At 31.6% G+C, this 50,039-nt stretch carries 35 protein-coding genes; 12 read left to right on the top strand and 23 right to left on the bottom strand.

Annotated features, from left to right (window positions below; genetic code table 11):
* A partial coding sequence (locus CHB67_RS16875) for a SprB repeat-containing protein (RefSeq protein ID WP_089382985.1) occupies nt 1-3,953 on the bottom strand: 3,953 nt, incomplete at its 3' end.
* Nucleotides 3,954-4,440: 487 nt separating this feature from the next.
* Here CHB67_RS16875 and lpdA point away from each other — a divergent pair.
* The 6 genes from lpdA (at nt 4,441) to CHB67_RS16845 (ending at nt 12,184) form a co-directional block, all read left to right on the top strand.
* Nucleotides 4,441-5,841 (top strand): dihydrolipoyl dehydrogenase, encoded by a 1,401-nt coding sequence (gene lpdA / locus CHB67_RS16870; protein WP_089382984.1) that lies wholly within the window; start codon nt 4,441-4,443, stop codon nt 5,839-5,841.
* Between the two features lie 69 nt (nt 5,842-5,910).
* Entirely contained in the window at nt 5,911-7,209 is a 1,299-nt protein-coding gene (gene pabB / locus CHB67_RS16865) for an aminodeoxychorismate synthase component I (RefSeq protein ID WP_089382983.1), read from the top strand.
* 13 nt (nt 7,210-7,222) lie between these two features.
* Nucleotides 7,223-8,569, top strand: coding sequence for a tRNA lysidine(34) synthetase TilS (tilS, locus tag CHB67_RS16860; protein ID WP_089382982.1), 1,347 nt, complete (start codon nt 7,223-7,225; stop codon nt 8,567-8,569).
* 33 nt (nt 8,570-8,602) lie between these two features.
* Nucleotides 8,603-8,977, top strand: a complete 375-nt coding sequence (locus CHB67_RS16855) for a hypothetical protein (RefSeq protein ID WP_089382981.1) — start codon at nt 8,603-8,605, stop codon at nt 8,975-8,977.
* 96 nt (nt 8,978-9,073) lie between these two features.
* Entirely contained in the window at nt 9,074-11,662 is a 2,589-nt protein-coding gene (locus CHB67_RS16850) for a phosphoenolpyruvate carboxylase (RefSeq protein WP_089382980.1), read from the top strand.
* A 6-nt stretch (nt 11,663-11,668) separates the two neighbouring features.
* Nucleotides 11,669-12,184, top strand: a complete 516-nt coding sequence (locus tag CHB67_RS16845) for a DinB family protein (protein ID WP_089382979.1) — start codon at nt 11,669-11,671, stop codon at nt 12,182-12,184.
* A 77-nt stretch (nt 12,185-12,261) separates the two neighbouring features.
* Here CHB67_RS16845 and CHB67_RS16840 read toward each other — a convergent pair whose 3' ends face one another.
* Together CHB67_RS16840 and CHB67_RS16835 are read right to left on the bottom strand one after the other, a co-directional pair.
* Nucleotides 12,262-12,462, bottom strand: coding sequence for a helix-turn-helix transcriptional regulator (locus CHB67_RS16840; RefSeq protein ID WP_089382978.1), 201 nt, complete (start codon nt 12,460-12,462; stop codon nt 12,262-12,264).
* Nucleotides 12,452-12,928, bottom strand: coding sequence for a hypothetical protein (locus CHB67_RS16835; protein ID WP_089382977.1), 477 nt, complete (start codon nt 12,926-12,928; stop codon nt 12,452-12,454). Before CHB67_RS16835 ends, CHB67_RS16840 begins: the two co-directional genes overlap by 11 nt.
* Before the next feature lie 122 nt (nt 12,929-13,050).
* Here CHB67_RS16835 and CHB67_RS16830 point away from each other — a divergent pair, with 122 nt between their 5' ends.
* From CHB67_RS16830 to CHB67_RS16815, 4 genes are all read left to right on the top strand, one after another.
* Nucleotides 13,051-15,438: a penicillin acylase family protein gene (locus CHB67_RS16830; RefSeq protein WP_089382976.1), complete on the top strand. Its 2,388-nt coding sequence runs from the start codon at nt 13,051-13,053 to the stop codon at nt 15,436-15,438.
* The gene (locus tag CHB67_RS16825; RefSeq protein WP_089382975.1) at nt 15,435-16,469 is read left to right on the top strand and encodes a LacI family DNA-binding transcriptional regulator; all 1,035 of its coding nucleotides are present in this window, start codon (nt 15,435-15,437) and stop codon (nt 16,467-16,469) included. Before CHB67_RS16830 ends, CHB67_RS16825 begins: the two co-directional genes overlap by 4 nt.
* A gap of 54 nt (nt 16,470-16,523) precedes the next feature.
* On the top strand, nt 16,524-18,059 hold the full coding sequence (locus tag CHB67_RS16820) for a YifB family Mg chelatase-like AAA ATPase (protein WP_089382974.1): 1,536 nt from the start codon (nt 16,524-16,526) through the stop codon (nt 18,057-18,059).
* Between the two features lie 379 nt (nt 18,060-18,438).
* Nucleotides 18,439-19,368 carry an SHOCT domain-containing protein gene (locus CHB67_RS16815; protein ID WP_089382973.1) on the top strand — a complete coding sequence of 310 codons (930 nt, stop codon included), beginning with the start codon at nt 18,439-18,441 and terminating at the stop codon, nt 19,366-19,368.
* Nucleotides 19,369-19,586: 218 nt separating this feature from the next.
* Here the strand turns inward: CHB67_RS16815 and CHB67_RS16810 are convergent, their stop codons facing one another.
* The 6 genes from CHB67_RS16810 to CHB67_RS16785 form a co-directional block, all read right to left on the bottom strand.
* Entirely contained in the window at nt 19,587-20,381 is a 795-nt protein-coding gene (locus tag CHB67_RS16810; protein ID WP_089382972.1) for a gluconate 5-dehydrogenase, read from the bottom strand.
* 6 nt (nt 20,382-20,387) lie between these two features.
* Entirely contained in the window at nt 20,388-21,227 is an 840-nt protein-coding gene (gene kduI, locus CHB67_RS16805) for a 5-dehydro-4-deoxy-D-glucuronate isomerase (protein ID WP_089382971.1), read from the bottom strand.
* Nucleotides 21,228-21,331: 104 nt separating this feature from the next.
* Nucleotides 21,332-22,636 (bottom strand): MFS transporter, encoded by a 1,305-nt coding sequence (locus CHB67_RS16800; RefSeq protein WP_089382970.1) that lies wholly within the window; start codon nt 22,634-22,636, stop codon nt 21,332-21,334.
* 10 nt (nt 22,637-22,646) lie between these two features.
* The gene (gene uxaC / locus CHB67_RS16795) at nt 22,647-24,062 is read right to left on the bottom strand and encodes a glucuronate isomerase (protein ID WP_089382969.1); all 1,416 of its coding nucleotides are present in this window, start codon (nt 24,060-24,062) and stop codon (nt 22,647-22,649) included.
* A gap of 5 nt (nt 24,063-24,067) precedes the next feature.
* Complete coding sequence (gene uxuA / locus CHB67_RS16790) at nt 24,068-25,243, bottom strand: mannonate dehydratase (protein WP_089382968.1); 1,176 nt, start codon at nt 25,241-25,243, stop codon at nt 24,068-24,070.
* 19 nt (nt 25,244-25,262) lie between these two features.
* Nucleotides 25,263-26,090 (bottom strand): SDR family oxidoreductase, encoded by an 828-nt coding sequence (locus CHB67_RS16785; protein ID WP_089382967.1) that lies wholly within the window; start codon nt 26,088-26,090, stop codon nt 25,263-25,265.
* Between the two features lie 305 nt (nt 26,091-26,395).
* Between CHB67_RS16785 and CHB67_RS16780 the strand changes: the two genes are divergently transcribed.
* Complete coding sequence (locus tag CHB67_RS16780) at nt 26,396-27,475, top strand: substrate-binding domain-containing protein (RefSeq protein WP_089382966.1); 1,080 nt, start codon at nt 26,396-26,398, stop codon at nt 27,473-27,475.
* A 31-nt stretch (nt 27,476-27,506) separates the two neighbouring features.
* On the opposite strand, the gene CHB67_RS16775 is transcribed toward CHB67_RS16780, so the two are convergent.
* From CHB67_RS16775 to CHB67_RS16735, 9 genes are all read right to left on the bottom strand, one after another.
* Nucleotides 27,507-28,661, bottom strand: a complete 1,155-nt coding sequence (locus CHB67_RS16775) for a DUF4861 family protein (RefSeq protein ID WP_089382965.1) — start codon at nt 28,659-28,661, stop codon at nt 27,507-27,509.
* Between the two features lie 159 nt (nt 28,662-28,820).
* On the bottom strand, nt 28,821-31,250 hold the full coding sequence (locus CHB67_RS16770) for a glycoside hydrolase family 2 protein (protein WP_089382964.1): 2,430 nt from the start codon (nt 31,248-31,250) through the stop codon (nt 28,821-28,823).
* Nucleotides 31,251-31,277: 27 nt separating this feature from the next.
* Nucleotides 31,278-32,462 (bottom strand): glycoside hydrolase family 88 protein, encoded by a 1,185-nt coding sequence (locus CHB67_RS16765; RefSeq protein WP_089382963.1) that lies wholly within the window; start codon nt 32,460-32,462, stop codon nt 31,278-31,280.
* 15 nt (nt 32,463-32,477) lie between these two features.
* The gene (locus CHB67_RS16760) at nt 32,478-33,998 is read right to left on the bottom strand and encodes a RagB/SusD family nutrient uptake outer membrane protein (RefSeq protein ID WP_089382962.1); all 1,521 of its coding nucleotides are present in this window, start codon (nt 33,996-33,998) and stop codon (nt 32,478-32,480) included.
* Nucleotides 33,999-34,004: 6 nt separating this feature from the next.
* Nucleotides 34,005-37,013 (bottom strand): SusC/RagA family TonB-linked outer membrane protein, encoded by a 3,009-nt coding sequence (locus tag CHB67_RS16755; protein WP_089382961.1) that lies wholly within the window; start codon nt 37,011-37,013, stop codon nt 34,005-34,007.
* A gap of 211 nt (nt 37,014-37,224) precedes the next feature.
* Nucleotides 37,225-41,346, bottom strand: coding sequence for a two-component regulator propeller domain-containing protein (locus CHB67_RS16750; protein WP_089382960.1), 4,122 nt, complete (start codon nt 41,344-41,346; stop codon nt 37,225-37,227).
* A gap of 49 nt (nt 41,347-41,395) precedes the next feature.
* Nucleotides 41,396-43,051, bottom strand: a complete 1,656-nt coding sequence (locus CHB67_RS16745) for a hypothetical protein (RefSeq protein WP_089382959.1) — start codon at nt 43,049-43,051, stop codon at nt 41,396-41,398.
* Nucleotides 43,052-43,159: 108 nt separating this feature from the next.
* Nucleotides 43,160-43,375, bottom strand: coding sequence for a hypothetical protein (locus tag CHB67_RS17505; RefSeq protein WP_089382958.1), 216 nt, complete (start codon nt 43,373-43,375; stop codon nt 43,160-43,162).
* 453 nt (nt 43,376-43,828) lie between these two features.
* On the bottom strand, nt 43,829-44,701 hold the full coding sequence (locus CHB67_RS16735; RefSeq protein ID WP_176461315.1) for a tyrosine-protein phosphatase: 873 nt from the start codon (nt 44,699-44,701) through the stop codon (nt 43,829-43,831).
* A gap of 404 nt (nt 44,702-45,105) precedes the next feature.
* On the opposite strand from CHB67_RS16735, the gene CHB67_RS16730 reads away from it, so the two are divergent.
* Nucleotides 45,106-45,624, top strand: a complete 519-nt coding sequence (locus CHB67_RS16730) for a VOC family protein (protein WP_089382986.1) — start codon at nt 45,106-45,108, stop codon at nt 45,622-45,624.
* A 453-nt stretch (nt 45,625-46,077) separates the two neighbouring features.
* Here the strand turns inward: CHB67_RS16730 and CHB67_RS16725 are convergent, their stop codons facing one another.
* The 5 genes from CHB67_RS16725 to CHB67_RS16705 all read right to left on the bottom strand — a co-directional run bounded on the left by CHB67_RS16725 (nt 46,078) and on the right by CHB67_RS16705 (nt 49,541).
* Nucleotides 46,078-47,103, bottom strand: a complete 1,026-nt coding sequence (locus tag CHB67_RS16725; RefSeq protein ID WP_089382956.1) for a serine hydrolase domain-containing protein — start codon at nt 47,101-47,103, stop codon at nt 46,078-46,080.
* A 372-nt stretch (nt 47,104-47,475) separates the two neighbouring features.
* Entirely contained in the window at nt 47,476-47,655 is a 180-nt protein-coding gene (locus tag CHB67_RS16720; RefSeq protein ID WP_089382955.1) for a hypothetical protein, read from the bottom strand.
* A 406-nt stretch (nt 47,656-48,061) separates the two neighbouring features.
* Entirely contained in the window at nt 48,062-48,994 is a 933-nt protein-coding gene (locus tag CHB67_RS16715; RefSeq protein WP_089382954.1) for a HipA domain-containing protein, read from the bottom strand.
* Nucleotides 48,984-49,319, bottom strand: a complete 336-nt coding sequence (locus tag CHB67_RS16710; RefSeq protein WP_089382953.1) for a HipA N-terminal domain-containing protein — start codon at nt 49,317-49,319, stop codon at nt 48,984-48,986. Before CHB67_RS16710 ends, CHB67_RS16715 begins: the two co-directional genes overlap by 11 nt.
* 3 nt (nt 49,320-49,322) lie before the next feature.
* Nucleotides 49,323-49,541, bottom strand: a complete 219-nt coding sequence (locus CHB67_RS16705; protein WP_089382952.1) for a type II toxin-antitoxin system Y4mF family antitoxin — start codon at nt 49,539-49,541, stop codon at nt 49,323-49,325.
* Between the last annotated feature and the right edge of the window lie 498 nt (nt 49,542-50,039).

The raw sequence follows: 50,039 nt of genomic DNA, 5'->3' as shown, positions 1-50,039 counted from the left end.
GCTTCATTCAAACAGTCGTCTGTTGCTTTCCAAGTACGTGTGATTGTTTTTGAGTTTCCACAATCTGCTACTTCAACATCACTATAAGTAATAGTTACACTTCCACAAGTATCTAATCCAGTTGCCATTCCTGTAGCTGCAGGTAACGTACTGTCTGTACATTCTACTGTTACATTTACTGGAGCTGTGATGGTTGGTGGCGTGGTATCTTCAACTGTGATCGTTTGAACTGCCGTAGCTTCATTTAAACAGTCGTCTGTTGCTTTCCAAGTACGTGTGATTGTTTTTGAGTTTCCACAGTCGGCTACTTCAACATCACTATAAGTAATAGTCACACTTCCACAGGTATCTAATCCAGTTGCCATTCCTGTATCTGTAGGTAACGTACTGTCTGTACATTCTACTGTTACATTTGCTGGCGCTGTGATGGTTGGTGGCGTGGTATCTTCAACTGTGATCGTTTGAACTGCCGTAGCTTCATTCAAACAGTCGTCTGTTGCTTTCCAAGTACGTGTGATTGTTTTTGAGTTTCCACAGTCGGCTACTTCAACATCACTATAAGTAATAGTCACACTTCCACAGGTATCTAATCCAGTTGCCATTCCTGTATCTGTAGGTAACGTACTGTCCGTACATTCTACTGTTACATTTGCTGGCGCTGTGATGGTTGGTGGTGTGGTATCTTCAACTGTGATCGTTTGAACTGCCGTAGCTTCATTCAAACAGTCGTCTGTTGCTTTCCAAGTACGTGTGATTGTTTTTGAGTTTCCACAGTCGGCTACTTCAACATCACTATAAGTAATGGTTACACTTCCACAAGTATCTAATCCGGTTGCCATTCCTGTATCTGCAGGTAAAGTACTGTCCGTACATTCTACTGTTACATTTGCTGGTGCTGTGATTGTTGGTGGTGTCTGATCTTGTCCTGTATGGGTAATTGTCTCTCCTTCTAATTTGTTTCCACAGCTATCTACAACTTCATAAGTGTAAACCAAAGTCCATCCACAAACATCTCCCGTTTGTGTTGTATCTGTTAAATTAACGGTTACTACTCCTGAACAATTGTCTGAATAACTTCCGGCTACTGCCACTGCATCAAACGGATAAAATGTTTGTGCATCTGCTGAACAAACATCAACATCCACAACGCCTGTTGGTGCTGTTCCTGTTGGTGCTGTTTTGTCTTCAACTGTGATTACCTGAACTGCCGTAGCTTCATTATCACAGTCATCTTTTGCTTTCCATGTACGAGTAATTATATAACTATAATCAGTACAACTACCATCATTAGTTTGCGTAGTTACATCTTCATAACTAAAACCATAACCACTACAACTATCTCCACCAGTTGGAGTACCGGTTGAAGACTCACTAACATCATCAGTACAATTAATCGTAATATCGTTAGGCGCCACAATTGTCGGTGCTGTCTGATCTTTTCCTGTATGGGTAATTATCTCTCCTTCCAATTTGTTTCCACAGCTGTCTACTACTTCATAAGTGTAAACCAAAGTCCATCCGCAATTGCCTGGTGTTAATGACGTATCTGTTAAATTAACGGTTACTACTCCTGAACAATTGTCTGAATAACTTCCGGCTACTGCCACTGCATCAAACGGATAAAATGTTTGTGCATCTGCTGAACAAACATCAACATCCACAACGCCTGTTGGTGCTGTTCCTGTTGGTGGTGTTTTGTCTTCAACTGTGATTACCTGAACTGCCGTAGCTTCATTATCACAGTCATCTTTTGCTTTCCATGTACGAGTAATTATATAACTATAATCAGTACAACTACCATCATTAGTTTGCGTAGTTACATCTTCATAACTAAAACCATAACCACTACAACTATCTCCACCAGTTGGAGTACCGGTTGAAGACTCACTAACATCATCAGTACAATTAATCGTAATATCGTTAGGCGCCACAATTGTCGGTGCTGTCTGATCTTTTCCTGTATGGGTAATTATCTCTCCTTCTAATTTGTTTCCACAGCTGTCTACTACTTCATAAGTGTAAACCAAAGTCCATCCGCAATTGCCTGGTGTTAATGAAGTATCTGTTAAATTAACTGTTACTGCTCCTGAACAATTATCTGAATAACTTCCGGCTACTGCCACTGCATCAAACGGATAAGCTGTTTGTGCATCTGCAGAACAAACATCTACATCCACAACGCCTGTTGGCGCTGTTCCTGTTGGTGGTGTGGTATCATTTATGTTAAACTCCCTAGAAACAATGGCCGAGTTATTACAAATATCTTTAACCGTATAAGTTCGAGTTACTACAATAGGGCAAGTTCCTGTAGAAGTATCTATATACGTTATACCATCAATAGGTAGTGTATTTCCCTCTACAATAGGCTCTCCTAGTATATTTTCAATATCCTGACGCGTTATAACAGTTTCAGTCTCTTTATATGGCAAATAACTGATTGCTAAGGCTCCTGTATCACAACCTTCTATATCTGTTGATGGAAGACTAGAATTCGCAACAACAGGATCTGTAGTGTCTTCAATGTTAATAGTTTGCGTTGCTGTAGCAATATTTCCACAATTATCTTCAATTGACCAAGTTCTATTTATAGTAATAGGACAAGTTCCAGAAAATAAATCTATATATGAAATTTCTTTTAAATTAACTTCTGTAAAATCCCCTCCTCTTACATTTTTGAAATCATCTGGATCAACAATGTATTTACTTGAACTATAAGGTAATCTAGCTGGAAAGTCTGTCAAATTTAAATCAGTAGCTGAAACACCTTCAATGGAAAATACAGCTGGAGCTATAATAGTTGGAGCTGTTGAATCTCCATCAGAAATAGTTACAGTAGCCGTAGAAGTACACCCTTTCGAATCCTCTATAGTAAAAGTATGAACACCCGCACTTAACCCCGTTACTGATGGTGTAATTGTATAAGGAGCAGTACCTCCTGAAGCAGTTACTATTGCAACCCCATCTGAACCTCCAGAACAACTTACCGGACTATCCTGATATGCATTCACTGTTATAGCGGTAACAGTAATTGTCGCTACAGAAGAAGAAAAACTACTAGTACAAACACCATTATTAGTTATTGAAGCTCTATAATAATGTGTTCCTAACGCTAAAGGATCTATTGGTTCAATAGAGACTAAACCAGCTGTACCAGAAATTTCAATAAAATTAGTTCCATTCGAACTATATTCCCAATAATCAACAGTAGAGGTATTACTATTCAAATCTATTGTAAGTGTACCGCTATCTTGTCCTTCACAAACATCTTGATCAGTTGGAGTTATTACCCCTGAAAGCTCCACTCCAAAATCTAATGTTGCTCCTAAACAATAACTTGATGTGGTAGAACCACCCGAAACCGAAGCATACTGTGCTATATTAATTTGCCCTGGGTTGTCTGGATCACATATATCATAATGTATACTATCGAAAGGAACATAAAGCTCTATAAATTCACCATCATCTTTATTCGCGCACCCTGTTGAATTTCCAGTCGCTCCAATTATACCATTTAAATCTACACTAGAATAGGTAAGATCAACAAGATTCACTTTATACAAAGTAGTAGCTCCTTTAAGAGCCCCTATCTCAAGTATATATTCAGCACCAGAAATAGCATTCGTTTGCCCTCCAAATGTATCAGACAACAAACCTGTAGTTTCATCAAAATCTGTATCTAGATAAATTCTAAAAAGTGCATTACCTCCATTACCTATTTTAAATGCCAATTTAAAAGCCCCTGCATCGGTATCAATATCAGCCCAAATTTGTTCAATTGCACAAGTACCACTTCCTACAGAACTTGGTATAACTGTCAAACTATCTCCATACTCATCACCAGATAGACCCGGACCAGGGCAATAATCGCCATCAACGCTTTGTGAATAACTTATCGTCGTAACAAACAACAACACCATCAATGTTACAATTCTAAAAAAAGTAGTTTTTTTCATATTATTTTATTTTATTAACTAATGCTCTTCAGCAATTTAATTGCATCTAAACACCAATTCCGTTAAGCTAATTTTATAAACCTATAATAGGTCGCAATCTCAATTTTTTGAGTCAATCCTACAATAAAACACGAAAGTGCTTCATTATAATGTGGGGCTAAAATAAAAATGGATCTGTGGGGATCATCTTCTCAATATTATAACAAATATAAGTAGTAACCGCCATAACTACTTGATAATTAAAGTTTTTTTTAACACTTTTTAACAAATGGGCAATATTTACATATAAATGGCAATTAAAACATCATATTGTGAACAGTATTTATATGTAATAATTGTTACAAACCATTAATACCTTTATTTTCAACACATTAATACATTCTAAATCTAAATTACTTGAAATTTTATATAAAAAAGTATCTAATTAATAATTGCAACCAATTCATAAAATATGCTATTTTTGCAATTAAACTTTAGCTAAAACTATATGAATACTTACGATGTAGCTGTCATAGGCTCAGGACCCGGAGGATATGTTGCCGCAATTCGTTGCGCACAATTAGGTTTAAAAACTGCCATTATCGAAAAATACAGCACCCTTGGTGGTACGTGTTTAAATGTTGGTTGTATTCCTTCAAAAGCACTACTAGACTCGTCGCACCATTATTATGATGCTACAAAACATTTTGCAACTCACGGTATTAACGTGGAAGGTTTGGCTGTTAATTTTGATCAAATGATTGCACGTAAAAACGAAGTTGTAGCACAAACTTCTGGTGGAATCAATTACTTAATGGATAAAAATAATATTGATTTACTACAAGGTGTTGGTAGCTTTAAAGATGACACTCATATTATTATTACTAAGGAAGATGGTTCTTCAGAAGAAATTGAAGCTACTAAAACAATTATTGCAACTGGTTCAAAACCTTCAACCCTACCTTTTATTGAAGTAGACAAAAAACGAGTAATTACTTCAACTGAAGCATTAAGCTTAACTGAAATTCCGAAACACTTAATTGTTATTGGTGGTGGTGTTATTGGTTTAGAGTTAGGTTCGGTTTATAGCCGTTTAGGCTCACAAGTTTCAGTAATTGAATATATGCCTACCATTACACCTGGAATGGACGCTATGCTTTCAAAAGAATTGCAAAAATCATTAAAAAAACAAGGTATTAAATTCTTTACAGGTCATAAAGTAACTTCAGTTGTAAATAATGGAGATGAAGTTATAGTTACTGCTGATAATAAAAAAGGAGTTCCAACTGAATTTAAAGGAGATTACACCTTAATTTCTGTAGGAAGAAGTCCTTATACAGTTGGATTAGGATTAGAAAACGTTGGCATTAAAGTTACTGATCGCGGTCAAATTGAAACGAATGAACATTTACAAACCAATGTTTCAAACATTTATGCAATTGGTGATGTTGTTAAAGGAGCTATGTTAGCTCACAAAGCTGAAGAAGAAGGAACTATGGTTGCCGAATTAATTGCAGGACAAAAACCTCATATTGATTATAATTTAATTCCTGGAGTTGTTTACACTTGGCCAGAAGTTGCTTGTGTTGGTAAAACCGAAGAGCAATTAAAAGAAGCGGGAGCCAATTACAAATCTGGTATTTTTGCTATGCGCGCTTTAGGAAGAGCAAGAGCAAGTATGGATATTGACGGACAAATAAAAGTACTAGCCGACGCTGAAACCGATGAAATTTTAGGTGTTCATATGATTGGTGCAAGAGCTGCCGATATGATTGCTGAAGCTGTAATTGCTATGGAGTTTCGAGCTTCTTCTGAAGATATTGCTCGTTCATCACACGCACACCCAACATATACTGAAGCTTTTAAAGAAGCTTGTTTGGCTGTCAACGATAGAGCCATTCATAGTTAAAAAAACAAAATATAGCATTAAACATAAAAAGTCCTTTCAAATTGAAGGGACTTTTTTATTTTTGCCTAAATGCAACGGACAAGTCAATTAATTCAGATTACCGATGTTTCTGAATTTAAATCGAAACTATTAGTTTGGGCGCAACAGTTTAAAACTGCGGTATGGCTTGATAGCAATAACTACCAACAAAAGTATTCTAGCTTTGAAGCTGTTTTGGCTGTTGATGCTGCTTCTGAAATTGAATGCAGTTACACCAATGCATTTCAACAATTAAGATCATATCAAACAAAAATTAACGATTATATTTTTGGTTATTTAAGTTACGATCTAAAAAATGCTATTGAAGATGTAACTTCCAATAATTTTGATGGTTTACACTTTCCTGATTTGTACTTTTTTCAACCAAAAAAAATATTTTTTATTAAAGGAAATACTGTTGAAATAAAATACATTTCTAATTTTAAACAAGAGATTGATTTCGATTTAAAAGAAATAAATTCGGCGAAAAGCGAAAAGCAAAAAGCAAAAAGCGATATAAAAATAAAACTTCGCATTCATAAGGATGAATATTTTGAAAAATTAAATTCAGTATTAAATCACATTCACCGAGGCGATATTTATGAGGCCAATTTTTGCCAGGAATTTTATAGCGAAAACTCGAATATAAATCCCGTTGAAGTTTATCAAAATTTAAACGAAATTTCAAAACCTCCTTTTGCCACTTTCTTAAAATTAGACGACAAGTTTTTATTATCTGCTTCACCTGAGCGTTATTTAAAAAAAGAAGGTTCTAAAGTAATTTCTCAACCTATAAAAGGAACTGAAAAAAGAGCTTCAACAAAAAAAGAAGACATAAAACTAATTTCAGCTTTAGAAAAAAATCCGAAAGAACGTGCCGAAAATATTATGATTGTGGATTTGGTTCGGAATGATTTATCGCGATCAGCAATTAAAGGAAGTGTAAAAGTTGAGGAGCTTTGTAAAGTTTATACTTTTGAACAAGTACATCAGTTAATTTCAACCATTTCTTGCGAAGTAAATCCGAATATTCACCCAGTTGATATTATAAAAGACACGTTTCCTATGGGAAGCATGACAGGAGCTCCAAAAATTTCAGCAATGAAAATTATGGAAGAACTTGAAGAAACCAAACGCGGTTTGTACTCAGGTGCAGTGGGTTATATTACACCAAATGGAGATTTTGATTTTAATGTAATTATAAGAAGTATTTTGTACAATGCTTCAAAAAAATACATTTCATACTCTGTTGGAGGTGCTATAACGGCACAATCTATCCCCGAAAAAGAATACGAAGAATGCTTATTAAAAGCAAAAGCTATGAAACAAGTTTTATTAAACACTAATTAAGTATATTTACCTTATGCAAACTGCCTTTGAAGAACATCTCAATAAAAATTTACCTTTTTTAAAAGGTAAAAAATTGTTAGTTGCCATTTCTGGCGGAATTGATAGTGTTGTTTTAACGCACCTATTACATAAATTAAATTTCAATATTTCTTTAGCGCATTGCAACTTTATGCTGCGTGGAAAAGAAAGCAATAAGGACGAACAATTTGTAAAAGAGTTAGGCGAAAAACTAGCAGCACCAACTTATACTATTCAGTTCAATACCAAAACTTATGCTGAAGAAAATGGTCTTTCAACCCAAATGGCTGCTAGAGAGTTACGCTATAATTGGTTTCAGGAATTAAGCAAACAACATAATCTCGACTATATTATTACAGCGCACCAAAAGGATGATGTAATTGAAACTTTCTTAATAAACTTAACACGAGGAACGGGCTTAAATGGTTTAACAGGAATTCCTGAAGTTAACAAAAATGTGGTTCGTCCATTATTACCATTTAACAGAAACCAGATTTTAGTTCACGCAACAAAAAGAAAATTACAATGGCGAGAAGATAGCACCAACTCTTCTATTAAATATGTTCGCAATAAAATTAGACATAAGGTTGTACCATTTTTAAAAGAACTAAACCCTAGTTTATTAGAAACTTTTAGCAATACGCTAGAAAATTTAAAAGGAAGTCAACAAATTATAAATGATCGCATTAACGAGATAAAAGAAAAAGCGGTTTCTGTTACTGATGAAGCTATTCATTTTGAAATTTCAGAATTAAAAAAACTAAGTAATCCTAAAGTTTATTTGTACGAATTATTACAAGATTACGGTTTTACTGAGTGGGATGATATTACAAATTTACTAGACTCACAAACTGGAAAACAAGTATTTAGCAGTACACACAGATTGCTAAAAAATCGTGAAACACTTATTTTGTCTGAAATTAATGATACCGAACAAATTGTACTTTTTGAAGTGCCAGAAAACACTTCAAAAATAAAAAAACCAATCAAACTAAAATTTAAAAAGGTTGACATTCCGTTTGATACAAAAAACCATGAAACTAAAGTATTTGGAGAACTTATTTTAGATAAACCTGGAACCGTTTCAATAGATTATGATCAACTTGAGTTTCCGCTTACCATTAGAAAATGGCAAAAAGGAGATGCTTTTTATCCAATAGGGTTAAATGGCAAAAAGAAGTTAAGCAAATTTTTTAAGGACGAAAAACTATCACTTCTTGAAAAAGAAAATACGTGGTTATTATGTTCAAAAGGTCAAATTGTTTGGGTAATTGGAAAGCGTTTAGACAACCGTTTCAAAGTTTCAAAAACTACTTCTGCAATTTTAAAAATTAAATTGTAAATTTATGCTTTAACAATTAACTTCTAGTAATTTATGAATGTATTTAAACAATTAGCTACTTTCTTATTTTTACTTTCAATTAGCTTCGGTTTTTCTCAAGAAGAGAAAAATGACACTTTAAAAAAAGAAATTCCAGCAAGTATTTACACTGCAACACAAATTTCTACCGACTTAAATAGTTTACTAAATGTAAATAAACGATTAAATTTAAAATCTTATAAATTTTTAGTTTTAGTTGAAAAAAATATTGAAACGGGATATTTTTCAACCCCTTTATTCAACAAAAAAATAAACACAAGTAACTATATTTATGATAGTTACAACAAAATATATCAGAAATCTGTTTTAGAAGCTGCTTTCTTTAAAATTTCTGATTTATACCAACCAAGAACAAAAAAAGCATTATAAATCATTCACAAAAAAATCGATTTCGTTAATTTTATTAGCTAAAAGCCTCATTTTTAAAGAAGCTTTTGTAATTTTCGACTCTATAACTAAAAAAATATGCATAAACAACCGAAGCTTACTCGATTTAACGAGAACGTGTTATCAAAATACCAAATTTACAACAGTATTTTTATGACACTTCCGTTTGACTCTATTACTAAAACAGGTGTTTTACTACCTTTATTTCATGATGTATGTAAAGAAGGGTTTTCATCAAAGAAAAACCCAACAGAAATAGTTGACACATTTTTCAGCACTTATCAGGTAAATCCTACTGAAAAAGAAAGACTAGATTTATTATTTCACTTTATTCAATACATTGAACGCCAAGTAGTTTTATTTGACGCTATTGAAGATGCCTCATTCGCAACCGTAAATAATATGGACGGTGTTGGCACCATGAGAAGTACTAAAGAAACAGCTGTTAAAGAAAATAAAAAGGAAGCCTTAAAAAAGCATTTAGAAGACTTTAAAGTACGTATTGTTTTAACGGCCCACCCAACCCAGTTTTACCCTGGAACTGTTTTAGGAATTATTACAGATTTAGCTGAAGCCATTGAAAAAGATGACCTGCTTCTTATCAATAAATTATTAGCTCAATTAGGTAAAACGCCATTTTTCAAACAAGAAAAACCAACACCTTATGATGAGGCTGTTAGTTTAATCTGGTATTTAGAAAATGTATTTTACCACTCTGTATCAGACACTTACAACTACATTCAAAATAATATTTTTGATGGAAAAGAAATTCCTAACGAAATTATAAACCTAGGTTTTTGGCCTGGTGGAGACCGAGATGGAAATCCGTTTGTAACTACTGAAATTACTTTAAATGTTGCAAAACGTTTAAAGAAAATGATCTTAAAAAATTATTACCAAGATGTTAGAATCTTAAAAAAACGCCTTACTTTTAGTGGTATTGAACATATTATTACTGAATTAGAAGTTATGCTGTTTGACAATAGTGTGAACCCTGATTTAAACACCATGATTTCTTTAGAGGAATTTAAAGGAAAACTTTATGAAATTAAAAACCTGTTAATAACCAAACACCAGTCTATTTATTTAGAGGAAATGAATGACTTTATTAATAAAGTTCATATTTTTGGGTATCACTTTGCAACCTTAGACATTAGACAAGATAGTAGAGTACATCACAATGTATTTTCGCAAATTGTAACCACTTTACAAGAAAACGGTAGCACCTTATTCCCTGCTAATTATTTATCACTTTCTGATACTGAACAAATAGAAATTCTTTCAACCGTAGAAGACAATGTAGACATTTCAATTTTTAAAGATGAAATGGTAAACAAAACGTTAGGTTCTGTAAAAGCAGTAAAAACCATTCAAGAAAACAATGGTGAAAAAGGTTCAAACAGGTATATTATTAGTAACAATCAAACAGCTGTAAATGTTATGGAAACATTTGCTATGTTTAACTTATGTGGTTTTGAACACAACATAACTACCGATATTATTCCATTATTTGAAACGGTTGATGATTTAATTAATGCCGAAAGTGTTATGCGAATATTATACACAAATAACGCATACAAAAAACATTTAGAAAGCCGCAACAATAAGCAAACCATTATGTTAGGTTTTTCTGACGGAACAAAAGACGGTGGTTATTTAATGGCAAACTGGTCTATTTATCAAGCAAAAGAAAACCTGACAAGAATCTCGAGAGAGTTTGGAATTAAAGTTATTTTCTTTGATGGACGTGGTGGACCTCCAGCGCGTGGTGGTGGAAAAACACATCAATTTTATGCTTCTTTAGGTCCAAATATTGAAGATGAAGAAATACAATTAACCATACAAGGACAAACAATTAGCTCTAATTTTGGAACCTTAGATTCTGCTCAATACAACATTGAACAACTGCTTAGTGCGGGTATTTCAAATGAATTATTTAACAATTCAAATGATATCATCTCAGAAAGTGAAGTTCAAATAATGAATGACCTAGCCGAAACTAGTTATAAAGCGTATTCTGATTTTAAAGGTCATCCAAAATTTATGCCTTATTTAGAGCGCATGAGTACGTTAAAATATTACGGAAAAACAAATATTGGAAGCAGACCTTCTAAAAGATCTAGTTCTTCTAAATTAGAATTTTCAGATTTACGTGCCATTCCTTTTGTGGGTTCTTGGAGTCAGTTAAAACAAAATGTACCCGGATTTTACGGTGTTGGAACAGCATTAAAAAAATATGAAGACAACGGCGAATTTGATAAAGTAAAAGCTTTTTACCAAAATTCAGATTTCTTTAAAGCGCTGATTGGAAATAGTATGATGGCATTGTCGAAATCATTTTTTGAATTGACAGAATATATGGCTGATGATGAAGAGTTTGGAGAGTTTTGGAAAATTATTTACGAAGAATATTTAATTTCAAAACGATTGTTATTAAAATTGTGTGATTATGATATTTTAATGCAAAGCAATCCTGTAGGAAAAGCTTCAATTGATATTCGTGAAAATATTGTATTGCCATTGTTAACTATTCAACAGTTTGCTTTACGTAAAATTCAAGAATTACAAAAAGAAGATCCTGTAAATGAAAAGGAATTAGAAATTTATGAAAAAATGGTGACTCGTTCTTTATTTGGAAACATCAACGCAAGTAGAAATTCAGCATAAGAGAATATGAATTCAGTACAATTAGACAATAGTGAATACGCACCTTTTTACAGTAATTATATAACTGTTATAGGTGAGGTTGATTTACGTAGTGTTTTAAAAACTTCACTAGAAGATCTTATAACTACTATTAAAGTTTTACCTGAAGAAAAATTAACGTTCAAATATGCTGAAGGAAAATGGAGTATTAAAGAATTGGTGCAACATATTATTGATGCTGAACGTGTTTTAAGCTATAGAGCTTTGCGTTTTTCAAGAAATGACGCTACCGATTTACCTGGCTTTGATGAAGATTGGTATGTTGATAATTCTAACGGAGATGAACGCCCAATTAAAGACTTATTAGAAGAATTTAAACTAGTTAGAAAAGCTACATTGGCTCTTTTTAAAAGTTTTTCACCTGAAATGCTTGGTAAAACTGGCTCAGCAAACGGTAGTGACATGACGGTTAGAGCTCTAGGTTTTATTATTGCTGGGCATCAAATACATCATTTAAACATAATAAAAGAGCGGTATTTGTAATGCTTCTTTCTGAAAAAACAAAAAGGCTCAACTTAAATTTAAGTTGAGCCTTTTTTATTACAGCATAGGTGCTCCCTCTAATCTTTAGCATCTAAAAAGAAAATTTCATTTACAGGCTTTTTAAATACTTTTGAAATTTTTAAAGCCAAAACAGTTGATGGAACATATTTATTTAACTCCATTGCATTAATAGTTTGCCTGCTTACCCCTATAATTTCTGCTAATTTTGCTTGGGTAAAGTTATGTATCGCGCGCTCAACTTTTATATTATTTTTCATGCTGAATACTTATTTTTGATTTAAACAACATATAATGAAAACGAAAAATGAAAAATACCAATATGGTAAACATATTACAAACCATTACATTAAAAAAAGTAAAATCAAATAATAATAGAATTGAAATAAGCAATACAATATAATTTACATAAGTCGCCCAAATCAATGATTCCATTCTTATTTTTGAAATATATTCATCTTCATCTTTTGTTTTAGAAAATGACACTAAAATTCCTCCTACAATAATAAACACAGCTGCCAATTCATCAGCAATATTACTTTTGTTCCATTGCATAGGTGGCTTTGAAAAAATATCGACCTCTCCAACTAAAGGAAAAACGTTCATTTCCCAATTAGGGTATTCGAAATCATTAATCATTAAAATAGTACCCAAAACAATTCCAATAATTAGTAAAACCCAGCCCAAAGGCTTGTACTTATGCGAAAATAAAAATCGTGCTTTCATAATAGTTAACTTAAATCAATTCAAATGTAAAGTTTATTTGTCATTTAGACAAGTTATTCTTACTATTCCCTTTTCGTAAAATTACGTACATTTGTATTTCTAAAAAAACAGGGTTTTAATTCATGAGAATTATTAAAAAAATTCTTCTAATACTATCAATACTTCTCTTACTAATTTTAGTTGTAGGGTGGATGTATTATACCAGTTTAAAGCCTAATTACTCAGGTAATATTAATCTATCAGATATACAGAATGAAACCGACATATATTTTGATGATTTTGGAATTCCACATATTTATGCCGAAAGCCAACAAGATGCTATGACCGCTTTAGGTTATGTTCATGCACAGGATAGATTATGGCAAATGGAATTAATGCGAAGAATTGCACCAGGAAGATTGTCTGAAATTTTTGGAAAAGACATGCTTCAAAACGATCAATTTTTTAAAAGTTTGGGGATTGAAGAAACCACTTCAAAATCAATTAAAAATTTGAAGCCAGCATCTGAAACTTACAAATTAGCAACTGCTTATTTAAATGGCGTAAATCAATATATAGAAAATGGTGCTACTCCCATAGAATTTACTTTAATTGGAATTGAAAAAGAGAAATACCAACTTAGCGATATTTATAACATTTTAGGTTATATGTCTTTTAGTTTTGCAATGGCGCATAAAACCGATCCACTTTTAACAGTGCTTCATAAAAAACTTGGTACAGCATATTTAAAAGAATTATCCATTGATATTAACCCGAACACTACGCTTATAAAAACATCCAATCAAGATATTGAGAATTTTGAAAATTTAGTTTCTAGCGTTCAAAACGTAATGGGTAATTTGCCAACACCTGCTTTTATTGGCAGTAATAGTTGGGTGGTTTCATCTAAAAAAACGGCTACCGGAAATGTACTTTTTGCTAACGATCCGCATATTGGATATTCACAACCAAGCGTGTGGTTTGAAGCGCATATTACAACACCTAATTACGAAATGTATGGCTATCATATTGCTGGTGTACCATTTCCACTTTTAGGTCATAATCGCAATTACGCATACGGATTAACGATGTTTGAAAATGATGATTTAGATTTTTACAAAGAGATAAATCACCCATCCAAAGAAAACAGCTATAAAACTCCAACGGGTTATGCCAATTATGAAATTACTTCAAAAACCATTAAAGTTAAAGACAGTAGTGATGTAACTATTGAAGTTAGAAACTCACGTCACGGACCAATTATGAACGATGTAATTGATCAAATTTCACAAACGGAACCCATAGCAATGTCATGGGTTTTCACTCAAAATGAAAGCGAAATTTTAAAAGCGATGTACACCATTTCTCATGCTTCAGAAATGAATGATGTTAAAAAAGGAGCTTCTATGATTCATGCGCCTGGATTGAATATTATGTATGGCGATGCTAAAGGAAATATTGCTTGGTGGGCAGCAGCGAAATTATACAAGCACAAGCCACATGTAAATCGAAAATTTATTTTAGATGGCGCTTCAAGTGAAGATGATATTGTTGAATATTTAGATTTCAGCGAAAATCCAATGGCTGAAAACCCTTCCTGGGAATATGTGTATTCAGCCAACAATCAGCCAGATACTATTTCAAATATGCTGTATCCTGGTTATTATTTATCAGAAGATAGAGCGAAAAGAATTGTAGATCTTATTGAACCTAAAAACGATTGGAATAAGGATGCATTTGGGCAAATGATTAATGATGTTACTTCAGCAATAGCTCCTAAAAATATTCAACAACTTGTTTCAACAATAAATACAACTGCATTATCAGAAACCGAACTAAAAAGTTTTGAAATTCTGAAAAAATGGGATGGTTCAAACCAAGTTAACGATGTTGCTCCAACCATTTACAATAAATGGATTTACACCTATTTAAAAAATACTTTTGAAGATGAACTTGGCGAAAAATTATTTGGCCAGTTTTTAAAAACACATATATTAAAACGAATGATTGCTGAACAGCTTCAAAAAGACACTTCTATTTGGTGGGATAATATACATACTGAAAATAAAATTGAAACTAAAAAAGACATTTTATCAAGTTCTTTTACTGAAGCAATTTCTTCATTAGAAAAACAACTAGGAAGTGACATTTCAACATGGAATTGGGGAAAAGTTCATACATTAGAGCACGGTCATCCATTAGGTACTATTGATGCTTTAAAAGGGTATTTTAACGTTGGTCCGTTTCCTGTAAAAGGCGCTAGAGAAGTTATTGACAATAGAGGCTACACTTACAACAAATCGGGTATTTACAATGTAACTGCTGGCCCTTCAACAAGAAGAATTATCGATTTTTCTGATATTGAAAACAGCATTAGTATTTTACCAACGGGACAATCTGGAAATCCTTTTAGTGAACATTACAACGATCAATCTGAAATGTATAACAATGGAGAATTCAGAAAGATGAAATTAAATAAAGAAGAAATTATTAAAAACGGGACAAAACTAACTATAAAACCAAAAAAATGAGCAAAAGAATCACAATAAAACAAATTGCAGCGGCATTGCACGTTTCAATTTCTACCGTTTCAAAAGCATTGAACGACAGCTATGAAATTAGCGAGGAAACTAAGAGAAAAATTCAAGAATATGCAAAAGAGCATAAGTACAAACCAAACACCTTAGCCCTAAGCTTACAAAATAAAAAAACAAAAACCATTGGTATTTTACTACCAAACATTTTAACATACTACTATGCGCGTGTACTGCGTGGAATTGAAAAAGTAGCTACAGAAAAAGGATACAACCTAATTACATGCATCACAAACGATTCTTATAAAAAGGAAGTATATACCATGGAAATGTTATCAAATGGTACTATTGACGGTTTTATTGCGTGTATTGCCAACGAAACTTTAGAATTAAAAGAATTTGACCATTTTAAAGATATTTTAGAAGAAGGAACTCCGATTGTTTTGTACAATAGAGTTCATAAAGATATAAATTGTGATAAAGTAGTTACCGACAATATTAAAAGTGCTTACAAAGCTACTCGTTTTTTAATGCGCTCTGAATGTAAAAATATTGCGTTGGTTTCTAGTACAAAAGGACTAGATATTAGTAAATTTAGACTTAAAGGCTATTTAAAAGCCTTAACAAAATACGACATAACTCCAAATGAAGAATTGATTATAAACTTAAAGAGTGAAAAAAAGTTAAAGACTCGCATTAATGAAATGTTAGACAATAATCAAGTTGATGGTATTTTTACCATTGATGAAGTTTCGGCTGCACTTACAACGCAGGTATTAAATAAAAGAGGTATAAAAATTCCTGAAGACGTTTCAATTATTGGATTTACCAATGGTATTTTATCTCGTTACAGTACCCCTCCATTAACTAGTGTAAACAGATTTGCGCATACAACGGGAGAAGTAGCTGCCGCAAGATTAATTGATAAAATTGAAGAAAAAATTCCGTTTAACGACATTACAACTGAAATAATTAAGACCGAATTAGTAGAACGTGAATCAACAAAAAAACTTTTTATTAAGTTTTAACTTTAAAAATAGTTAATACACTTCTTATTTTTTTCTATTTTTATAAAAAAAAGTATGCTAGTGAAAATTTTTGGCAGCGCCGTATTTGGTGTTGAAGCCACAACTATTACAGTTGAAGTAAATATTGATAAAGGTATAGGATATCATTTAGTTGGCTTACCCGACAATGCAATTAAAGAAAGTAGCTATAGAATTTCAGCTGCTTTAAATAATAATGGTTTTAAACTTCCTGGTAAAAAAATAACCATTAACATGGCTCCTGCCGATATGCGTAAGGAAGGTTCAGCTTATGATCTTACCCTTGCCATTGGTATTTTAGCTGCTTCCAATCAAATTAAATCTAATAAGGTCGCCAATTACATTATCATGGGTGAACTTTCTTTAGACGGAAGTTTACAACCCATTAAAGGCGCTTTACCAATTGCCATTAAAGCTTTAGAAGAAGGTTTTACTGGTTTTATTTTACCAAAACAAAATGCTAAAGAAGCTGCCATTGTAAATGGATTGGAAGTTTATGGCATTGAAAATATTACTGAAGTCATTCATTTTTTCGATAAAAATGAGCCTTTAGAGCAAACAATTATTGATACACGGGCTGAGTTTTATAAAAATTTAGACAATCCAGAATTTGATTTTGCAGACGTAAAAGGGCAAGAATCCGTAAAACGATCTATGGAAATTGCAGCAGCTGGCGGACATAATATAATTTTGGTTGGACCTCCAGGAAGTGGAAAAACAATGTTGAGTAAACGACTTTCATCTATTTTACCACCTATGACTTTACAAGAAGCTTTAGAAACTACCAAAATACACTCGGTAGTAGGCAAGGTAAAAGATTCCGGATTAATGTGCCAACGACCATTTCGATCTCCTCATCATACGATATCGGATGTAGCCCTAGTTGGAGGCGGTCAATACCCACAACCAGGAGAAATTTCATTATCACATAATGGCGTATTATTTTTAGATGAATTACCTGAATTTAAAAGAACTGTTTTAGAAGTCATGCGGCAACCTTTAGAAGATAGAGAAGTCACCATTTCAAGAGCACGATTTACGGTAACATATCCAAGTAGTTTTATGCTTGTAGCAAGTATGAATCCTAGTCCGAGCGGATATTTTAATGACCCTGACGCACCTGTTACCTCCTCTCCTTCGGAAATGCAACGTTATTTAAGTAAAATTTCAGGTCCGCTTTTAGATCGTATTGATATTCATATTGAAGTAAACCCTGTTCCGTTTGAAAAACTTACAGAAGAACAACAAAGTGAACCAAGTAAAACAATTAGAGAGCGAGTTACAAAAGCAAGAGAGTTTCAAAGTAAACGCTTTTCAGAACATCAAAACATTCATTACAATGCACAAATGGGCGTTAAACAAATTCGAAAATTCTGCCAATTAAACGATGAAAGTATGAACTTACTTAAAACTGCTATGGAACGTTTAAACTTATCAGCTAGAGCTTTTGACCGAATTTTAAAAGTATCTAGAACTATTGCCGATTTAGAAGGGTTAGAAGATATAACTTCCACACATATTTCAGAAGCCATACAATATAGAAGCTTAGACCGAGAAGGTTGGTTGGGTTAAAATAAACTAATTTTAAATAAGGGGAAATATCCCCTACTAAATTCAGGTTTTACCCCCTCTATAGAAATCAATTCTTACGCTACTTTTACAGTAAGAAAAAGAAAATTATTAGGGAAAATGCTATGAAGAGTCTGTTCAATTTTTGAGCAGGCTCTTTTTACTTTTATAGACCTGACATTAAGTGTCGTATAGCTATTGAGAACTTGGTAGTATTTTTACACTGTAATAATAACTAGTATTACAAGTTTTTCAATTAAATGTTTTTACAGCCTTGTTTTAAAAAAGCAAGGCTGTTTCGTTGTAAAAAATCATCCCCTGCTTAATATCAGTAAATTTCTGAAACTAAACTATTAACTTTGTTAAGTATCAACTTCATATTATGAAAAAACAACTAACAATACTTCTTTTATTTCTAACATTTGGAACCATTCTAAGTCAAGATATTTCAACGTTAAAACTAACCAACACAGGTGTAAACCCTATAAAAATAACATTTGATAGTTTATCAGAACACCAAATTTACAACAAAGCACTTATGTGGATTCAAGAAACCTATATACATCCAAAAGACGCTTTAAAAGAAAAATCTGAAAATAAAAAAATTAAACTAGAGGGATTTGAACAAAAAGCATGGTGGTATAAATCAATGGGCATAAAAAATTATAACCATATGCAATATAGTGTTGAAATTTATTTCAATAATACATCTGTTGACTTTAAATATCTAATTGGTGAATTTTATATTTATGAAGGTCCAAAAGCACAATACGATTACCGTATGTTTTTTAATAAAGACGGAAGTGTTAGAAAAAAATACGAAGATGCGGTTACTAGCCTTGAATTAACCATGAATAACTTACTGGTTTCTTTCTATAATTATGTTTCTGGAAAAGAAATTCAGGTAGAAAATAAAGACCTCAACAAATATTTAAACACTTTACAAAATTCATTATCTAAAAACTCAAAAGACCGTAACATTCATTTTGATTTAGCTTGTTTTTATTCCTTAATTGAAGATAAAGAAAATGCTTATAAACATTTAAACAGTGCTGTTGAAAATGGTTATAGAAATTTAAAAAACATTAAAACAACTGCTGATTTAAGGTGGTTAAGAAGTCAAGATGATTTTAAACAGTTTGAGGCAAATGGTTATCAACTAAAAGTAGCTTCAACAGTTGAAACTGATGCAGATTTTGATTACATTCAAGAGTTAAAAGAACTTGCAAAATTAAAAGAGGAAGGTATTATTACCGAAAAAGAATTTCAAGAACTGAAAATAAAAATAATATCCAAAGCAAAACTACAATAAACCGACATAACGTGTCGTGCTAATAACTACATAACCAACTTATATTTGTAGTATAATTATTCATCAGAATAGTTTTTCATAAAAAAGTTTGGTTTGATTGTTTAAACTGTTCAATTTGTTAGAGTTGGGCAGTTTTTTTTATGTTGAAATAAAACGCTTGTATATAAAAAAATCGAGGCGTTCAACCTCGATTTTTTTTATCTATTTTAATAGGAAACTTAATCTTCGTTTGAAGGTTTTCCTATAGTAGCTAATATACCACCATCAACATATACAACATGTCCGTTCACAAAATCACTTGCTTTTGAACTTAAAAATATTGCTGCTCCAGCCAAATCATTAGGATCTCCCCATTTGGCCGCTGGCGTTCTATTAATAATAAAATCGTTGAAAGGATGCCCCTCAACTCTAATAGGTTCAGTCTGTGAGGTAGCAAAATATCCTGGACCAATACCGTTAACTTGAATATTGTACTTAGCCCATTCTGTTGCCATATTTTGTGTAAGCATTTTTAATCCACCTTTTGCTGCGGCATAGGCACCGACACTGTTTCTTCCTAACTCACTCATCATTGAGCAGATATTGATAACTTTTCCTTGCTTTCTCTCTACCATTCCTTTAACTACGTGTTTAGAAACAATAAATGGGCTAACTAAATCAATATCTATTACTTCTTTAAAATCGGCAACTTCCATTTCTAACAATGGAGTACGTTTTATGATCCCCGCATTGTTAATTAGGATATCTATATTTCCAACTTCGCTTTCAATTTTTTTAACGGCTGTAATTACCTCATGCTCATCAGACACATTAAATTTATACCCAACAGCTTTTATTCCTTCTTTTTTATATTCTGAAACCGCAATATCAATTTTTTCTTGTGAAGAATTACCATTCACAACAATTGTTGCTCCAGCTAAACCTAAACCTCTAGCCATTGCCATACCTAACCCATGTGTACTACCTGTTACAAGGGCTATTTTTCCTTCTACATTAAATAATGAACTACTCATATTTTTTTATCTTAAATCGGTTATTTTTGCTACATCCATATCTCCATAATCAAGATTTTCACCCGCCATACCCCAAATAAATGTATAGTTTGAAGTTCCTGACCCAGAATGAATAGACCAAGGTGGTGAAATTACTGCCTGATCATTATTCATCCAAATATGGCGTGTTTCTTGAGGCTGCCCCATAAAATGACAAACTGCTTGATTCTCTGGAATATCTAAATAGAAATAAATTTCCATTCTTCTATCATGTACATGTGCTGGCATGGTATTCCAAACACTTCCTGTTTTTAATTCAGTCATACCCATTTGCAACTGACAAGTAGTTACAATACCACCAATTATCATTTGGTTTACAGTACGGTGATTTGCAGTTTCTAATGAACCTAATTCAATTTTATTAGCTTCAGCTTTACTTACTTTTTTTGTTGGGTAACTTGTATGAGCTGGTGCTGAGTTTAGGTAAAATTTTGCAGGGTTTGCTGCATCATCACTTTTAAAAACAACTTCTTTATTTCCGCTTCCAATGTATAAAGCATCTTTAAAACCTAAAGAATAACTAACACCTTCTACAGTAACTGTTCCGTTCCCCCCTACATTTATTATTCCAATTTCTCTTCTTTCTAAAAAGTACTCAGCTTTTAAAGGATCAATAGTTTCTAATTTTAATTCGTTTGTAGGAACAATAGAACCTACTATATAACGGTCGTAATGAGAATATGTTAACGTAATTTCTCCTTCTTTCATTAAATTATCAACTAAAAATTCTTTTCTTAATTGAGTTGTGTCGTATTGTTTTACTGCTTCTGGACTTGAAGCATATCTTGATTCGTATGTTGTTGCCATTTTGTTTTTTTTTAATTATTATAATTTTATTTAAATAATTGAAGATTACACTAAACAGATGTACTCAAAATAGCACAATCTTCAATTATTAAACCTAGTCTAATTTATGTACGCTCTTTAATTGGCACTAAATTTTCATCTAAAGGAACCATTTTAGGCATTAATAAATGTACTAAACCTAGTATGATTAAGTAACAAGAACCTGCAATTAGGAAAGCCCAAAAATAACCTGAGTTACCTGCCTGATCTAATACTGATCCCAATGCAATATCGGCAAGAATACCTGCTACTGCTCCAACCATTCCTCCGATTCCTACAACTGATGCTGTTGCTTTTTTAGGAAATACATCTGAAACCAATGTAAAGATATTTGCTGACCATGCTTGGTGACCTGCTGCTGCTAAACCTATTAATAAAATAGCAATCCATTTATTTTCTGTAACTGCTACAAAACTTACTGGTAGTATAATTAATGCACATATTAATAAGGTTATTTTTCTAGCCTTATTTACAGTCCAACCTTTTCTCATTAATGCTCCTGAAAGGTATCCTCCAAAAATACTTCCTCCATCAGCTAAAATATAGATCACGAAAAATGGCAATGCTATGTTCTTTATATTTACATCAAACGTTGTTGCTAGGAATTTGGCTCCCCAGAATAAGTAAAACCACCAAACGGCATCGGTTACTTTAGCTAAAGCAAAAGCCCAAGTTTGACGTTTATCTAATACACTTTTCCAAGGTAACTTTTCTTCATTTTCTACTTCTGAATCTCCTTGTATGTAAGCTAATTCTTCTTTTGAAACTTTTGGATGTACTTCTGGTTTTTTGTACATTCTAAACCATAGAAACACCCATATTGCACTTAATGCTCCGGTTATTAAAAATGGTATTTGCCAGTTTTTACCATCTTCATGAACTATCCACCCAACTACAAATGGTGCTGCTATAGCTCCAATACTTGTAGCTGCATTAAAAAGACCTGTTGCAAATGCTCTGTCTTTTTTTGGAAACCACTCTGCTGTGGTTTTAATGGCTGCAGGAAAATTACCTGCTTCTCCAAATCCTAATCCAAAACGTGCAGCTGCAAAACCTATTACACTAAATCCTGGACGAACTAATGCGTGTAACATTCCAAAAATACTCCATATTGCAATTGATAAGGTGTACCCTTTTTTGGTACCTAAACGGTCTATTAAACCTCCCATATAAAGCAATCCTAAAGCATACGCTATTTTAAAGGATACCATAATGTTGGCATAATCACTATTGGTCCAACCAAACATTTTTTCTAGAGTTGGTGCCATTACACCAATAATACTTCTATCAAAATAGTTGATTGTCGTAGCAAACATTAGAAGCCCTAATATTCTGTATCGATAGTTTCCTATCTTTTTTGTTTCGCTCATAATTAATTATTTATTTTTTAAAATTAAAATATTGTACTGCATTGTTATAACAAATATCTTGAACCATTTTTCCTAAAAACTTCAAATCATTTGGAACCAAACCTTTATTAATATCTTCTGCAATTAAATCACACAAAATTCGTCTAAAATACTCGTGTCTTGGAAAAGATAAAAAGCTTCTACTATCAGTAAGCATACCTACAAATCGGCTTAGTAAGCCCATATTAGAAAGTGCATTTAATTGCTTCTCCATACCGTCCTTTTGATCTAGGAACCACCAACCTGAACCCCATTGCATTTTACCTGGAGTACCTCCTGTTTGAAAATTCCCCATCATTGTTGCAAACACTTCGTTTTGTGAAGGATTTAAATTATAGGTAATTGTTTTTGCTAACTGGTCGGTTGAATTAAGTGTATTAAATAACTTCGACATAAATTCAGCCATAGGAAAATCTCCAATAGAATCGCAACCAGCATCTAAACCAACTTGCGCTACCAATCGTGTATTATTATTTCTAATAGGACCTAAATGGTATTGTTGCACCCAATTAAACTTGTGATATTGTTTAGCTAAATGAATAAAAATACTAGATCTGTATTTATTAATCTCTAAAGTTGAAAGTGCTTGTCCTTTTAATTTTTTATCAAAAATTACAGCAATCTCTTCTTCAGTATAATCTTCAATTACCAATGCTTCTCCAACTCCAAAATCAGAGATACAACATCCGTTTTCGTTAAAATAAAGAATTCTTGCATCAATAGCTTTTATAAAATCTGCGTAAGAAGTAATTTCAAAGTTTACTGCCCTACTTAATTTTTGCAAATACGGTAAAAACTTTTCAGCTCCAATAAAAAACAATTCATCAGATCTAAAAGTTGGATATACTTTTGTATAAAAATCTTTTTTTGCTATTTCTTTATGGTATTGTAAATCATCAGTTGGGTCATCAGTAGTACAAACTACCTCAACCTTCATATGCTCTAATAATTGAGCAGGAGTTTTTGTAGCTAAAATGGCATTTGCTTTATTATAAATTTCAGAAGCATTACTTGGTTGTAACACTTCATCAATATTAAAATAACGTTTTAACTCTAAGTGTGTCCAATGAAACAATGGATTTCTCAATGTTTGAGGAACGGTTTCAGCCCACTTTTCAAAACGATCTTCTAAAGATGCAGCACCTGTAATATAAGATTCATCAACACCATTAGCTCTCATTCCGCGCCATTTGTAATGATCGCCATCAAGCCAAGCTTTTGTAATATTTTCTACAGGCTTATCTTCAGCTATTTGCTTTGGTGATAAGTGGTTATGATAATCTATTATTGGTAAGTCTTTTGCATATTCATGATACAAAATTTCAGCCTCTTTTGAGTTCAATAAAAAATTATCTGTGATAAATGTTTTTGAAGAAATTTGACTCATAACATTTAAATACTTTTTGAAATTCCAAATTCTAAACCTCTTAACTCAGCTAAACCACGTAATCTTCCAATTCCTGAATATCCTGGATTTGTTTTTTTACTTAAATCGTCTAACATTTGATGCCCGTGATCTGGTCGCATAGGAATTGCAAAATCAGATCGTCCTGCACCTTGTCTTCTTCTTTCTTCTAAAACCACCTCTTTTACAATGCTGTACATATCAACATTTCCTTCTAAATGATTGGCTTCAAAAAAGTTCCCTTCATTATCTCTTTGAGTGCTTCTTAAATGTAAAAAGTGAACTCTATCTGCAAAGCGTTTAAAAATTTGAACCAAATCATTATCAGCTCTTACACCTAATGAACCAGTACAAAAAGTAATTCCGTTAGCTCTATGCGGAACTTGTTCAAATAAATAAGCATAATCTGCTTCAGTACTTACAACTCTTGGCAATCCTAAAATTGGCATTGGAGGATCATCAGGATGAATACACATAAGAACTTCATTTTGAGCTGCAACAGGTATAATTTCTTTTAAAAAATTAACTAAGTTTTCTCTTAACGTTTGTGCGTCAATAGCTGCATAAGTATCTAATATTTGTTGAAATTGCTCTAAAGTATAACCTTCTTCAGCACCAGGTAAACCAGCAATAATATTATTTACTAGTCCTGTTTTTTCATCTTCTGAAAGACCTTCAACATAAACTTTAGCCGCTTTTTGTTGTGCTTCAGAATAACTACTTTCAGCACCTGGTCTTTTTAATAAATACATTTCAAATGCTGCAAAAGCAATCATATCAAAACGTAAAGCTTTAGAACCATCTTCAACTTGATATCCTAAATCTGTTCTTGTCCAATCTAATACTGGCATAAAATTGTAACACACAATGTTAATACCACAAGTTGCTAAGTTTTTAATACTTTCTTTATATCGTTCAATATAAAGTTTATAATCACCTGACCATGTTTTAATATTTTCATGTACCGGAATACTTTCAACAACACTCCAATCTAATCCTGCTGCTTCAATAATTGCTTTACGCTCATTAATTGCTTCAACAGTCCAAACCTCTCCGTTTGGAATTTGATGTAATGCAGAAACAATTCCTGTTGCTCCTGCTTGTTTTATATCTGATAATTGTACTGGGTCATTTGGCCCGTACCAACGCCATGTTTGTTCCATAATTTAATTTACTTTTTTATTATACACCACTAAATGCACTAAACCCACCATCAATTGGCACTACTATTCCTGTTACAAAAGACGAAGCATCATCACATAACCATAAAGTAGTGCTAATTAAATCTTCAGGCTCACCAAATTTACCCATTGGTGTTTGCTCAATAATTGTATTTCCTCTTGGCGTTAAACTTCCATCAGCATTCGTTAATAAAGTACGATTTTGATCGGTAAGAAAAAATCCAGGTGCTAAAGCATTTACTCTAATACCTACTTTTGAAAAATGAACTGCCAACCATTGTGTGAAATTTGACACAGCAGCTTTTGCACCACTGTATGCTGGAATTTTAGTTAAAGGTGTAAAAGCATTCATAGACGAAATATTTAGGACACTACATCCTTTTTTACCCACCATGTCTTGAGCAAAAACTTGTGTTGGTAATAACGTACCAATAAAGTTTAAGTTAAATGTGAATTCAATTCCTTTAGGATCTAAGTCGAAAAAAGTTTTAAAACCTTCGGTCGTATTTTCTAAATCGGCAATTTCTAAAAAAGGATTAGATGTTGTTCCTAAAGGATGATTTCCTCCTGCTCCGTTTACCAAAATATCACAAGCACCCAATTGCTCGTTCACTTCTTTTTTAGCAGCTTCTAATGAAGCTTTCTCCAAAACATTGGCAGCAACTCCTATAGCCACACCACCATCTGCATTAATTTCTTCAGCAACCTTGTTTGCTGCTTCAATTCTTAAATCTAAAACGGCAATTTTGTTACCTTGCTTAGCCAATGCTTTTGCTAAAGTGCTACATAAAACACCTCCTGCTCCTGTTAATACAATTACTTTACTCATTTATTAATTTGTTTTTTATAAAAAATTATCCTTTTATTAAATATTATTTTATGTTTAATACTATTGAACGAACTTCAATACAACACCCTGTTCTATCCTGTCTATTTCAATCATTGCTTATTATTTAATTAACAAGCTTGTTTAAATTTTTACATTTTAAACATCATTAGTAATATGTTTTCGTGTGCGCACACAAAATTAGTAAATATTTTTCGTGTGCGCACACATTTTTTTTAATTATTTTTGCTAATTCGCTTTTTATTCAATTTAAATTTTTAATATTTGTCTTGATTTTAAGAAAAAATATGATTACAATAAAGGAAATTGCAGTGATTGCTAAAGTTTCGGTTGGAACTGTTGATAGAGTTATACACGGTAGAGATGGAGTTTCTAAAAAAACAAGAGAGCGAGTTCAACAAATCTTAACCCAACAAAATTTTAAAATAAATAACATTGCCAGATCACTGGCAATGAAAAAAAAGTATAATATATCGGTATTAATTCCTGATTTTGATGCTGACAACTTATTTTGGGAATCACCCTTGTTAGGTATTTCAAAAGGAGCTGAGGAGGTTCTAAGCTTCGGAATTGAGGTAAATAAATTCACCTTTAATGAATTAGACAAAGAATCATATTTAAAAAGTTTTCAGAAATTAATTGATGGAAATCCTGAAGCTGTTATACTTACACCCCTATTTTTAAATGAAACTAAAATAATAATTGCTCAGTTAGATAAAAAAAAGATTCCATACATTTTCTTAAATATTGAAATGCCTGGGTTTAACAATATTTCTTTTATCGGTCAGGATTCTTACAAAGGTGGTTATTTATCTGGAAAATTAATGCATTTATGTACTGGACAAAAAACCAACTACTTAATTACATATATTGAATCTAAACTATACAATAACAATGCAATAGAAGGAAGAATACAGGGGTTTTACTCTTACTTCAACAAAAATAAAATTCCGTTTGAATCGGTTTCACTAAATTTTGAAGATTTAAACAATTTGGAGCGTGTAAAACAGCAATTAAAAGAAGTGCTTGATACGCATAAAAATATTTCGGGAGTTTTAGTGCCTTCAAGTAGAATTTCAACAATATCAAATTGTATTGATTCTGAAAAATTAAAAGAATTAAGCCTGATAGGTTTTGATACAACAGCACAAAATGTCGCTAATTTAAAGAATGATAAAATCACCTTTTTAATCTCTCAAAAATCATTTAACCAGGGGTTAAAATCAGTCAAAATAATGACTGATTATTTAATCCAAAATAACATTCCTCAACAAAAAATATATTCACCTCTTGAAATAGTTACTAAAGAAAATTTAGAATTTAGCCAACAAGAGAAGTGGCAATATATTGATGTAAAAAAATCTTAATTTAATAGTTACCCCTGCTTAAAAAAATAATTTATTCAGATTTAAAACTAATTTCAATTCCTGAATTTAATAATTCTTGTTTTTTAGTATCTAAATATTCAAACCATTGCGTTTGATTGGTAATAACTCCTGCCTTATCCCAAGCCGCACCTGTATAATATACAAAAGGCTCATTATTTGAAACTTCAACCTCAGCAATATATTGGTCGTTTCTCAATTTCATATTACTTACTTTTGAAGGAATAATTATTCCAACACCAGTAGTACCATCATCACCATGAGTTGGTTCCCAATAGGCTAAAATACCATCTTCAACTTTAAATAATTCTTGACCACCTTCTTCAGGACGTTTTATAATTCCAATAACTGCTGGCAATGGCTCTACATTTTCAAAAGAATAGGTAATCTCCATTTTACTTAATTGAGTTCCCGCATCTAAGCTCACTATTTTTGTAGCTGTTACTTCTTGTCCATCAACCATCCAAGGCTCGAAATCAAGTTGAAAAGTAGTACGCAACGGACCGTTGTCTAATACTTTATATTGGTAATAATTTTTAGAGTACCAAATGCTATCGCTTTTATATGGCGCAATATTACCTGCACCTAAGCTATGCCCCACATGGTAATAATCCATTCCATCACCATTATCAACATGGTATTTACCTCTTTTGTAACGCTCATTTATAACTAGTTTGTCTGTACTTTTTACCCAAACATCAATTCCGTAAGCATTTCCTTTCCCTCTTAATTCTAATGCTTTTCCATACATTCTAAATGCTATTTTATCGTTTTCCCAAGCAAAATCATCAAAACGTTCTGGAACAAATCTTCCGTAAGTTTTAGAATTAACTTCACTAGGTTTTCCATTTTCAATTGCTAATTCAATAGCCGATCCTACATTTAATGATACCTGAACCAATATATTTTTTACAGCTGTATTTCCTGCATATTCTAATTGAAAAGAAAGTTCTTTTTTAGAAACAGCTTCAACAATTTTAAAATTAGCTAAATCTAATTCTGGATATTGTGCTGCTACTTTATCCCAAGGAAGTTCAACAACCTTAGACTCGTAATTTATATCACTTTTGTTTTCAATTATAATTTTTTTACTAGGATTGTTTTCACAAGCACTAAAAATCATTATTAGTAATAATGAAAAAATTAATGTGTTTACTTTAAGTTTCATATTTTCTATTTTTTATTTAAATCTTTTTTTAGAATTTTTCAACAAATATACTTCGAATAGATTAATGGTTATTTTATTTTATATAAAAAACGCTAATTTTAAAACATTCTAAATTAAACAGAATCATTTTAAAATTAGCGCCATCAAAACTTAAACAAATTATCTTTCTATGGTTAAATAAGTTCCTTTAAAACTCTGATTTAAAACCATTACTTCTATTTTTTTATTAGCTCCTGAAGGAATTACTTCAATACTTGCTTTTCCATTTGACATTCCAATAGATTCGCTACCTGTAGGTGTACCTTGACTTTTCAATAATTCTCCACCACTTAAACATTGAAAATAAACTCTTTTTTCATAATCTAAACAGCGCATTCCTTTTGAATCAACTGCAATAGCTGTTACTAAATAATTACCATTTTCTAATAATTTATACGATAACTCTAAATCTTTAGCCGCTCCATTTTTTTTGAAACGATAATTTACTGCCAATGTATCTGAAACCTGACTACCATTTGTTGGTAAACCAACAGCTACTAGTTTATTTTCACCTTCAGTAAAGTTTACATCCCAAGTTAAACCAGATGCCGGAAACTTAGTAATATCGCGCTCTTTTTCACCTAAAAATTGATCATTATGATAAAAAGCTACCTTATCACAGTTACTATAAACACTTATAGTTCTTGCTAAATCTTTTGGCCCTTGGCGCTCTGTCCAAGTATGAGATTCTATGTACGTAAAAGGAACATCACTCCAATAACTTTTAAATACATAAAAAGCATCTTTTGGATTTCCATTCCGGTCAACCAATCCTTTTTGATTCATATAAGGAATGTCGTTTTCTGGACGTAAAGGTGTTCCAAAATCTTTAAATGCCCATTGAATATTTCCTACAAAAGTTGGATCCGTTTCTGAAATTCGTAAATGCCAGTCGAATAAATCAACAATATAATTTTCGCTCCAATCTCCAATTTGAGCAATATTAGCAACTTTAGTTTGTACAATAGCTTCTTCCCAACCGTCGGCTTTAATTAAACCTTCACCTGTGATAGGATTTTCAGAATGACGCCCTACGTGACTTGACCCACCATATTCTGCATGTAAAAAGTGGTTGTATTCTTTTTTATATTTATCAATTGCTTTTTGGTAACTTTTATAACTTCCTGAATACCAACCAGACCAAATTGAAGGAGAAAAAACATCTACAATATGTGATCCTTCGTAATATTTTCTGATAGCTGTTTTACGTGCTGGGTCTAATTTATGCGAAAGATTATTTAATTCTGTTAAAAAAGTATTGATTTCTGTTCTTTCATCACCGCCTTCAAAATCTGGTAACCAATAAATTTCATTACCTAAAGACCAAATAATAACACTTGGGTGATTGTAATTTTGTGTGATAATTTCACTTAACATGTTTTTAGCATTGGTTTTCCAAGTATCATTTCCAACTCCACCTCTACACCAAGGCAATTCATCCCAAACTAATATTCCCAACTCGTCACAAGCTTTATAAACTTCTGGATCTTGAGGATAATGTGCCAAACGAACAAAATTAGCTCCCATTTCTTTTATCAATTCCATATCAGCACGGTGTTGTTGGTTGCTCATTGCAGCACCTACACCTGCATGTTCTTCGTGCCTATGTGTACCACGTAATAACAAACGTTTTCCGTTTAAATAAAAAGGACCGTTCTTCACAAATTCAAACCAACGAAAACCAACTTTGTCTTCAACTTGATCTTTTACTTCATTATTTTCAACCAAAGAAACACTAACCGTATATAAGTTAGGATTTGTTGTGTCCCATAATTCAGGGTTTACTATTTCATCAAATAAAATAGTAGTTGTAGCTTCAGAAACAGGAACACTTTGAGTTGCTACTTCATTTCCTTTTGGGTTTAGTAAGCTTGCTTTTAAAGTTAAACTTGTTAAATTTTTAACATTATTAAGTATTGTTTTAATACTTAAACTTGCTTTCTCATTTGAAACAGTTGGTGTTGTAATTTGTATATTGCCAATGTGCGTATTTGGTTTAGTTACTAACCATACATCACGTGTAATACCGCCAAAAATAAAGAAATCACTTTTTTGCGAAGGAATAACTTCAGGATCGTATCCATTATCAACACGTACTAAAATTTCATTATTACCCGAGTGAATAAACTTTGTAATGTCAATTTCAAAACCAATATAACCACCAATATGTGCACCAGCCTGTTTGCCATTTACATACACCTGAGTATTAATATTGGCACCTTCAAAATACAAAAAATAATTTTGATTAGGAACAACATTATTAATAGCCAATGTTTTTGCATACCAACTTGCATTTCTGCGATAACCAGGTTCTAAATCTGTAACATCAGTACTATTCCACGAATGTGGTAAACTAATACTTTGCCATTCTTTGGCTTTTGTATTTGGTAATTCTTCTGAATCGTTTTCTAAATACGACCAGTTTTCATTTATATTGGTTTGACTACGTTCGGATGTACCATTATTAGCACAAGAAATAATAGTAGTTAAAATAAATACAAAAGCTAATTTTTGAATTAATTTAAAATAGTTATAAGTTGGAATTGTCATTTTTATATTTTTAAGATCTAATGAAATTTAAAGTGCTTTTTTTCTAAGTAAAGCTTCTAAAAAATAGTAATCAGCATACGAAATTGGTTCATCTATTTCATCATTTTTTGGCCAGTTTCCTGTACTATGATTTAAAATAAAAGGTCCGTTTACAGTAGCGTCTAATAAATATTTTGTTGAATTTAAATTATCAAGTACTTTATTTGCAAAGTCCAAATATACTTTATTTTTAGTGAAGCCATATAGTTCATACAAAGCAGAAGTTACAACAGCTGCCGCTGATGCATCACGTGGTGCTTTTGGAATTGCTGGATCATTAAAATCCCAATATGGTATTCCATCTTCAGGTAAATTCTTATGTTCCATATAAAATTTAGCAGTAGCTTCAGCTTGTTTTAAAAAAGCTGGGTTTTTGGTATAACGATATGCCATTGTATAACCGTAAATACCCCAACCTTGACCACGCGCCCAAGTTGATTCATCATTAAACCCTTGATGTGTTACTTTCATTTTGGCAACACCTGTTATCGTGTCATAAACAACCACATGATAAATACTATTATCTGGTCTGAAATGATTTTTTAGCGTAGTTTCGGCATGTGTTTCTGCAATTTTATGAAAGGTACTATCTCCTGAAATTTTTGTTGCTTCAAACAACAATTCTAAGTTTAGCATATTATCAACAATAACTGGAAACTCCCAAATATCACTATTAAAATCCCAAGACCTTAAAGAACCCACTTTTTCATTAAAACGAGTACTTAACGTTTTGGCACTTTCAACAATAACATCTTTATAAAATTGGTTATCTTCCACTTTTAAACCTTCCCCAAAACTGCAATAAATTTTAAAACCCATATCATGAGTTTTATCATTGTATTTTTGGTTCTCCATTAAAGCGGTCCATTCTACGGCTTTTTCTTTAAATTTTTCATTTCCTGTAAGTTTGAATATTTGCCATAAGCTACCTGGAAAAAAACCACTGGTCCAATCTTTAGATGGTACCTTGTGAATCTCTTCAGGGTTTAAAGACATACTTCTAGGAAAACTTAAAGAGTCTACTTTATAAGCTAATAGCTTTTGATAACGATTTTCTAAAAGGCTATTGTTATCTGCTATTTCAGTATCTTTTTTAAGTTTTTTCTCAGGTTCACAGGCTGTAAAAAGCACTGTAAACCCAAGAATTAAAACTATATAGTTTAATTTGTTCATTAACTATTCTTAAAATTAATAACCCGTATTATTTGGTTGTAAATTAGGATTTCTTTGTAATTCATCAGCTGGAAGTGGTAAATAATAATCACGAGCTGCACTAAAGTTTGGTTGAGGCTCAAGACCTGAAGGTCCAAAAACTTCATCACCCATTTTGCGTCTTTTGATATCAAACCATCTTTTAAATTCAAATGCTAATTCCCATTTACGCTCTTCCAATACCATTGTTCTAAAAGCATCTTTAGAAAGACCGGCAGTAACATCTAAAGGATACATTGACATAGTTCCTGCTTGGTTTCTTGCTCTTGCTCTTACTCTATTTACATAACCATCAGCTTCAGTAGTTCCAGGAGTAACTTCATTTAACGCTTCCGCAGCAATTAACAATACTTCAGCATAACGCATCATTGCATAATTAAAACTTGAACCTCTACCGTTACCGTTAGATGTTAAACCAGGAAAACGTGTATATTTTGCAATATAAGCACTTGCAATATTTCTAGAATCAAAATTTGGGAAGTTGATAAAAGGCTCTACATTACCTTTAAAAATACCAATTGTATCTAAACTTACTGCTTTTCTATAGTCTCTACCATCCCAAGTATTATATACTTCTACAGTTGGTGCAGCAACAGACCATCCGCCACCAATTCCACCAGCTTCATTACCTCTAATTCCTGTTAAGGCAGCTTGGTAATCTTGTCCGTAATTTCCAGCTCTAAAACCGTTAAAATCTAACGTAAATAAAGCTTCGTTAAGTCCGCTTTGTTTATCCGCATTAAATAGATCTTGAAAATCATCCGCTAAAGTTAACCCAAATTTACCTTCATTTGAAATTATATATTTTGCTTCATCATAAGCTTTTTGATATTCACCCATAGTTAAATAAACTGAAGCTAAATATCCGGCAGCAGTAGCTTTTGTAGGTTTTGCAGTAGAAGGCTGTGTGTCTGGCAACCATTGTTTTGCATATTCTAAATCTGAAATAATATTAGCATACACTTCGGTCTCAGGTGTTTTACTAATTTGGGCAGCTTCATCAATATTTGATACAGGAGTATCTAAATAAGGAACCGCACCAAATAAACGCACTAAATTATAGTATGCAAATGCACGTACAAAATAAGCTTCAGCAGTAGCTGCATTTAACTGCGCTTCTGGAGCATTTACATCAGCAGCACCAGCAATAGCTTCGTTAGTAGCAGCAATTATTTGGTATGATCTAGGCCAAAATGCAGTAATCATTCCGTTATCAGCCTGAACTGTAAATTGGTTATGATCAATTCGTCTTGCTGCAGTTCCAACATCAGCAATAGTAACCATATCACTTCTTAACATTATTGGTAAAGATAATTTTCTTCCCCAATACCCTTCTTCAGCCATAGTTCCGATAGCTCCATTTACAGCGGTTTGAACATCAGCAGGAGAGTTGAAAAACCCATCCGGAGATAATAAACCTACCGGTTCTTCTTCTAAATCTGAACATGCTACTCCTAAAAAGGTTAGCATTAAAAATATATATTTGAAATTTTTCATTGTTTTTTAAAATTTAAAGTTTAAACTGAAAGTTACAGATTTAATGTTTGGATAATTACCATACTCAAACCCATTATTAACATTGCTGTTTTGAGCTCCACTACTTTGGTAACTTGCCTCAGGATCAGTTCCTGGATAATCTGTGATAGTCCATAAATTCTGTGCACTTATAGCCAAACGAAGATTTTGAATTCCCATTTTTTCAATTAAGCTAGCATCTAAGTTATACCCTAAAACTAAGTTTTTCAAACGCACATAAGTACCATCATATACAAATCTTGAAGAAATTCTTTTTCCTCTAACGGCTGCCGAAGGAACGTTTGTATTAGTATTTGTTGGTGTCCAAGCATTCAAAGCTTCTGTTGTTGCATTTGAACCTCCTGAAGCTAATTCTAAGAATGTGTAACTAAAAATATCACCTCCAACAGCTCCTTGGAAAAACACCCCTAAATCAAAATCTTTGTAACGGAATGAGTTGTTAAATCCAAATGTCCAATCTTGGTTAGGATCACCAATTATTTTACGGTCATCAGTTGTAATAACTCCATCATCATTAATATCAGTAAATAATTCTTCACCTGGTACATTATTAAAACTTGCAGTTCCTTCTGGAAGTGTTCCTCCTTGGTTTACACCTCTGTATTCATATCCAAAAAACTGACCAACTGCTTCACCTTCTCTTAAAATATGAGTTTCATCTTGTAAAAAGTGACCTGGAGCAGAATCTAAAAAGATATCTTCACCTCCAATTAATTTTTGAACTGTATTTCTATTTCTAGAGAAGTTAAAATCTGTTGTCCAAGTAAAATCTTCTTTCACAAAATTTCTAGTTGTTAATGTAATTTCAAATCCTTTATTATTAATCTCTCCAACATTCTTTAATGCTGTAGAGTTCAAAAACCCAACATATTCAGGTGCTGAAGTATCTCCTAATATTACATCTTTTGTATCAATATTGTAATAATCTAGAGATATCGCAATTCTACTATCAAATAACCCTAAATCAACCCCAATATTACTTTGGTAAGATGACTCCCATTTTAAATCTGGATTTGAAAGTTGGTTTGGTACAACCGCACCTACAGTTTCATCACCTACTACTGCATAAATATCTTCAAAACTAGCTAAAGATTGGTAAGGTGCTATTGATGGGTTTCCTGTAACACCATAACTAAGTCTTAATTTTAAATTAGATACCGTATTGTTATCTCTTAAGAAATCTTCATTTGAAATTTTCCACCCAAAAGCTCCTGAAGGGAAAAATGCGTATTTTTCGTTTTTAGCAAAGTTTGAAGACCCATCCTGACGTGCAGTAAACGTAAACAAGTATTTATCGTTATAATCATAATTTAGACGACCAAAAAATGACATAATTTCAGTTTCAGATAAAGATGATGAAGGAGTTAATGGTACTGCTCCTTGACCAAGATTACGGTAAGAAACACTATTTGTTATAAACCCTTGTGCACCTGCGCCGTTTCTTTCATTTTTAATTTTTTGGTAAGAATACCCTAATAAAGCTGTTAAATTACCCTTTCCTAATTCTCTGTTATATGTTAAGTAATTTTCACTTAAAATATCAGACATCTTCGTATTTTCTATTGTTGCAATACCTCCCTGAGCACCTGCTGTTGTAATTAAAGTTGACGGTTTAAAAGTTCCTCTAGTTCTATTTAAAGTACTAAACCCAAAAGTTGTTTTAAATGATAAACCTTCAATAATTTGATAATCGGCATAAAAATTTGCACGATAGTTATCTGTTACTGTTTCATCAATACTTTCTTTAGCTATAGCGTACGGGTTATCAACATCATCACCTACAGAGTTAAATGTGTAGTTTCCGTTAGCATCAGTAACACCTAAATCTGGAGCAAAACGGTATGCTATAGAAATAACATCACCTGATCCTCTACCACCAGTATTTGCCTGCGTAGAAACGCCATCTTTAGTATTTCTACTTCCTACTGCATTAAATCCTACTTTAAATTTATCTGAAATTTTAGCATTAAGGTTACTTAAAAATGAAAAACGCTCATATCCTGAGTTAATTACAACTCCTTCTTGATTGAAATAATTTCCTGAAACATAATAATCAATATCTTCAGTTCCTCCTGAAAATGCTAACTGTGTATCTGATACAGCACCTCCAGTATAAATTAAATCCTGCCAATCTGTATTTGCTGAACCTTGAACATACGATGGGTTGATTGCTGTTTGATAAGCTGCAAATTGATTTGCATCTAATAAATCTAATTGATTTGATACTGATTGAACAGAATAAGAAGTATTTAATTCTATAGACATTTTACCTGCGCGTCCTTTTTTAGTTGTAACTAAAATTACACCGTTTGCACCTCTTGATCCATAAATAGCAGTTGCAGATGCGTCTTTTAGTACTTCCATAGATTTAATATCTGCTGATTGAGGCATGGTAGCTCCTACAAAACCATCAACAACAACCAACGCTGCACTACTTGCACTAATAGAAGTATTTCCTCTAATTTTAATTGAAATTGGCGCTCCTGGCTCACCACCATTATTAGATTGCACAACAACACCTGCTGCACGCCCCTGCAATGCTTGACCTGCGCTTAAAACAGGAAATGCAGTTAATTCTTCAGCTTTTACTGAAGAAACAGAACCTGTAATATCACTTTTCTTTACAGCACCATAACCTACAACAACAATTTCATCTAATTCATTTGAATCTGCAGCTAAAACAACATCAATAGTTGATTTACTACCTACAGTAATTTCTTGTGGAAAAAACCCCAAGTAACTAAATATTAAAACTGCATCATTACCCGGTACGGTTATTGAATATGATCCATCCATATCCGTTGAACCTCCTATTGAAGTTCCTTTTACTAAAATATTAACTCCTGGAAGACCCATGTTGTCGTCTTGAGAAAGAACTTTCCCAGTCACATTTTTTTCTTGAGCGTAGCCCAATGCACTCATAAATACAAGGAACAGTAATAAATACCCCTTGACTAAATTTGTTTTGTTTGACATATATATTTGGTTTTAAGTTATTTTTTTAAACAAAATAAATAATTAGTAAACTCAACACTATGATTATCGCCATCAGTAATGTTTCAATAAAAATTATTTTTGTTTTGTTTAATTTCATACCCCAAATATAGGAGCGAAGATTAAACTAAAAATTCAAAAAAGGGTATCTAATTATCCAAAATAGACTGTTTTTTCCTTATTTTATGGGGTATTATAATTCTTCCGGGAAATTATTTGAAAATTTACGTTGATATTCGGAAGGTGTTTTCCCATATTTTTTTTGAAAGCACTTGCTGAAGTATTTTGGATTTTTGAATCCTACTTTATAACTAATTTGCGAAATATTAATTTTATTTTGCTCTAACAATTGAATTGCACGTTTCATTCTTATTTCCTGAATAAAATCATTAGGTGTAAAATTAGTCCAAGCTTTAATTTTTGTAAACAACATGGTTCTGCTCACGCCCAATTCGTCACAAAAAAATGGAATATCAAATTGTTCGTTTGAAATATTATCTTCAACAATTTTAAAGGCTTTTTTAAGCAATTGCTCATCTACAGAAGAAACTGTAATTTCACTTGGCGCTAAATTGTTTTCTTTAGAAAACTTACTTTTTAAACGTTTTACAACCTCAAGCATATTTTTAACCTTCAATTTAAATTCTTTTATATTAAAAGGTTTACTTATGTATTCATCTGCACCGCTTTCCAATCCTTCAAATTTATAAATTAATGAAGAACGTGCAGTTAGTAACATTACTGGAATATGGCTGGTTTTTAAATTTTCTTTAATTTTTGAACACATTTCAGTACCAACCATTTCTGGCATAATAACATCACTTATTACAAGATCTGGAATTATTTCTAAAGCTTTCTTTAATCCTACTTTTCCATTTTCAGCTTCAATAACTTTACATTCGTCTTTCAGCAAGTTTTTAATAAATGAACGTAATGGTTTATTGTCTTCAACAATTAAAACTATAGGTTTATCTTCCTTAGCAACTAAATCTTCAATATCATCATTCAAGTCTACAACTTTAGATTCTAACTGTGTAATATATTGAGAAAGATCGTCACTAGTTTTAAAATCTGTTAATATCTCTTCATCTAAAAGATGTTCTCTCCCTAATGGCAAAGCCACTTCAAATGTTGTTCCCTGCTCGTTATTGTTTTTAACCTTAATTGTGCCTTTATGAAGTGTCACAATATTTTTTGCAATTGACAATCCAATACCAGTACCTTTATTATAACCTTCTTTTTGATTGTTATGAATGGCTATTTCAAAAAATCGATCAAATATTTTATCAACATATTCTTCAGAAATACCTACACCATTATCTTCAACTGTAATATAAATATGTGTATCATCTTTATTTACTTTAAATTTTATATTCCCTCCTTTTGAAGTAAATCTAAATGCATTTGAAATTAGATTATAAAAAACCCGTTCTAATTTTGAACGATCATAGTATACTAAAACGGAATCATCAGAAGCTTCAAAAGTATAATTATAGTTACCGTCTTTTGCGTATTCGCTAAATGAAAAATAAATCTCCTTTAAAAATTTTACTATATTTCCTTCTGCAGATTGTAATTTAAATTGATTGTTTTCTAACTTTCTAAAATCCATCAACCTGTTAATTAATTGTAACAAATGATTGGCGCTACTTTCTATAACTAATAACTTTTTATACATTTTATTACTACCCTTATAGTTTAATAATAATTGTTGTAGTGGCCCTAAAATTAAGGTTAACGGTGTTCTAAATTCGTGAGATATATTTGTAAAAAACTGCAGTTTTGCTTGGTTTATTTCTTCATTTCGTTCATTTTCTATATGTTCTAAATCTAATTCAAGCTTTAACTTCGCTTTTGATTTTAAAAAAACAGTTAAACCAAATAATGCCAATGCTATTATAATGGTGTACAATAAAAACGCCCACCAACTTTTCCAAGGAGCAGGTAGTACTACTATTTTTAGCTTAGTAGGTTGGGTATTCCAAACACCATTATTGTTTGCGCCTTTTATTTCAAAAACATAGGTTCCTGCAGTTTGTATGGTATAGGATGCTTCTGTATTAGATGTAGTAATCCACTCGTTTTCTAAGCCTACCAATCGGTATGAATATTCATTATTTGCTGAATTGATAAAATTAGGAATGGCGTAAGTAATGGTGAAATTTGCCATATTGTAATTTAAGGTAATGTTTTTAGTATACTCAATACTTTTAGTAAGAATATCTTTTTTATCACTACCAACTTCAACTGTTTTATTTTGAATTTTAAAGTTTGTTAAAATTACTTGTGGTACGTAACTGTTAGAGACTATATTTTCAGGATCAAAATAAGAAACACCTGCTGGCCCTCCAAAATACAATTGATTATCGTTAAGTTTTAAGCTAGAATTATCATTAAACTCATTACTTACAAGACCGTCTGTTTCTCCATAAATACTAGTTTCACTGGTTTTTGTATTAAATTTAACAATACCATTATTGGTACTTAACCATAGATTTTGATTTGCATCTTCTAATACCGAATGAATTGATGTTATTTCAACGTCTCCATCATTAATAATTTTTCTTTCAAACTTACCTTTCTTTAATACATAAAAACCTTTTGCTTTTGTTCCCACCCAAATAGCGCCTTTGCTATCTTCAAAGAGAGTTAAAATATCATCACCCGATAAGGCTTCGTTATCAAAAAAGAAATGTTGTATTTTAACTTGGTTAGTTGTAGAGTTTGGTGAAGGAATTAAATTCAATCCGCTTTGAGTACCTATCCAAATTTGTTTTTTCGAATCTATTAACAAAGAGCGAACTCTATTATTGGTTAGTGATGAAATTTGGCCTAGTTCATTTTTATAAACTTTTACTAATTTTTTATTGGTATTATACCTTATTAAACCATTGCCAAAAGTACCTATCCAAATTACACTATCAGACTCCTTTTTAAGCACATAAACACCAACATCTTCTAACAAATCTTTCAACTCAGCACTTAACTGTTTGTTTGCCGTTGTTTTATTTTTTAAATTATAAACTATTAATCCTTTATCTACGGTACCAATCCATAAATCCTCTTTATTATTTAATAATAAGGTTTTAATATTATTAGTTGGTAGTTCTTTTACATTGGCAGTATTTAAATAACTTGTAGTGTTGGTTTTATTATTTAAAATAGTTATTCCACCTCCTTCAGTTCCAAAGTAAATATTTTTTTCAGCATCTAAAACCATAGATCCCACAACATTGTAGCTTAAACTATTTTTTTCTGTATTTTTATTTAAATTGGTAAAATTCATATTTGTTTCATCCCAAATATGAACACCTCCAAAATAGGTTCCTACCCAAACTGATCCTTTTTTATCGGTATAAATAGATTTTATTTTACTAATATTTTTATTTTCAATCCAATTTAAAGGTTCTTTTTGATTATTTTTTTCGGGATTCAACACATAAACCCCACTATTGGTCCCAAACCATAAATCTCCTTCTTTATCAATGGCTATTGCTCTAAAATCTTTTTCTAAATTTGAGCCTTGTTTTGACTTAAAAACTGAAATTAGTTTGGTTTGCTTGTTATTAAGTTTAAACAAACCATTGGTTTTTGTTCCAATCCATAAGTTATTTTGCGCATCTTCAATAATCTCTTGCACATATAACTTCTCATCTAAATCTTTTAATAAAGGTGTAAAATGTCTAAAAACAAAATTAGTACCGTCTCTTTTTTCTAATTTACACAAGCCTTTTGAAGTTCCTACCCATATTTCTCCATTTTCTGTTTCAATAATTTTTGAAACAAAATTACTAGGGATGCTTTTGGTATTAGAAGGTTGGTGAAATACATTTTGAAAAACACCTGTAGTTTTGTTAAAAATTGAAATTCCGTTAGAGGTTGCAACCCATATTTCATTTTTAATTTCTTGTATAGACCAAATAGTATTGTTGCTTAAAGAACCTGTAGCATTTGTGTGAAAATATTTTTTGAAGCTATTTTTAACAGGGTTGTACCTATTTAAACCATTGTAAGTTCCTATCCAAATTGTTCCTTCAGAATCTTCTTCAATAGCTAAAATATCACTATTGCTTATAGTAGTACTATCTTTTGGATTGTTTCTGAAAATTTTAAAATGAGTACCATCATATTTGTTTAAACCATCTCTGGTTCCAAACCACATTTGACCTAATTTATCTTGATGAATTACAATTACAGAACTCTGTGACAGCCCATTAGATGTAGATAGGTTTCTAAAACGATAATTTGCAGTTTGAGAAAAACCCTGTAAAAAAATAAGTATTAAAACTAAAAATAAGTTAAAATTACGTTGCATTAATTTTTATTATTTGCTGGGTTTTATATTTTTCTAAAGTATTACATTTTTAATTTTTATCCAACCTTTTTTGTAATTGATAATTATATAATGAAGGTATTTTGTAAAGATTTGAATTTAACAACTCAATATAAGGAGACGGCTCATACTTAATTTGAAAGTTTTTATTACCGTGAACCCCTACTAAATTTGCATAAGGACCGTCAAGCATACCATTTAATAAAACATTAGACGGTAAATCATGATTATTTAAAACTTGTACATTTATATTCCAGAACGTACTGTATGCCCCGTGAGATGGTTTCCAATAACCTGCACCTCCACCAGCAAATAATGGGTAACTATTATCTTTTTTTACTGAAAGGTGTACTGTTACATTATCAAATAAATTTTGGTGGTTTGCTCCTGAATGTTGATCTAAAACGGGCTTTACAAAAACCTCACAATTTTGATACACATTTTTAGTTGAAAATGTATTAAAACTTAATGGGTGAACAGCTTCATTAAATACTTTTAAATTATTTACAAGTACATTATGTACCCCAGCCATCGCTACTGTGTAATGTGCTAAATTACTACCATTTGTTACTATATTTTTAATGGTCACATTTGCTATTTCCTCAGTTAAAACGCCACTATCTGCATTTGTAATTTCAACATCTTTTACCCAACTATTAAATAGTCTTGTCAAACAAATGGCATTAAAACCAGGTTCTACATGATGTGCAACTCTTGGCGCATTTGGAAATGTAATTTTTAAATGTTCTATACCAACTTCTGTTAAATGTTTCCATTCAACTAATCGAGCTTCAAAAGCAGGTTTTATTGAAATGGTTAAGGGTGTTTTTATAGTTATTTTTTTACCTTGAATTTTTAAAATCTCTACTTGTTGAGATACAATAGGTAGTGTTGGAAACATCCAATGGTGCGAACCAACTTTAACATCAGCCTTTTTATATAAATCGTCAATAATTGCTCCTTTTTCACCGCTTTTATTAAACAACTCTAATTGCACTACAGCTCCAACCTTTAAATTTTTTATCTCTGAAACTTCAAAAGTAGTTTCTCCTCGCTCTCCTTTTGTTACTTTAGCCAATACATTTTTAGCAGTATCGTATTTCCCTAAATATGATTTTACACGTTCTCCAGGCACCTGAGTCCAAATGATTCCTCCAGACCATGCATATTGAGAAAAAGGAAGATCAATATTATTTTCTTTCTGACGCTCTCTTTTATCAAATGTCACCAAATACTCTCTTAACTCTGTTAAAGCATCTGGACTATCAAGGTACATCAGAGGTCTTGGGCAATAAATTTCTGTACCACCTGCTCCTGCTCCAGCACCGCGTAACACAAAATTACTTCGCTCTATAAAAAGAATATTGCTCAGAATTAATTTTCCTGTTGGCAATTGAAGTATTATATTTCCAGGCATTTTTTTAGTAGCTTCTAACGCTTTTAACAATGCTTTTGAATCATCTAAACCATCATTTGCAACCACTCCAAAATCTGTTGCTAAAACAATTTTATCAAAACTATATGGAAGTTCAACTTCTCCATTATGATAACCTGCATAGCTAAAGTCAGGTAAATAATGGTTTTCTGTAATTTTTTTATCAGTTAATATTTTAGGTACTTCTTGTGCTGCAACTACAAATATTTGACAAATAAATAAGACATTAAAAAATAACGATCGTTTAGACATTTTTACAGAGTTTAATATTAATGAGTTTTTGTTACTGATAAAATTACTAATTAACTAGGTCTTAAGTATCCTAAGTTAGGTTACCTATTGTACAATTTTATTATAAAATCAATAGGACTGACAAAATAACTTGTTTAAACATGCTTGTTGACTGTTTCCTTTATATTTATTTTTATCCCAGGAGTTCATATCAATTTTACGTTTTAAACTAATTTTAGCTCTTTTTTGATTTAGAGTAACTCTAACAAATATTTCTGCTTCATTATTTATTGCTCGCGAAGCGTTAATACTAATTAGAATAGAAAAATTGTTTTGTGATTTCATAGTTGCCGTCTTTTTAAGTTAAACTTTTTTTAAAACGAAAGTCAACAACTAAAAAAAGGTATGTTTGGGTGCACATTCTTATCTACAGTATTTAATATCAACTTCATTCATGTAATTTTCACCATTGTAATGGCTGTTATTGGTGCAGTAATTAGTTTTTGTTTCTTGTGCTTTGAAAAGGTTGTTTCGAGATAAATCTTAACGATTACTATTCATAATTTAGAATAGTAAAATTAAATTCTAAAGTTCTCTTAAACGCGAATTTCACAACCTCTCAGTTATGGCTTAGAACATTCAGAAATATCAAAATCATTACCAAAAAAGTAAATAGTGATGCAAAAGTTGTGCTTCATTTTTTTTAACAGACAAAAGCCCCTTGAAATGAAACTTTTGAAGTGTGTTTTCTATTTTTTTAGTGCCTTGCACAACGATTACTATTGTTACCAAGCTTTTTTACTCTTGAATTAAATTATTTTTTATCGCTAATATTTCTTTCTGTGACAGTCCAATGTGTTCAAAATATTTGTCAAAAGAGCCATATGTTTCTTCAATATGCTTTTTCGTTCCAAGAATATATTCACTTTGTAATATGTAAAAAGCTTCAATATTTTTTCTATTTTCTTTAAAATCCAAAGTGTCAAAATTATGTCTAGCAATAGAATCAAGTTGATTTATACGCATTTGGCTCTTACGCTGTCTGCATTTGTTTGAAAGTAAATAATCCGTTTCAACTACTGACCAAGGAACATCCAATAAGCTTAGCAACAAAGCTGCTGCTGTACCGGTTCTGTGAACGCCATGTGAGCAATGAAAAAGAACGGGATAATTCGACGAATCTGCAAGTAGTTTAAACAGTTGATAATATGAATCTTTCCCGACCTCAGGTAATAGTTTATGAATGTTATAATTTAATTCGACAGGTACTTTAGAAAAGTTCCCAGTTTGTCTTGCTTTCAAGACTGTTGAAGCTTCGTCATTATCACCTGATATAGGTAAATACACAGACTTTGCATTATTAGGTAGCTTATCTGCTCCTCGTTTTGCTATTTCTTCTTCCGTAAGAAAATTTATCACTGTTTTAATTCCTAATTCTTGAATTACAGCTTTATCCTCTTCAGTTATTTGTGATAAAGTACCTGAGCGATATATTTTTCTCTTCTGAACTGTTTTCCCTTTAGTGGTAAAATAGTTTCCTAAGTCACGAAAGTTGTCTTGTCCTTCAAGTGATATTGTCCTTATAAAATCATCTTGATTGGGACTACTATAACGATTCTTACATCCAATCAAAAAGAAAATAGCTACGGTTATAATAATTATTTTTCTCATGTTATTAATTTTCATTTATTAGACAATCTTTTGTTTTTAATGGATAGTAACGGTTAAAGGGATAAAAAATAGCGTTTTTTTTGAAAACGATATTTTCCGAGTGTTAAATTTAATAATTTTTAGGTTTAGAAACATTATATTTAACTAAATGAAGCTGTTTTTATGTGCATTGTTACCCCATTGTTTTTTTCATTTCATTTTTTTCATTTTTTTTAATCTATAAACTACTGAAAATCTTAATAATACACATTTACATAACTATATGCAATCAATGTAACATCTTGTTTTTCTTTGATTTATGTCTATATTTTACGTCAAATTTAAAAGAATAAATAATGAACAAGAATTATGCAATAGTTGTTTTCATATTAATGTTATCAACTTTTAGTTATTCACAAAACAAAATGAGTAATTTAAATGAATCTGTAGAACCTTACCCTAAAACATTTTCTCACATTGGAATCACTGTTCCAAACATTGAAGAAGCGGTTAAGTTTTATACTGAAGTATTAGGGTTTTATGTTATTATGGAACCAACAATAGTAAAAGAAGAAAATGAAACAGCTATTGGTCAAATGTGTATTGATGTTTTTGGCGAAGGATGGGGAACATTTAAAATCGCCCATCTTTCTACGGGAGATAAGATTGGTTTCGAACTTTTCGAATTTAATGAGAGTAAAGAACAAGAGCCTGTTTTTGAGCCATTTCGCTCAGGTTTATTTCACTTTTCAATACAAGACCCCGATGTTGAAGGACTTGTTAAAAAAATTGTAGATGCTGGAGGTAAACAAAGAATGCCAATTAGAGAGTATTATCTAGGAGAAAAACCGTATCGTATGTGTTACGTTGAAGATCCTTTTGGAACAGTATTCGAAATCTATTCCCACTCCTATGAACATTACAACTTTGTTATATGCTTATGATAATTATGCTTGTCTAGATTAAATTATCCTAGATAAAAGTTTCTTATATCTATTTTATTATTTTTGATTTTACACTTTTTAGAGTACTAATTTAACAAAAAAGAGTTTATAAAATATGATTATTGTTAATTTCAAAAAATTTAGATTTCACTTGAAACCTTATCATATATATTAAGACCCATAATTTTAAATATTATTTCGCAAGATGTGGTTTTTACCATTGTTATAGCTGTTATTGGTGCAGTGGTTAGTTTTTTTGTTTCTTATATTTAAAACGTCTGTTTCATAAAAAAACAATGCTTAGCTATTCCTAGCTAGGCATTGTTTTTTTAACGTGTTTGAATATATTTTGTTGCGTGTTTAAAGCACTAATTTAGCAAATAAAAACCCAATAGGAAATAGGATTTTCGTAAATCTGCTTTTACTAGCAATAAAGTATATGCGGTGTTGTAGCTAGTTTTTATTTCTAATTATTTTCTTAATTCTTTTGTTTATAATTTCAGATAAATTCCAATTGTAAAGTTTTGGATCTGTTGTGCTATAGAAAACAACAATAACTGCATCAATGTCTTTATAATACTTGGCAAAGCTCTGATACCCTGGAACCCAACCAGAATGTTCATATTTGTAAACGGAATCATATATTTCTTTTTCACCTTCTTTAAATAAAGATCCATCATTTAATGCTCTTAGAAATTTTCCTACGTCTTTTGCTGTAGCGTGCATTCCATAATCGTTAGTTTTTAAATCATGAGGGTAACCAATATGATAACCACTCATTACATTATTAACATTTACGTCACTTAAAGATCGGAAAGTATTTTTTAAATTTAAAGGATCCAAAATCTCTTCTTGAATATAAATGAAGTTGTTATAACCTAGTTCATTATCCATAATTTTATTTAATAATAGATAATTTGTATTGCAATATTCGTAATCACTATCAGGTTTAAAATTTGCCGGTTTGTCTAAAATCAATGCTAGGCTTTCTTCATAAGACTCAGTAGGAGCTTCCCAAAATTTTGGAGCATCTGTAAAATTTGGAATTCCACTTCTATGCTGTATCATTAATTTTAAGGTTATTTTGTCAGCGTTTTCAATTCTGCCCACCAGTTCAGGTAAATAATCCTCAATAGTTTTATCTAAATCAAGTCGTCCAGCATATACCAATTTGGTAACAGCAACAGCATCGTATAACTTACTAATACTCGCAATTTTAAATAAAGCTTTTGGTTTGGCGGGTATTTTGGATTCTCTATTATACCAACCAGCTGCATAATATTCTGAAGTCTTTCCTTTTTGGTCTACATAAGCAATTATTCCTTCAAATCCGTGGTTTACTCCTTCATCTAACTGTTCTTGAACTGAATCAGGTAACGGAAGTATCCACGCTTTTACAAGTAACCAGGGCACAAAAAACAAAGAGGTAATAGTTGAAACAAATAATACTATTCTAAGAATTAACTTTTTTTTATTCATAATGATTCTCTTAAATTTAGAAATACATTTTCAAAAGTCTAATTATCTTTTTAAAATACAAATTCCCTTTCTCTGAATTGTTGAATATTCTGGATGAATTGTAATATGTTCAAATTAGCTACAACTTGTTATAACCAATGCGAAATCACTGATAATTATTTACCCAAAACGTATAAACAAATACTTTAGTTTAAAATAGATGATTGTATTGATTGCAATTTTTTGAACTACTAATTTAAATCAAATTTATTATTTTAAGTGTAACTTATATCATTTTGGTTGGGTTTGGTGTTTTGTAGCTGAAAATTCAGTTAGTTGAGGGTAAGTAAAGTGTAATAATGAGATCCAAAATTATCCTTCGAATAACTTCAACTACGCTCCTTTAGCTTTAGATTTATTTTTATCCCAAAAGTTAATGTCAATTTTACGTTTCAAGCTAATATTAGCACGTTTTTGATTAACTGTTACTCTAGCAAATATTTCAGCTACATTATTTTTAGCACGTGAAGCATTTATCCAAATAAGGATAGAAAAGGTTGATGATGTTTTCATAGTTGTCGTCTTTTTCTAAGTTAAACTTTGTTTAAGACGAAAGTCAAATCAACTATGGGTTTTTGGCCTACTGGTCAACAGTGTTGACCGCGATATTTTTTGTTGACCAAATATATGAAATTAAATAGTCTAGTAATCTAAAAATAAAAAATCCTTGTAAAACATAGGATTTACAAGGATTTGGGCTTATTTGATTGTTACTCTAGTGACCCCGGCAGGATTCAAACCTGTTTCAAATACCCTAGTTTTTATAGTATTTAAGAGATGTCAAAGAATTTGAGGTAGTTATTTAACTACCATAAAGGTTAAATTAGTTTTGTAGAAATTGACTTTCTATTAAGGAATAAATATACGGTTTTTGACTGATTAAATGGTGTCAAATCATATTAAATTTTATGATTCCGTTTTAGATAAATAACCTTAAAAATCGTTCTTCTAAAATTTCAATATATGCTAGTTTCATTTTTTTAGATAAGAATGAATTTTGAATCATTTTTATCATTCCGTTTTTATTTTTTTGAAAACGATTAAATACACTAGCTAATTGCTTTTGACTTAACCCCAGACCTTGTCCAAAACTTACAAAATGTTCTTTTGTAAATTTTTTCTTTTTCCCGCATAATGTCAATGCTAATTCTTCTTTGTCTTCAGGATTTGCAATGGCCACATTCAACAAATCATAAGCAGGTGCTAATATCCAACCAGAAGCACTTTCAATCATTGAAAAATTTTTTAAATGCATATCATTATTTCCTGTTAAAAAACTAAATAATGTCAATTCAAAAAAGAATAATTTATCTAATAATGTATTACTTGAAAATTGGCCTAAAGCGTTGCCAACTTTTTCCATAGAACTTTTATATTTATCATAAGCTTCTGTTATTTGAAACATATCAATCATATGTGTTTTTTTCCCATCTTCGGCTCTATCAATTCGTTTTGTGATGTATGATAATTCTCCAGATTTCAATCTGATTAAAGAGGATGGAACAGTCTTGATTTTTAAATATTCAGCCAATCGCATTGTTAAATGTTCATTTTGTGGCATTTCAGGATATTCCAATGAAGGTGGCTTAAAAATATAGTTTCCTCCTAAAGCACCTACAACAGTTAATCTTTGATCTTTTGTTTCCTCATTAAAAGACATCGATAATTTAGGCTGAACTCCTGGCACTGAAACACTGCGCTCCACCACATTTTTGGCTAACTCAGACATTTGGTCAAATGTATATTCCAGTTTTGGAGTTTGCTTTGTTCCAAAAAAAATAAGACTGCACTTTTCGTGATAGTCAGTTTCAGTAGTCAAATTTTGATAACAATATAAACACTTATTCTTCATTTTCTTCCTTTATTGGTTGAATACTCACAGCTCCAATGCAATTTTGACAACACGCTAATAATAATCCCATTCTGTCATTTGGGTTAATTTTCCAATTTTTTGAAGCAATATTTAATAACCAACCTTCAGGAATAAGTCCCTCGAAAAAAGGAAATAATCTATTGCTTTTATAAGGTTCCTTTCTTACAGGTAACGTAAATGTGATAAATTGATTAGGGAAATTCTTTACATATTCACTTGTGTACGTAAATGCATATTCCCCATCATCTGTTTCCACTAATTTTCCAGCAAGGATTGTATCGTAAAATATTTCAGCGCTTCTCATCGGTTAATTATTAGGTTCTTTATTTACTTTTAAACTTACTGGAGCCAATTGGTGTCCAAACATTTTTAGGACCAAATTTACTTTATCCATATTGAGGTTCGTTTTTCCCTGTTCAATTTTTCGGATGACCGTTAAAGCAACACCAGTTCTTTCTGCAAATTCTTCCTGAGTTAAATTCACTTCTTTTCTGCGCTCTTTTACAAATTGTGCTAAATCCTTCATTATATGCTTTTAAGTATAATTTAATGCAAATATACTAAATTATATGTATTTACATATATTCTAAAATAAAATACACTTTTTATATGTTAAAACATATAAAAAAGGAGTATAAGGAATTGTATTATGATACTTTTTGAAGATATTCTGTGACAATTTATAGGTTAATCCAACTGTATTCAGCAAATTCTTCTGAAGTAATAAACTGGTGTTTTTGAAGTTTCCAACAAAACGTTAGCGGCTTTAACTCATATATATTAAAATCTCGCACTTAATAGTCCGCTTTAAAACAAAAAGAGTTGGCTTTCACCAACTCTTTTAAATTATATATAACTATTTCTATTTCCAAAAAACAGCGTATAAAGCAACTAATACTAACATAACTGCAAATGAGCCAATGTTAAACAACGGACTTGTTTTAAATAATTCCTTTGTAATTTCAATTGCTTTTTCATCATCTTTTCCTTTATGCTGAATTAAACTAACAATTATAATTACAAC

It is taken from the genome of Lutibacter agarilyticus (genome assembly GCF_900188235.1).
Classification (GTDB): domain Bacteria; phylum Bacteroidota; class Bacteroidia; order Flavobacteriales; family Flavobacteriaceae; genus Lutibacter; species Lutibacter agarilyticus.
The sequence above is the reverse complement of the archived record's forward strand: the minus strand, read 5'-3'. Positions and strand labels throughout refer to the sequence as shown.

Coding starts and splice junctions, on each gene's coding strand:
- lpdA (WP_089382984.1), top strand. CDS start 4,441: ATGAATACTTACGATGTAGCTGTCATAGGCTCAGGACCCGGAGGATAT.
- pabB (WP_089382983.1), top strand. CDS start 5,911: ATGCAACGGACAAGTCAATTAATTCAGATTACCGATGTTTCTGAATTT.
- tilS (WP_089382982.1), top strand. CDS start 7,223: ATGCAAACTGCCTTTGAAGAACATCTCAATAAAAATTTACCTTTTTTA.
- CHB67_RS16855 (WP_089382981.1), top strand. CDS start 8,603: ATGAATGTATTTAAACAATTAGCTACTTTCTTATTTTTACTTTCAATT.
- CHB67_RS16850 (WP_089382980.1), top strand. CDS start 9,074: ATGCATAAACAACCGAAGCTTACTCGATTTAACGAGAACGTGTTATCA.
- CHB67_RS16845 (WP_089382979.1), top strand. CDS start 11,669: ATGAATTCAGTACAATTAGACAATAGTGAATACGCACCTTTTTACAGT.
- CHB67_RS16840 (WP_089382978.1), bottom strand. CDS start 12,462: ATGAAAAATAATATAAAAGTTGAGCGCGCGATACATAACTTTACCCAA.
- CHB67_RS16835 (WP_089382977.1), bottom strand. CDS start 12,928: ATGAAAGCACGATTTTTATTTTCGCATAAGTACAAGCCTTTGGGCTGG.
- CHB67_RS16830 (WP_089382976.1), top strand. CDS start 13,051: ATGAGAATTATTAAAAAAATTCTTCTAATACTATCAATACTTCTCTTA.
- CHB67_RS16825 (WP_089382975.1), top strand. CDS start 15,435: ATGAGCAAAAGAATCACAATAAAACAAATTGCAGCGGCATTGCACGTT.
- CHB67_RS16820 (WP_089382974.1), top strand. CDS start 16,524: ATGCTAGTGAAAATTTTTGGCAGCGCCGTATTTGGTGTTGAAGCCACA.
- CHB67_RS16815 (WP_089382973.1), top strand. CDS start 18,439: ATGAAAAAACAACTAACAATACTTCTTTTATTTCTAACATTTGGAACC.
- CHB67_RS16810 (WP_089382972.1), bottom strand. CDS start 20,381: ATGAGTAGTTCATTATTTAATGTAGAAGGAAAAATAGCCCTTGTAACA.
- kduI (WP_089382971.1), bottom strand. CDS start 21,227: ATGGCAACAACATACGAATCAAGATATGCTTCAAGTCCAGAAGCAGTA.
- CHB67_RS16800 (WP_089382970.1), bottom strand. CDS start 22,636: ATGAGCGAAACAAAAAAGATAGGAAACTATCGATACAGAATATTAGGG.
- uxaC (WP_089382969.1), bottom strand. CDS start 24,062: ATGAGTCAAATTTCTTCAAAAACATTTATCACAGATAATTTTTTATTG.
- uxuA (WP_089382968.1), bottom strand. CDS start 25,243: ATGGAACAAACATGGCGTTGGTACGGGCCAAATGACCCAGTACAATTA.
- CHB67_RS16785 (WP_089382967.1), bottom strand. CDS start 26,090: ATGAGTAAAGTAATTGTATTAACAGGAGCAGGAGGTGTTTTATGTAGC.
- CHB67_RS16780 (WP_089382966.1), top strand. CDS start 26,396: ATGATTACAATAAAGGAAATTGCAGTGATTGCTAAAGTTTCGGTTGGA.
- CHB67_RS16775 (WP_089382965.1), bottom strand. CDS start 28,661: ATGAAACTTAAAGTAAACACATTAATTTTTTCATTATTACTAATAATG.
- CHB67_RS16770 (WP_089382964.1), bottom strand. CDS start 31,250: ATGACAATTCCAACTTATAACTATTTTAAATTAATTCAAAAATTAGCT.
- CHB67_RS16765 (WP_089382963.1), bottom strand. CDS start 32,462: ATGAACAAATTAAACTATATAGTTTTAATTCTTGGGTTTACAGTGCTT.
- CHB67_RS16760 (WP_089382962.1), bottom strand. CDS start 33,998: ATGAAAAATTTCAAATATATATTTTTAATGCTAACCTTTTTAGGAGTA.
- CHB67_RS16755 (WP_089382961.1), bottom strand. CDS start 37,013: ATGTCAAACAAAACAAATTTAGTCAAGGGGTATTTATTACTGTTCCTT.
- CHB67_RS16750 (WP_089382960.1), bottom strand. CDS start 41,346: ATGCAACGTAATTTTAACTTATTTTTAGTTTTAATACTTATTTTTTTA.
- CHB67_RS16745 (WP_089382959.1), bottom strand. CDS start 43,051: ATGTCTAAACGATCGTTATTTTTTAATGTCTTATTTATTTGTCAAATA.
- CHB67_RS17505 (WP_089382958.1), bottom strand. CDS start 43,375: ATGAAATCACAAAACAATTTTTCTATTCTAATTAGTATTAACGCTTCG.
- CHB67_RS16735 (WP_176461315.1), bottom strand. CDS start 44,701: ATGAGAAAAATAATTATTATAACCGTAGCTATTTTCTTTTTGATTGGA.
- CHB67_RS16730 (WP_089382986.1), top strand. CDS start 45,106: ATGAGTAATTTAAATGAATCTGTAGAACCTTACCCTAAAACATTTTCT.
- CHB67_RS16725 (WP_089382956.1), bottom strand. CDS start 47,103: ATGAATAAAAAAAAGTTAATTCTTAGAATAGTATTATTTGTTTCAACT.
- CHB67_RS16720 (WP_089382955.1), bottom strand. CDS start 47,655: ATGAAAACATCATCAACCTTTTCTATCCTTATTTGGATAAATGCTTCA.
- CHB67_RS16715 (WP_089382954.1), bottom strand. CDS start 48,994: ATGAAGAATAAGTGTTTATATTGTTATCAAAATTTGACTACTGAAACT.
- CHB67_RS16710 (WP_089382953.1), bottom strand. CDS start 49,319: ATGAGAAGCGCTGAAATATTTTACGATACAATCCTTGCTGGAAAATTA.
- CHB67_RS16705 (WP_089382952.1), bottom strand. CDS start 49,541: ATGAAGGATTTAGCACAATTTGTAAAAGAGCGCAGAAAAGAAGTGAAT.